This window comes from Luteimicrobium sp. NPDC057192 (genome assembly GCF_042670205.1).
Taxonomy (GTDB): Bacteria; Actinomycetota; Actinomycetes; order Actinomycetales; family Cellulomonadaceae; genus Luteimicrobium.
In genome coordinates this window covers 1-57,671 of record NZ_JBHUWD010000023.1, presented here as the reverse complement: position 1 = coordinate 57,671, position 57,671 = coordinate 1, and the positions used below count along the sequence as shown (strand labels likewise).

The 57,671-nt window shown below is 72.7% G+C and carries 43 protein-coding genes, 1 pseudogene and 1 riboswitch (1 of these 45 running past the window's edge); of the genes and pseudogenes, 27 read left to right on the top strand and 17 right to left on the bottom strand.

Going from position 1 to position 57,671, the window contains the following annotated elements; genetic code table 11:
- The 4 genes in view from ACFT5B_RS12070 to mnhG are tightly spaced (each overlapping or abutting the next) and all read left to right on the top strand, a layout consistent with a single transcriptional unit that may run on beyond the window.
- Positions 1–1,434, top strand: the 3' portion of a protein-coding gene (locus ACFT5B_RS12070; protein WP_386798499.1) for a Na+/H+ antiporter subunit D. Its footprint begins 189 nt before the window's first position; the window shows 1,434 of its 1,623 coding nt (coding positions 190–1,623); its start codon lies beyond the left edge, outside the window; the stop codon is at positions 1,432–1,434.
- A complete protein-coding gene (locus ACFT5B_RS12065) occupies positions 1,431–2,009 on the top strand; it encodes a Na+/H+ antiporter subunit E (protein WP_386798497.1) in 579 nt (192 codons plus the stop codon). Before ACFT5B_RS12070 ends, ACFT5B_RS12065 begins: the two co-directional genes overlap by 4 nt.
- Positions 2,006–2,371 (top strand): monovalent cation/H+ antiporter complex subunit F, encoded by a 366-nt coding sequence (locus ACFT5B_RS12060; RefSeq protein WP_386798495.1) that lies wholly within the window; start codon positions 2,006–2,008, stop codon positions 2,369–2,371. The genes ACFT5B_RS12065 and ACFT5B_RS12060 overlap by 4 nt, the downstream gene beginning before the upstream one ends.
- The gene (gene mnhG / locus ACFT5B_RS12055) at positions 2,368–2,811 is read left to right on the top strand and encodes a monovalent cation/H(+) antiporter subunit G (protein WP_386798493.1); all 444 of its coding nucleotides are present in this window, start codon (positions 2,368–2,370) and stop codon (positions 2,809–2,811) included. The genes ACFT5B_RS12060 and mnhG overlap by 4 nt, the downstream gene beginning before the upstream one ends.
- A 91-nt stretch (positions 2,812–2,902) precedes the next feature.
- Here mnhG and ACFT5B_RS12050 read toward each other — a convergent pair whose 3' ends face one another.
- From ACFT5B_RS12050 to ACFT5B_RS12035, 4 genes are all read right to left on the bottom strand, one after another.
- Positions 2,903–8,440, bottom strand: a complete 5,538-nt coding sequence (locus tag ACFT5B_RS12050; protein WP_386798491.1) for a LamG-like jellyroll fold domain-containing protein — start codon at positions 8,438–8,440, stop codon at positions 2,903–2,905.
- A gap of 235 nt (positions 8,441–8,675) precedes the next feature.
- Positions 8,676–9,347: a hypothetical protein gene (locus ACFT5B_RS12045; protein WP_386798489.1), complete on the bottom strand. Its 672-nt coding sequence runs from the start codon at positions 9,345–9,347 to the stop codon at positions 8,676–8,678.
- Positions 9,344–10,504: a HoxN/HupN/NixA family nickel/cobalt transporter gene (locus tag ACFT5B_RS12040; protein ID WP_386798487.1), complete on the bottom strand. Its 1,161-nt coding sequence runs from the start codon at positions 10,502–10,504 to the stop codon at positions 9,344–9,346. Before ACFT5B_RS12040 ends, ACFT5B_RS12045 begins: the two co-directional genes overlap by 4 nt.
- Positions 10,505–10,554: 50 nt before the next feature.
- Positions 10,555–11,490, bottom strand: a complete 936-nt coding sequence (locus tag ACFT5B_RS12035) for a hypothetical protein (protein WP_386798485.1) — start codon at positions 11,488–11,490, stop codon at positions 10,555–10,557.
- Positions 11,491–11,843: 353 nt separating this feature from the next.
- On the opposite strand from ACFT5B_RS12035, the gene ACFT5B_RS12030 reads away from it, so the two are divergent.
- Positions 11,844–14,588, top strand: a complete 2,745-nt coding sequence (locus ACFT5B_RS12030; protein ID WP_386798483.1) for a hypothetical protein — start codon at positions 11,844–11,846, stop codon at positions 14,586–14,588.
- A 74-nt stretch (positions 14,589–14,662) separates the two neighbouring features.
- The gene (locus tag ACFT5B_RS12025) at positions 14,663–15,670 is read left to right on the top strand and encodes a cation diffusion facilitator family transporter (protein WP_386798481.1); all 1,008 of its coding nucleotides are present in this window, start codon (positions 14,663–14,665) and stop codon (positions 15,668–15,670) included.
- Positions 15,671–15,694: 24 nt separating this feature from the next.
- On the opposite strand, the gene ACFT5B_RS12020 is transcribed toward ACFT5B_RS12025, so the two are convergent.
- Positions 15,695–16,000, bottom strand: a complete 306-nt coding sequence (locus ACFT5B_RS12020; protein WP_386798479.1) for a hypothetical protein — start codon at positions 15,998–16,000, stop codon at positions 15,695–15,697.
- A 115-nt stretch (positions 16,001–16,115) separates the two neighbouring features.
- Here ACFT5B_RS12020 and clpB point away from each other — a divergent pair, with 115 nt between their 5' ends.
- From clpB to ACFT5B_RS11990, 6 genes are all read left to right on the top strand, one after another.
- Complete coding sequence (clpB, locus tag ACFT5B_RS12015; RefSeq protein WP_386798477.1) at positions 16,116–18,722, top strand: ATP-dependent chaperone ClpB; 2,607 nt, start codon at positions 16,116–16,118, stop codon at positions 18,720–18,722.
- A 396-nt stretch (positions 18,723–19,118) separates the two neighbouring features.
- Positions 19,119–20,369: an ROK family transcriptional regulator gene (locus tag ACFT5B_RS12010; RefSeq protein WP_386798475.1), complete on the top strand. Its 1,251-nt coding sequence runs from the start codon at positions 19,119–19,121 to the stop codon at positions 20,367–20,369.
- Between the two features lie 191 nt (positions 20,370–20,560).
- A complete protein-coding gene (locus ACFT5B_RS12005; protein WP_386798473.1) occupies positions 20,561–21,931 on the top strand; it encodes an extracellular solute-binding protein in 1,371 nt (456 codons plus the stop codon).
- A gap of 1 nt (position 21,932) precedes the next feature.
- Positions 21,933–22,868 (top strand): carbohydrate ABC transporter permease, encoded by a 936-nt coding sequence (locus ACFT5B_RS12000; RefSeq protein WP_386798471.1) that lies wholly within the window; start codon positions 21,933–21,935, stop codon positions 22,866–22,868.
- A complete protein-coding gene (locus ACFT5B_RS11995; protein ID WP_386798469.1) occupies positions 22,868–23,794 on the top strand; it encodes a carbohydrate ABC transporter permease in 927 nt (308 codons plus the stop codon). The genes ACFT5B_RS12000 and ACFT5B_RS11995 overlap by 1 nt, the downstream gene beginning before the upstream one ends.
- 59 nt (positions 23,795–23,853) lie before the next feature.
- The gene (locus ACFT5B_RS11990; RefSeq protein WP_386798467.1) at positions 23,854–26,901 is read left to right on the top strand and encodes an alpha-mannosidase; all 3,048 of its coding nucleotides are present in this window, start codon (positions 23,854–23,856) and stop codon (positions 26,899–26,901) included.
- 221 nt (positions 26,902–27,122) lie between these two features.
- On the opposite strand, the gene ACFT5B_RS11985 is transcribed toward ACFT5B_RS11990, so the two are convergent.
- From ACFT5B_RS11985 to xylA, 3 genes are all read right to left on the bottom strand, one after another.
- A complete protein-coding gene (locus ACFT5B_RS11985; RefSeq protein ID WP_386798465.1) occupies positions 27,123–28,103 on the bottom strand; it encodes an acetylxylan esterase in 981 nt (326 codons plus the stop codon).
- Positions 28,104–28,278: 175 nt separating this feature from the next.
- Positions 28,279–29,739: a xylulokinase gene (gene xylB / locus ACFT5B_RS11980; RefSeq protein ID WP_386798464.1), complete on the bottom strand. Its 1,461-nt coding sequence runs from the start codon at positions 29,737–29,739 to the stop codon at positions 28,279–28,281.
- The gene (gene xylA / locus ACFT5B_RS11975) at positions 29,739–30,923 is read right to left on the bottom strand and encodes a xylose isomerase (protein ID WP_386798462.1); all 1,185 of its coding nucleotides are present in this window, start codon (positions 30,921–30,923) and stop codon (positions 29,739–29,741) included. Before xylA ends, xylB begins: the two co-directional genes overlap by 1 nt.
- Positions 30,924–31,061: 138 nt before the next feature.
- On the opposite strand from xylA, the gene ACFT5B_RS11970 reads away from it, so the two are divergent.
- Entirely contained in the window at positions 31,062–32,345 is a 1,284-nt protein-coding gene (locus tag ACFT5B_RS11970; RefSeq protein WP_386798459.1) for an ROK family protein, read from the top strand.
- Between the two features lie 61 nt (positions 32,346–32,406).
- Here the strand turns inward: ACFT5B_RS11970 and ACFT5B_RS11965 are convergent, their stop codons facing one another.
- Complete coding sequence (locus ACFT5B_RS11965) at positions 32,407–33,180, bottom strand: C40 family peptidase (protein ID WP_386798457.1); 774 nt, start codon at positions 33,178–33,180, stop codon at positions 32,407–32,409.
- 53 nt (positions 33,181–33,233) lie between these two features.
- Positions 33,234–33,393, bottom strand: a riboswitch (cyclic di-AMP (ydaO/yuaA leader).
- Between the two features lie 436 nt (positions 33,394–33,829).
- On the opposite strand from ACFT5B_RS11965, the gene ACFT5B_RS11960 reads away from it, so the two are divergent.
- Both ACFT5B_RS11960 and ACFT5B_RS11955 read left to right on the top strand, forming a co-directional pair.
- Positions 33,830–36,040: an NTP transferase domain-containing protein gene (locus tag ACFT5B_RS11960; protein WP_386798455.1), complete on the top strand. Its 2,211-nt coding sequence runs from the start codon at positions 33,830–33,832 to the stop codon at positions 36,038–36,040.
- Between the two features lie 55 nt (positions 36,041–36,095).
- A complete protein-coding gene (locus tag ACFT5B_RS11955) occupies positions 36,096–38,558 on the top strand; it encodes a GH36-type glycosyl hydrolase domain-containing protein (RefSeq protein ID WP_386798453.1) in 2,463 nt (820 codons plus the stop codon).
- A gap of 76 nt (positions 38,559–38,634) precedes the next feature.
- Here ACFT5B_RS11955 and ACFT5B_RS11950 read toward each other — a convergent pair whose 3' ends face one another.
- Both ACFT5B_RS11950 and ACFT5B_RS11945 read right to left on the bottom strand, forming a co-directional pair.
- A complete protein-coding gene (locus tag ACFT5B_RS11950; protein ID WP_386798451.1) occupies positions 38,635–39,189 on the bottom strand; it encodes a DUF4190 domain-containing protein in 555 nt (184 codons plus the stop codon).
- A 17-nt stretch (positions 39,190–39,206) separates the two neighbouring features.
- Complete coding sequence (locus tag ACFT5B_RS11945; protein WP_386798449.1) at positions 39,207–39,995, bottom strand: exodeoxyribonuclease III; 789 nt, start codon at positions 39,993–39,995, stop codon at positions 39,207–39,209.
- Between the two features lie 56 nt (positions 39,996–40,051).
- On the opposite strand from ACFT5B_RS11945, the gene ACFT5B_RS11940 reads away from it, so the two are divergent.
- From ACFT5B_RS11940 to pyrE, 3 genes and pseudogenes are all read left to right on the top strand, one after another.
- A complete protein-coding gene (locus ACFT5B_RS11940) occupies positions 40,052–40,837 on the top strand; it encodes an SDR family NAD(P)-dependent oxidoreductase (protein WP_386798447.1) in 786 nt (261 codons plus the stop codon).
- Between the two features lie 49 nt (positions 40,838–40,886).
- Positions 40,887–41,492: pseudogene (locus ACFT5B_RS11935) on the top strand (UdgX family uracil-DNA binding protein); the annotation flags it as partial.
- Between the two features lie 58 nt (positions 41,493–41,550).
- Positions 41,551–42,138 (top strand): orotate phosphoribosyltransferase, encoded by a 588-nt coding sequence (gene pyrE, locus ACFT5B_RS11930; RefSeq protein ID WP_386798445.1) that lies wholly within the window; start codon positions 41,551–41,553, stop codon positions 42,136–42,138.
- Positions 42,139–42,243: 105 nt separating this feature from the next.
- Here pyrE and ACFT5B_RS11925 read toward each other — a convergent pair whose 3' ends face one another.
- Together ACFT5B_RS11925 and ACFT5B_RS11920 are read right to left on the bottom strand one after the other, a co-directional pair.
- Positions 42,244–42,984, bottom strand: a complete 741-nt coding sequence (locus ACFT5B_RS11925) for an HAD-IIA family hydrolase (RefSeq protein WP_386798521.1) — start codon at positions 42,982–42,984, stop codon at positions 42,244–42,246.
- 59 nt (positions 42,985–43,043) lie between these two features.
- Positions 43,044–43,823 (bottom strand): VTT domain-containing protein, encoded by a 780-nt coding sequence (locus ACFT5B_RS11920; protein WP_386798443.1) that lies wholly within the window; start codon positions 43,821–43,823, stop codon positions 43,044–43,046.
- Between the two features lie 111 nt (positions 43,824–43,934).
- On the opposite strand from ACFT5B_RS11920, the gene ACFT5B_RS11915 reads away from it, so the two are divergent.
- The 3 genes from ACFT5B_RS11915 to fbaA all read left to right on the top strand — a co-directional run bounded on the left by ACFT5B_RS11915 (position 43,935) and on the right by fbaA (position 46,641).
- Positions 43,935–44,777, top strand: coding sequence for an SDR family oxidoreductase (locus ACFT5B_RS11915; RefSeq protein ID WP_386798441.1), 843 nt, complete (start codon positions 43,935–43,937; stop codon positions 44,775–44,777).
- A gap of 33 nt (positions 44,778–44,810) precedes the next feature.
- Positions 44,811–45,545: a TrmH family RNA methyltransferase gene (locus ACFT5B_RS11910; protein WP_386798439.1), complete on the top strand. Its 735-nt coding sequence runs from the start codon at positions 44,811–44,813 to the stop codon at positions 45,543–45,545.
- A 76-nt stretch (positions 45,546–45,621) separates the two neighbouring features.
- Positions 45,622–46,641, top strand: a complete 1,020-nt coding sequence (gene fbaA, locus ACFT5B_RS11905) for a class II fructose-bisphosphate aldolase (RefSeq protein WP_386798436.1) — start codon at positions 45,622–45,624, stop codon at positions 46,639–46,641.
- Between the two features lie 79 nt (positions 46,642–46,720).
- Here fbaA and ACFT5B_RS11900 read toward each other — a convergent pair whose 3' ends face one another.
- Positions 46,721–47,152, bottom strand: a complete 432-nt coding sequence (locus tag ACFT5B_RS11900) for an STAS domain-containing protein (RefSeq protein ID WP_386798434.1) — start codon at positions 47,150–47,152, stop codon at positions 46,721–46,723.
- A 94-nt stretch (positions 47,153–47,246) separates the two neighbouring features.
- Between ACFT5B_RS11900 and ACFT5B_RS11895 the strand changes: the two genes are divergently transcribed.
- Entirely contained in the window at positions 47,247–49,493 is a 2,247-nt protein-coding gene (locus ACFT5B_RS11895) for a SpoIIE family protein phosphatase (RefSeq protein ID WP_386798432.1), read from the top strand.
- A 62-nt stretch (positions 49,494–49,555) separates the two neighbouring features.
- Positions 49,556–50,797, top strand: coding sequence for an acyl-CoA dehydrogenase family protein (locus ACFT5B_RS11890; protein WP_386798430.1), 1,242 nt, complete (start codon positions 49,556–49,558; stop codon positions 50,795–50,797).
- A gap of 537 nt (positions 50,798–51,334) precedes the next feature.
- Here ACFT5B_RS11890 and ACFT5B_RS11885 read toward each other — a convergent pair.
- From ACFT5B_RS11885 to ACFT5B_RS11875, 3 genes are all read right to left on the bottom strand, one after another.
- Entirely contained in the window at positions 51,335–51,835 is a 501-nt protein-coding gene (locus ACFT5B_RS11885; RefSeq protein ID WP_386798428.1) for a hypothetical protein, read from the bottom strand.
- A 268-nt stretch (positions 51,836–52,103) separates the two neighbouring features.
- Positions 52,104–52,634, bottom strand: a complete 531-nt coding sequence (locus ACFT5B_RS11880; protein WP_386798426.1) for an NUDIX domain-containing protein — start codon at positions 52,632–52,634, stop codon at positions 52,104–52,106.
- 37 nt (positions 52,635–52,671) lie between these two features.
- Positions 52,672–53,019, bottom strand: coding sequence for an STAS domain-containing protein (locus ACFT5B_RS11875; RefSeq protein ID WP_386798424.1), 348 nt, complete (start codon positions 53,017–53,019; stop codon positions 52,672–52,674).
- 28 nt (positions 53,020–53,047) lie between these two features.
- Here ACFT5B_RS11875 and ACFT5B_RS11870 point away from each other — a divergent pair, with 28 nt between their 5' ends.
- From ACFT5B_RS11870 to purD, 4 genes are all read left to right on the top strand, one after another.
- Positions 53,048–53,494, top strand: a complete 447-nt coding sequence (locus ACFT5B_RS11870) for a DUF3151 domain-containing protein (RefSeq protein ID WP_386798422.1) — start codon at positions 53,048–53,050, stop codon at positions 53,492–53,494.
- 83 nt (positions 53,495–53,577) lie between these two features.
- Complete coding sequence (locus tag ACFT5B_RS11865; protein WP_386798420.1) at positions 53,578–54,864, top strand: adenylosuccinate synthase; 1,287 nt, start codon at positions 53,578–53,580, stop codon at positions 54,862–54,864.
- Positions 54,865–54,878: 14 nt separating this feature from the next.
- Positions 54,879–56,210, top strand: coding sequence for a GNAT family N-acetyltransferase (locus tag ACFT5B_RS11860; protein WP_386798418.1), 1,332 nt, complete (start codon positions 54,879–54,881; stop codon positions 56,208–56,210).
- A gap of 96 nt (positions 56,211–56,306) precedes the next feature.
- A complete protein-coding gene (purD, locus tag ACFT5B_RS11855) occupies positions 56,307–57,635 on the top strand; it encodes a phosphoribosylamine--glycine ligase (protein WP_386798416.1) in 1,329 nt (442 codons plus the stop codon).
- Positions 57,636–57,671: the final 36 nt, after the last annotated feature.

Below are 57,671 nucleotides of genomic sequence, written 5' to 3'. Positions count from 1 at the left end.
GTCGTCGACGTCGGGAACTGGGCCGCCCCGATCGGGATCGACCTGGTCGCGGACCGCCTGAGCGCGCTCATGGTGACGGTCTCGTCGTTCGTGCTCCTCTGCGTCCTCCTGTACTCGCTGGCCCAGGGCGTGAGCGAGGAGGCCGAGGAGGAGACGTCGAGCATCCCGGTCTCGATCTACCACCCGACGTACCTCGTGCTCGCGGCGGGCGTGTGCAACGCGTTCCTCGCGGGCGACCTGTTCAACCTCTACGTCGGGTTCGAGATCCTGCTCGCGGCGAGCTACGTGCTCCTCACGCTCGGCGGCACGGGCGAGCGCATCCGCGCCGGCTCGATCTACGTCGTCGTCGCGCTGCTGTCCTCGATCGTGTTCCTCATCGCGATCGCCCTGACCTACGCGGCGGCCGGCACCGTGAACCTCGCGCAGCTGTCGGAGCGCCTGCCCGACGTTGAGCCGGGGACGAGGCTCGCGATCCAGCTCCTGCTCCTGCTCGCGTTCGGGATCAAGGCCGCGATGTTCCCGGTGTCGGCGTGGCTGCCGGACTCCTACCCGACGGCGCCCGCGCCCGTCACCGCGGTGTTCGCCGGCCTGCTCACCAAGGTCGGCGTGTACGCGATCCTGCGCACCCAGACCCTGCTGTTCCCCACGGACCCGCGCATCGACCAGGGGCTCAGGTGGGTCGCGCTCCTCACGATGCTCGTCGGGATCCTCGGGGCCGTGGCACAGGACGACATCAAACGTCTCCTGTCCTTCACGCTCGTCAGCCACATCGGCTACATGCTGTTCGGCATCGCGCTCGCGACCCAGCCCGGCACGGCCGCCGCGATCTTCTACGTCGTGCACCACATCACCGTGCAGACCGCGCTGTTCCTCGTCGTCGGGCTCGTCGAGCTCCGGGGCGGGTCGACGTCGCTCGACCGTCTCGGCGGCCTCGCCAAGCTCGCCCCGGGCCTCGCGATCCTGTTCTTCATCCCCGCCATGAACCTCGCGGGCATCCCGCCGCTGTCCGGGTTCCTCGGCAAGGTCGGGCTCGTCGAGGACGGCGTCCGCACGGGCGGGTTCCTCGCGTACACGCTGGTCGTGGGTTCCGTGGTGACGTCGCTCCTGACGCTCTACGCGATCGTCAAGGCGTGGAACAAGGCGTTCTGGCAGGAGGCGCCGCAGGAGATCGAGACCGACGCGCGGGTGCCCCGCGGCATGGTCGTCCCGACCGGCGCCCTCGTCGCGTTCGGGCTCGCGCTCACCGTCTTCGCCGGGCCCCTCTACTCGTACGCGGACCGCGCCGCGGCGGCGCTGCGCGACGGCTCGTACGTCGAGGCGGTGTTCCCGGACGGGCACGACCGCGGCGTCGGCGAGTCCGACGAGTCCGTGCCCAAGGCGGGTGCGCCGACCGAGCCCGCGTCGGGCGTGAGCACGGGGGAGGGCACGCCGTGAGCCTGCACGTACGCCGTCGGACGACGTGGCGCGAGCGGCTGCGCCACCAGTGGTGGGCGATCGTGTGGCTCGCGCTCGTCTGGGTGCTCCTGTGGGGGCCGGTCACGTGGGGCAACGTGCTCGCGGGCGCGCTGCTCGGCGTCCTCGTGGTGGTGCTCCTGCCGCTGCCGCCGCTCCCGTTCCACGGGCACGTCCGCCCGTTGCGTGTGCTCGCCCTCGTCGTGCGGTTCGGCGTGGACCTCGCGGTCGCGTCCTTCCAGGTGGCGTGGCAGGCGATCCGCCCCGGACGGCAGCCGCGCGGCGCCGTCGTCGGGGTGCGGCTGCGGAACCCCAGCGACATCTACCTCACCGTGACGGCCGAGCTGAGCTCGCTCGTGCCGGGTTCGCTCGTCGTCGAGGTGCACCGGCTCACCGGGATGCTCTACCTCCACGTGCTCGACCTGGAGGCGTACGGCGGCGTCGACAAGGTGCGCGCCGACGTGCTGGCGCTCGAGGCGCGCGTGCTGCGGGCGCTCGCGTCCGACGCCGAGCTCGAGGCCGCGGGCCTCGCGACCCGGGGAGGGGTGCCGGGATGACCGTCGTCTTCGTCGTCACGATCGCGCTGCTCACCGTGGCCGCGGGCTGTGCCATCTACCGCGCCGAGCGGGGGCCGTCGATGCTCGACCGGACCGTCGCGCTCGACGTCTTCACCACGACGATCGTCGGGGCGATCGCCCTCGAGGCCGCCTACGCGCGCCGCGCGACGACCATCCCGATCCTCGTCGTGATGTCGCTCGTCGCGTTCGTCGGCTCGGTCACGGTCGCGCGGTTCGCGGCCGTCGAGCGCGAGGAGGAGGGCCGGATCGAGCTCCCGCCCGCGCAGGGCGACGTCGACGACGCCGACGACCCCGCCCTCGCCGCCGACACGGTCGACCGGGTCGAGGGAGGGGAGCGATGAGCGTCGACTGGAACGGCGTGGCGGACGTCGTCGCCGCGGTCTGCATGCTGCTCGGCGCGTTCCTCGCGTTCGCGGCCGGGATCGGCATCGTGCGGTTCCCCGATCTCCTCGCGCGCATGCACGCGGCGACCAAGCCGCAGGTCCTCGGACTGATCCTCATGCTGATCGCCGCGGGGCTGCGGGTGCACGTGTGGTCGGTCGTCGGGATGCTCGTGCTCGTCGTCGTCTTCCAGCTCCTCACCGCGCCCGTCGCCGCGCACATGGTCGGGCGGGCCGGGTTCCGGACGCGCAAGGTCCCGCACGAGGACCTCGTCGTCGACGACCTCACGGCCGACCAGGAGGAGGCGCTGGCCGAGGAGGACGCGGCCGACGCCGCCGAGGAGGACGCCGAGGCGGCCGCCCGGCGGGACCTGCCGCCGTCGTCCGACGGGTCGGGGTAGCCCCGCCCCGCCACGTCGACGACGGCCCCCTCGCCCAGCGGGCGAGGGGGCCGTCGCGGTCGGTGCGCCGTCGGGCGCTCGGGCCGACGGGTCAGCGGGTCACGCGCACCGCCTTGCCCGTGACCTTCGCGGACGCGTACCGGGTGTCACCCGGGTACGTCGCGGTCACCGCCCACGTGCCCTTCGCGAGCCTGGGCAGCGTGACGGTCACGTGCCCGTTCGAGAGCTTTCCGGTCACGGTCCAGGTGGTCTTGCCCTTCTTCAGGGTGACCGTGACCTTGCCCGTCGGGCTGGGCAGCCCGCGGACCGTCGACGAGACGGTGACGCGGGCGCTGCCCTTGGCCTTGCTCGTCGGGGTCTTGGTCACGGAGACCGTGGCCTTCGCGGAGGCCTTGCGCACCGTGACGACGAGCGAGCCGTGCGACGCCTTGTGGTAGGTGTCGCCCCCGTACGCGAGGGTGAGCGTCCGGGCGCCGGGCTGCAGGGTGCCCACGGCGAGCGTGACCGTGCCCTTGCCGCCGCGGAGCTGTGCCCAGCCGACCTGCTTGGTCCCGTACCTCACGAGGACCTCGCCGGTCGGGACGGTCGAGCCGCCCTTGACCGTGACGTGCACGGTGCCGTTCTTGCCGTAAGTCCAGGCCGCCGCCGTGCCGGTGACCGTCGTCGCGGCGGGCGTGGTGCTCGCCGGCCGGGTGACCGTCAGGACGAACGACCGGTCGGACGGCGCGTGGGCGGCGTCCCCGAGGTACTGCGCCGAGATCGCGTACGTCCCGGCCACCGGCGTCCGCTCGGGCACGCAGGTCGCCTTGCCTCCGGACAGGGTCGCGTCGCAGAGCGGCTCCTCGCCGTCGACGAACGTGACGGTCCCGGTGGCGTCCGCGGGGCTGACCGTCGCCGAGAGCGTGAGCTCCTGGCCCGCCTTGACCGTCACGTTGGACGCCTTGACGGACGTGGGCGTCCGCTCCGGCGTCGTCGACGCGACGACCTTGACGGTCCGCTGCGCCTGCGCGACGTTCCCGTTGGCGTCGGACACGCCGTAGACCAGCGTGTACGTGCCGGGTTCGGCGGTGTCGACCGTGCCCGTGACCGTGAGGGCCGCGGTCACGTCGCCGTCGGTGTCGTCCTTCGCGGTGACGCCAGCGAGCGGGTCGAACACCTCGCCCTGCCCGACGCTCGACGACGCGGGGAACGTGATCACCGGCGGGGTGACGTCGGTCCCCGCGGCGCTCGCCACGAAGAAGCCGCCGAACTGGTCGACCTCGCCGAGGTCGTCGCCGGTCGCGTCGGTGCTGCTCGCCGTCCAGGCGTACGCCTGGCCGGCGGTCAGGCCCGACCAGGTGACCGAGACCGGGAAGCCGGACTTGCCGGTCGCGGTGCCGATGACCGTGTCGGTCGGGGTCACGACGGCCAGGCCGTCGGTCCCGAAGGACGTCGTGCGGCTGGTCAGGTCGACGGGGACCGTGAAGTTGTCCTCGGAGCCGTCGTACCGGACGGGCGTCGTCGTGTCGTACTCGTGCGTCCCGAACTCGTCGAAGAACGGCGAGTACGAGTCGACCGACATCGTCGACCGCTTCGTGTCGAACTGCAGGAGCCGCAGGAAGCTCGCCCCGAACCGGAGCTTGTCGCCCGGCTTGTGGTCGAGCACCCCGTCGCCGTCCACGTCGATGTTGCCGCTCGCGTCGACGACGCACGTCGGGCAGCTCTCGGCCGTGAAGATCTTGCTCGCGGGCTGCTGGTACTCCTGGTAGTCGGCGAGGAGCTCGACGACCTTGTGCTGGACCTGCGGCCCGCTCACGGTGACGAGGTTCGTGCCGACGCCGTGGATGTGTCCCGCGAGCACGAGGAACACGTTGGGGTTGGCGGTGACGACCTTCTTGTAGAGCGGTGCGCCGTCGTCCCCGGTGTACCCGGTGTCGCGGCCGTCCTTGTGGGTCGACGCGGCGAGGTACGAGTGGGTGATGAGGATGCCGTTGCGGTCCTTGTAGCGCTGGAAGACCGAGTTGGCCCAGTCGGCCTCCTCGTCGGTCACCCCGTAGGACAGGCCGACGGCGACGAAGTCGAGGCCGCCCGCCGAGAACAGGACGTAGCTGTCCTGGCTGTCCTCGCCCTGCTTCGCGGTCGTGCCGTCGGCGTCCGTCGTCTCGTCCTTGGTGTGGAACGAGGCGCCGGCCGGCCAGCCCTTCGCCTGGTCGTAGAAGCCCGCCGCCGAGAACGCCTGCGAGAACAGCGAGTCGGGACCCGTCTGCTTCCCGTTGTTGTCGTCGTGGTTGCCCGCGATGACCTGGGCGGGCACGCCCGACCCGGAGAACGAGTCGATCACGGAGGACGCGAACGCGTTCTCCTTGGTGATCTCGTCGAGCTGGGTCGGGTAGACGAGCGTCCCGTCGGGGTTCGTCGCGTAGGGGTCGACGACGTCCGAGTTGATCATGTCGCCGGTCATCGCGGCGTAGGCGATCTTCTTGGGCTTCGCGTTGACCGTCGTCCAGCGGGCGGCGTCACGGTACGCCGTCGCCCACACGGCCTGCTCCTCGGCGGTCTCGACGCCCGACGACGTCTCGTACTTCGGGCTCGTCGGCATCTTCCCGGAGCCGCCCGCCGCACCCTCCGCGATGAACTGCGGGTCGGTCCAGTGGACGAACGAGAAGTCGTAGTCGTCGGGGTCCTCGAAGCCGTTCGCGGTGTCGGCCGCCGAGGCGTCGCGCGCGGACAGGTCGTCCGCGAACGGGTCCCGGGCGAGCACGAGGACGTGCACGACGTCGCCGTCGACCTCGGCCGGGGTGACGTCGCCCTCGAGCGCGGTGGTGCCGTCCGACACGCCGCGCGCCGTGGCGATCTCCTTCCACGACGACGACGCGGCGTCCCACACGCGCAGGCTCACGCTGCGCTCGGGATCGACCACGCCCGACCACCGGACGTGGCGGTCGTCGTCGTACGCGGGGACCTGGACGTCGAAGCGCTGGAAGGGCATGCCCTCGTGGCTCGACGGGCTGGTCGCCGTCTTCCCGTCCTCGGCCTGCCGGCCGCTGACCGTGCCCGCGTCGTCGTAGGTGAAGTCGAGCGCCGACGGGACGACCGCCACGGTGCCCTGGAAGCCGCCGGACGCGATGCTCGCCTGGGCCTCCTTGAACGTCGTGGTGACCTGGCCGCCGTCGGGCGCGTGCGCGACCGCCGACAACGTGACCTTGCCGCCGCCCTGCCCGGTGTCGGTGCCGCCGCCCGCAGGGATCGACTGCGACGTGAACGGCACGGTCCAGGCGAGGGGGTGCCCGAACACGTCGGTCGCGGTGATCGCGAGGGTGTGCGAGCCCGCGGAGAGCCCCGCGCCGACGCGCTGGCCCGGCCGGACGCCGACGCCGTCGATCGTGTAGACCCAGCCCGTGGCGGCGCCCTGGTCCTTGACCTTCACCTCGAGGTCGACCGGCTTGGTCAGTTTCTGACCGGCCGCCGGCACGGTCGACGTCAGTGCGACGTCGGTCTGCCGGGCGCCGAACGCGTCGAGGCTGAGCCGGGCCGCCTGGGCCGCCGTGAGGGGCGTGCTCCAGATGCGGGCGGCCGAGACCGTCGAGGCCGAGGCGGACTCGATGCCGCCGCTGCTCGACGTGTCGGCGCCGATCCCGAAGTTCTGGGACTTGGTGCCGTTCGGTGCGCCCGGCGCCCCGGTCTGGTCCGCCTGCGCCGCGAGCGACCCGTTGAGGTACAGCTTGATGGTCGAGCCGTCGTAGACCGCCACGACGTCGTACCAGACGCCCTGCTGGATCGGCGCCGTGAGCGCGTGGTAGGCGCCCGCGACGTAGAAGTCGGCCTGGACCTTCGAGCCGTTGACCAGGATGCCGAAGCCGCCGGTGTTCTCTCCCGAGCAGGTCTTGTTGCCCGCAGCCGTCGGCAGCGTCCCGTCGAAGCGGAAGGTGCACTCGACCGAGTAGGCCGTCGTGAGCTGCGGCGTCGAGCCGCCGTCCCACGCGTCCTGCAGCGGGTAGAGCACGCCGTCCTTCGCGCCGTCGAACGACGCGACCGACTTGCCGAGCGCGACGTCCGGCGCGACGACCGGGCTGCCGCTCACGTCGGGCGTGCGGCCCGCGGCGTCGTCGGTGTAGGTGCCGTCGGAGAGGTCGACGTCGAGGACGTCGGCCTTCGGGACGTCGACGACGGGCGTGCGGACGGCGCCGGCGAGGTCGCCGATCTGCGCGGCCGTGAGCGCCGAGTCCCAGATCCGCTCGGACGCGACCGTCACCTTGGCCCAGCTCTCCATGGACGAGCCGCCGGAGTTCTGGTCCGCGCCGACCCCGAGGAACTTGGCCCCCGACGGTCCGGTCGCGGTCCCGGTCTGCGCGGTCGCCTTGACGAGCCTGCCGTCGACGTACAGCCGGATCGACGACCCGTCGTACTGCCCGACGACGTCGTGCCAGGCGCCGGTCGTGGCGGGTGTGCTGACCGTGCGGTACGCGCCGTCGACGTAGAACTGGGCGCTGAGCGACGACCCGCTCACGTAGACCGACATGCCGCCCCCGTTCTCGCCGCCGCAGATCTTGTGGGCGGCGCTCACGGGGAGGGCGGCGTCGAACCGGAACGTGCACTCGACCGTGTAGGCCTTCGTGAGGTTGGGGACGTGCCGCGGGTCCCACGCGTCGTCGGCCGCGAAGTCGTAGCCGTCGTCGACGCCGTCGAACGAGGCGACGACGCGGTCGAGGTCCGTGTCGACCGTGAGCCGCGGGTCGCCGAACCGGAGCGGCTGGCGGCTCTGGGCGTGGTCGACGGGCGAGCCCGCGGTGAAGTCGACGTCGAGGACGTCGGCCGCGGGGACGCCGTCGGGCACGGTGGGCGTGACGACCACGGGCGGCGGGGCGGTCGCGCCTGTTCCGGGGGTGGTGAGCCACTGCGACCGCGCGGCCAGCGCGGCGACCTGGTCGGCGTCGAGAGCGGCGCTGAAGATGCGCGTCGCGGCGACGGTGACGGGGCTCTGGCGCTGCGCCGACGGGCCGGCGGTGACGTCGCCGCCGATCACGAACCCGCGCGCGGTCACGCTCGGGGCGCCGACGGTGCCGGGGTAGCTGCCCGACCCGGCGAGCGCGCCGTCGACGTAGAGCTTGAGCGACGTCCCGTCGTACGTGCCGACGACGTGGTACCACTCGCCCTTCGTCAGTGCGGGCGAGCTGACAGTCTTGTAGGCGCCTCCGACGTACGCGGACCACACGAGGGTCGACTTCCCGCTGGGGACGTAGAAGGCGTAGCCGCCTCCCTCCCGGCCCGAGCACACGTCGTCCTCCGCGCCGTCGGCGCTCGCCGGCGTGGCCGGCAGGTCACCGTCGAAGCGGAAGTCGCACTCGATCGACACGGCGGTGGTGAGGTTGTGGGCGGCCGAGGTGTCCCAGGCGTCCGCCAGGTCGTACCAGTACGCGTCGATGCCGCCGTCGAACGACGGGACCACGCGGTTCAGGGTGGGGTCGAGCGCGATGGCCGGCTTCCCGACGGTGTGGGCCTCGCGCGCGGCCGCGTGGTCGGTGGGGGTGCCGTCCGCGAAGTCGACGTCGAGGACGTCGGCGGTCGGCGGGGTGGAACCTGTGCTGGTCGGGGTCGTCTCGCTCGCGAGGGCGTCGGCAACGGAGGCACCGATGAAGGTGGTACCTGCCACCGCCAACCCCGTGATCGTGGCGGCGAGCCGCCGCCACGATCGAGCAACGGGTCGTGATGTCACGCCTGCTCCTTGGTTGGGCGAATGTCGCACATTGCGCCCTGAGACCATCGCCTCACGGCGAACTCCGGCTGGCCGCCGGACCGCCGTCAGCGGTGGGTTCGCTGAACTTTGGATGAGCGTCAGATGACAGCCCGCTGGAGACGGCCGGAGGCGGCGTCAGCGGGGAGCGGCGTCAGGCGGTGGGCGTCGCGCGGCGTCGCCGCCGGGCGCGGGTGGCGACGACGGCGCCGGCGCCGGCGAGCCCGAGACCGGCGGCGGTCAGGGCGAGCGGGACCCAGGCGCCCGAGCTCGTCCCGCCGGTGCCCGAGAAGGACCACGCGTGCGCGGTCTCGTCCTGCGCGTACGCCGCCTTCTGGCCCGAGGGGCCCGTCGCGAGGGTCGAGTAGAGCGGGCTCATGTCGGTCAGCATCGAGAGCGTGACCGTCGCGCGGGTGACGGGGCGCGGGCACGTGAAGTCCACGTCCACTCCGGACGCGAGGATGTCGGCCTTGTCGGTGACCGTGCCCGTGCACGTCGCGCCCCCGGCGGCGACCGCGACGTGCTCGAGCACGTAGGAGTCGAACCGCGGCGAGCCCTCGAGGACCGCAGGATCGCCGTCCTCGGGCGTGACGGCGCCGTCGAGCAGGACGCGGCTCGGTGGCAGGAGGTCGAGGTGCGCCGCCAGGTAGCTGAGGTCGTCGGCCGCGCCCACCTGCCAGTGGACGCGGACCGTCGCCGCCTGAGGACGGCTGACCGTCGCCGTGGGCGGGGCGCCGAACGGGTGCGCGGACGCCGTCGGCGCGAGGAGGGACGCCGCGGCGGACGCGAGGACGGCGGCGCCGAGCGCCCGCGCGCGCAGGCTCACGACGCCGTCCCCCGCGTCCAGCGGTCCTCGACGCGCCCCCAGCGCCAGACGGCCAGCGCGACGAGCCAGCACCCGACGAACAGCCCGACGATCACGAAGCCCGCGTGGTCGAGGTCGATGCCCGCCACCCAGGCGAGCGGCCCGCTGTCGATCGAGAACCGGTCCGACAGGACACCGACGAGCTCGATCGTCCCGACCACCAGCGCCACCAGGACGGAGATCGTCGTGATCGTGAGGTTGTAGAAGACCTTGCGCGCGGGCCGGGCGAAGGCCCAGCCGTAGGCGGCGTTCATGAGGACGCCGTCGACGGTGTCCATGAGGCACATCCCCGCCGCGAACAGCACGGGCAGCACGAGGACCGCGTAGAACGGCAGGGCGAACGCGGCTGCCCCGCCCGCGAGCACGAGCAGGCCGACCTCGGTGGCCGTGTCGAAGCCCAGCCCGAACAGCACGCCCACGGGGTAGATGCCGGCCGGCGTCCGGACCGTACGGGTCAGGCCGCCGAGGAACCGGTTGAGCAGGCCGCGGCGCGCGAGCTGCTCCTCGAGCGCGGTCTCGTCGTGGTCGCCGCGCCGCATCGCACGCGCCACGCGGACGATCCCGACGAGCGCGGCCAGGTTGAGGATCCCGAGGACCCACAGGAACACCCCGGACACCGTCGGCCCGACGACGCCGGTCACGGTGTGGAGCGTGGAGCTGTCGTCCTGGAGCGGGCCGACCAGGGCGCGCACACCCACCGCGAGGAGCAGGGCCAGCGTGAAGACGATCGTCGAGTGGCCGAGCGAGAACCAGAAGCCCACCGAGAGCGGCCGCCGGCCGGTCGGTCGTCCCTGGGCCCGCAGCGCGGCGGCGTCGCTCACGAGCTTGCGCGTCGTGTTGTCGATCGCGGCGATGTGGTCGGCGTCGAACGCGTGGCGCAGGCCGAACGAGTACGCGAGGACCCCGACGCCCACGGTGAACACCTGGTGCTCGCCCCCCAGGACGAACCGGTGCGGCGAGACGAGCGCGAGCAGCACCCCGAAGCCCACGACGTGGAGCAGGACGACGACCGCGGTCATCCCGACGAGCGAGCGGACGTCGCCGGGGCCGAGCCGTCCGCGCAGCGTCGCGCCGGGAAGGTCGGTGGTCGTCGTGGTCGTCCCGGTCGTGGTGGTCACGGGTTCTCCGTTCGGGTTCGTCGGGGTGCGGTCACGGCAGCGGATCCTCGTCAGGATGCGCCGGGGGTGAGGATGCCGCTGATCGCGACGACGCTGATCGCGCCGCCGGCCAGCGCGATCACGGCCCCGGTGACGAGCGGCACGGCCCGGGCCACGCTCTGCAGCGCCGCCGTCGGGCGTGCGTGCGCCACGACGAACGACCGGCCCCACAGCGCCGCGAGCCCGACGCCGAAGAGCACGGACGCGAGCCCGACACCGAACGCCAGGACGAGCGCGATCGCGAGGCCGGACCGGCCCGCGAAGATGCCCGTCGCCAGGACGAGGAAGGCCGACGGCGACGGCGTCAGCGCGCCCGCCGCCCCCAGCGTGACGAGGGTGGGCCGGCTGACCGCGGGCGCGGACGTCGTCGTCGCGTGGTCGTGGTGCCCGTGCTCGTGGTGGTGCTCGTGCTCGTGGTCGTGGTGCCCGTGCTCGTGGTGATGCTCGTGCTCGTGGTGGTGCTCCGGGGGATGCGGCGTGGCCGCGTGCACGTGCGTGTGCGTGCGGCCGAGCAGGCCGTGCCGGTGGGTGAGCGACCCGTCGGCTGCGGGCGCCGTGGCGGTCCGCCGGGCGCGCAGCACGAGGAGCACGCCGACCGCGACCACGGTGAGGCCGCCGACGAGCTCGAGCGCACCGGTGAGCTGCTCGAGGTCGACGAGGCCCGACAGGTCGAAGAACGTCCAGAGCGTCGCGAGGACCAGCACGGACACGGTGTGCATGACCGCGACGGAGCCGCCGAGCCACGCGGCGTCGCGGACGGTGCCGCGCGAGCCGACGAGGTAGGCGGCCGCGAGGCTCTTCCCGTGCCCCGGCCCGACGGCGTGCGCGGCGCCGGCGAGGAACGCGAAGGCGAGCGCGACGGGGGCGAAGTGCGGCGACGTGACGAAGCCGAGCATCGTGTCCCCGAGTCCGCTGAACGGCGTCCATTCGAGAAGGGAGGAGGTCACAGGCTGGGATGCAAGCGGGTGAGGCGGAACGGGGGCGTGCTGGGAGGTGGCCGTCGGCGGGCGGTCGGGTGAACGCTGCGGAGGCGCGCGAGGCGAGACGGGAATGCGAGGCGTCCGTCGGAAACCGGTAACCAGGCGCCGACGTGGCGTCAAGCCGCCAGCTCCCCGGAAACGACGCGGGTTTCAGCTGAAACGTCGAGAAACGCTTGCCCGTGGGCAGGCAGCGGTCCTACCTTCCAGAAACCGGTTGCTACTGCGTCGCTGTCCGAGCGACGTCGACCCGAGGCATGGATGCCCGGGGCTCCGCGGCAGTCGGCGTAAGTCCCGCATTCGACGACGAAAGTGAGGCAACGATGAGACGGCAGGCATCACGACGGCTCCTGGCCGCGGGGGTGACCACGTCCATGGCGGCGGCGCTCGGCATCGCGGCGCTGACGCTCCCCGGAGCACAGGCGGCCACGGCAGGCGCGACCGGGTTCGCGTCCCAGAACGGTGGCACCACTGGCGGTGCCGGCGGCGCGGTCGTCACCGCGACGACGGGGACGGCCATCAACCAGGCGCTCTGCGGCAGGGCCGCCGACGACACGCCGCTCACGATCCAGGTCACGGGCACCATCACGCTCGACAACACCGACAAGGTCTCGGGCGACAGCTGCGACACGACCGGCGACGAGATCCAGTTCAAGGGCGTCAGCAACGTGACGCTCGTGGGTGTCGGGTCGGGGGCGACGTTCGACCAGATCGGCATCCACGTCCGCGACGCGCACAACATCATCATCCAGAACGTCACGGTCCAGAACGTCCACAAGTCGAACGGCCCGACCTCCAACGGCGGCGACGCGATCGGCCTCGAGTCGGACGTCTCGAACGTGTGGGTCGACCACGACACGCTCCTGGCGTCGGGCGGCGAGGACGAGGGCTTCGACTCGCTCCTCGACATGAAGGCCGACACGACGTACGTCACGGCGTCGTACACGATCTTCCGCAACTCCGGCCGTGGCGGCCTCGTCGGCTCGAGCGACAGCGACACCGGCAACGGGCCCGTGACGTTCCACCACAACCTCTACGACCACATCGACTCGCGCACGCCGCTGCTCCGCGCGGCGACGGCCCACATCTACGACAACTACTACGTCGACCTCCAGAAGTCGGGTATCAACCCGCGCGACGGGGGCAAGGCGAAGGTCGAGAACAACTACTTCGAGGACTCCAAGGACCCGCTCGGCACCTTCTACACGGACCTCATGGGCACGTGGCAGGTCGCGGGCAACATCTTCGACAACATCACCTGGACGGCGGAGGGCACCGAGAACCACCCGGCCGGCCCGGACGTGACGTCCACGACCAGCGTGTCCATCCCCTACACGTACACGCTCGACGCCGCGTCCTGCGTGCCGGACGTCGTCGGGAAGACCGCGGGCGCCGGGACGGGGCTGAAGGTGTCCGACGGGTCGTGCACCCCGACGACGCCGCCGGCGACCACGGAGCCCACGGACCCGGGCACCACGGAGCCGACGGACCCCGCGACGACCGACCCGTCGGGCGGCTCGGGCGACACCCCGACCGGCGCGCCGACGCCGGGCAGCGGCGCGATCTACGTGGCGCCGTCGGGCACCGCGGACGCCGCGGGCACGGTGTCCGCGCCGACGACGCTGGCCTCGGCGGTCGCGAAGGTGAAGCCGGGCGGGCAGATCTTCCTGCGCGGCGGCACGTACCACGAGACCGCGACGGTGACGGTCCAGCCGGGCAACAGCGGCACCGCGTCTGCGCCGACGACGCTCGCCGCCTACCCGGGCGAGAAGCCCGTGCTGGACTTCTCGGCGCAGGCCGAGGACCCGGCGAACCGCGGCATCGAGCTCGGCGGCGACTACTGGCACCTGTACGGGTTCACCGTCCAGCACGCCGGTGACAACGGGATCCTCGTGGGCGGCGACCACAACGTGGTCGAGCGCGTCGTCACGGCGTCCAACCACGACACGGGCCTCCAGATCGCGCGCCTCGTCGCGGGTGCGCCGGCCTCCGAGTGGCCGTCGTACAACCTCGTCGTCAGCAGCGAGTCGCACGACAACGTCGACTCCGACGGCGAGGACGCGGACGGGTTCGCGGCCAAGCTCACCGCGGGCCCCGGGAACGTGTTCCGGTACGACGTCTCGCACAACAACATCGACGACGGCTGGGACCTGTACGCGAAGGACGAGACGGGGCCGATCGGCGTCGTCACGATCGAGGACTCGCTGTCGTACCACAACGGCACCCTGTCCGACGGGTCGCAGGCCGGCAGCGGCGACCGCAACGGGTTCAAGCTCGGCGGCTCGGGGATCGCCGACGACCACGTCGCGCTCCGCAACATCGCCTACGAGAACGGGCACGACGGGTTCACGTACAACAGCAACCCGGGCCACATGACGATCACGGACAACGTGAGCCTCGGCAACGCGGAGCGCAACTTCCACTGGGAGAGCGGCACCTCGGTGTTCAGCGGCAACCTGTCGTGCGACAGCGGCTCGAACGACAAGATCGTCGGGACCGACGACGGGACGAACCACTGGGACACGGGCTCGAACAGCTCGGGCTGCTCCGCCTACGCGGGCGCGCTCGGGTGGAGCTTCGGCTCCGACGGCGTCTTCCACGTGACGTTCGGCGGCTCCGAGCCGACGGACCCGCCCACCGACCCGACGGACCCGCCGACGGATCCCACGGACCCGCCGACCGACCCGACCGACCCGCCGAGCGGCACCAATCTCAGCCTCGGCGCGGGTGCCGACGGCTCGAGCAAGGGCGGCGGCACGAGCTACGGCAACGCCGTCGACGGTGACGCCTCCACCTTCTGGTCGCCCAGCGGGACCACCGGCACCATCTCGGTGAAGTGGGACACCGCGAAGACCGTCGGGGCCGTCGTCGTGAAGGAGGCCGCCGGCTCGACCGGGACCATCGGCGCGTGGAAGGTCGTGAACAACGACACCGGGGCCGTCCTCGCGACGGGCACCGGCGCCGGGACCATCACGTTCTCCGCGACGTCGCTCAAGAAGATCAACTTCGTGATCACGAGCGCGTCCGGGACGCCGAAGGTCGCGGAGCTGGAGACCTACGCCGGCTGACGACGTACGTCCGCGCACGACGGAGGCCCCGGCTCGCCGAGCCGGGGCCTCCCGTGCGTGCTAGACCGAACGTCATGGCCGACTCCCCGCCCTCGTCCGCGAGCGACGCGCGGGTCGTCGCCGCCGTGACCCCGCGCGTCGTCTCGACGGCCGACGAGCGTGGCGACTCCACGCTGACGGTCGTCGTGGCGTTCGCCGCGAACCTCGTGATCGCCGTCGCGAAGTCGGCGGCGGCCGTCGTCACCGGCTCGGCGTCGATGGTGGCGGAGGCCGTCCACTCCTGGGCGGACACCGGCAACGAGGTCTTCCTCCTGATCGCGGACCGGTCGTCGCGCCGCAAGGCGGACGCGGTGCACCCGCTGGGCTACGGGCGCGAGGCGTACGTGTGGTCGATGTTCGCCGCGATCGGGCTGTTCGCCATCGGTGCGGGCGTGTCGGTCACCCACGGCATCCAGGAGCTCGTGAAGGCCGAGCCCGCCTCCGACTTCGGGATCGCCTACGCGGTCCTCGCCCTGTCGTTCGTCCTCGAGGGCACGTCGTTCCTGCGGTCGATCCGGCAGGCGCGCGGGGAGGCACGGAACGCGGAGCGGGACGTCGTCCAGCACGTCGTCGCGACGTCGGACCCGACGCTGCGGGCCGTCGTCGCGGAGGACGCCGCCGCACTGGTGGGGCTCGTCGTCGCGTTCGTCGGCGTGCTCGCCCACCAGCTCACCGGGTCACCGGTCCCGGACGCGATCGGCTCGATCGTCGTCGGGCTGGTCCTGGGGGTGGTCGCCGTCGTGCTGATCCAGCGCAACCGCGACTTCCTCGTCGGCGCGGGTGTCGACGAACGTACCCGGCACGGCGTCCTCGCCGGGCTCCTCGCGTTCCCCGACGTGGCGCGCGTGACGTACCTGCGGCTCGAGTACGTCGGCCCCCGGTCGCTCTACCTCGTGGCGAGCGTCGACCTCGTCGGGGACGACGCCGAGCACGTGGTCGCCCGGCGGCTCGACGCGCTCGAGCGCCGGGTCGCGGAGACGCCGCACGTCGCGGGCGTCGTGCTCACGCTCTCGACGCCCGAGGAACCGTCGCTCGCGCTGTGACCGACGACAGGGGCACCCCCGTCGTCAGTCGAGCGGCGGACGCTGGTCGTCGGTGCGGTCCATCGAGCGGCGGGTCCGCGCGCCCACGATCGCCACGGTGACCAGCCCCGCGACGGCGACGCCCAGGATGACCTTGACCCAGGGGAAGCCCGAGCCCTCGCTGGAGTCGGGGCGGTCGCCCGGCTGGACGGTCGACGTCGCGGTCGGGCCGGAGCCGGGCGTGGCCGCCTGCGCGCCGCCGACGCCGAGCCCGCCGACCGTGAGCACCAGCAGGGTGCCGAGCGCCGCGAGGGCGAGGAGCGGTCGTCGGACGAACGGCGTGCGGAGCATGCTTGCGAGGGTAGTCCTCGGGGAAGACAACCAGAGTTGAGCGGAATAGGCTCAACTCTGCAGAGGTTGCTCTGAGCAGAAGCATCCCCGATGACCGGAGGACCCCGGAGACCCTATGGACACCCAGTTCACGACCATGTCGCAGCAGGCGATCGGCGAGGCCATCCAGACCGCGTCGGCCGCCGGCAACCCCCAGCTCGAGCCCGTCCACCTGCTCCACGCGCTGCTGCAGCAGCAGGGCGGCGTCGCGGGCGGGCTGCTCGACGCCGTCGGCGCCGACACCCAGGCCGTCGGCCAGAAGGTGCGCGGCGCCCTCGTCGCGCTGCCCACCGCGAGCGGCTCGGCCGTCGCGCAGCCGACCGCGAGCCGCGCCACCAGCGCCGTGCTGGACCTGGCAGGGAAGGAGGCGCAGTCGCTCGGCGACCAGTACGTCTCCACCGAGCACCTCCTGATCGGGCTCGCGGGCGCCCAGTCGCCCGCCGCCGACATCCTGCGCGCCGCCGGCGCGACCGTGGACGCGCTGCGCGCCGCCCTGCCGTCCGTCCGCGGCAACGCCAAGGTCACGAGCCCCAACCCCGAGGGCACCTACAAGGCGCTCGAGCAGTACGGCAACGACCTCACCGCCCAGGCGTCCGACGGCAAGCTCGACCCCGTGATCGGGCGCGACTCCGAGATCCGGCGCGTCATCCAGGTGCTGTCGCGGCGCACCAAGAACAACCCCGTCCTCATCGGCGAGCCCGGAGTCGGCAAGACCGCCGTCGTCGAGGGGCTGGCCCAGCGCATCGTCGCGGGCGACGTCCCCGAGTCGCTCAAGGGCAAGAAGCTCGTCGCGCTCGACCTCGCGTCGATGGTCGCGGGCGCCAAGTACCGCGGCGAGTTCGAGGAGCGGCTCAAGGCCGTCCTCGAGGAGATCCAGCAGTCCGACGGGCAGGTCGTCACGTTCATCGACGAGCTGCACACCGTCGTGGGCGCCGGTGCCGGCGGCGAGGGTGCCATGGACGCGGGCAACATGCTCAAGCCCATGCTCGCCCGCGGAGAGCTGCGCATGGTCGGCGCGACGACGCTCGACGAGTACCGCGAGCACATCGAGAAGGACCCCGCCCTCGAGCGCCGGTTCCAGCAGGTGTTCGTCGGCGAGCCGTCCGTCGAGGACACCGTCGCGATCCTGCGCGGCCTCAAGGAGCGGTACGAGGCCCACCACAAGGTGACCATCGCCGACGACGCCCTCGTCGCCGCCGCCGCGCTGTCCGACCGGTACATCACCGGCCGCCAGCTCCCCGACAAGGCCATCGACCTCGTCGACGAGGCCGCGTCGCGCCTGCGCATGGAGCTCGACTCGTCCCCGACCGAGATCGACGAGCTCCAGCGCGCCGTCACGCGCCTCGAGATGGAGGAGGTCGTGCTCTCCGAGGCCGACGACCCCGCCTCGAAGGAGCGCCTCGAGCGCCTGCGCAAGGACCTCGCCGACCGCCGCGAGCAGCTCTCCGCGCTCACCACCCGCTGGGAGGCCGAGAAGGCCGGGCACAACCGCGTCGGCGACCTCAAGGTCCGGCTCGACCAGCTCCGCTCCGACGCCGAACGTCTCCAGCGCGAGGGCGACCTCGAGAAGGCCGCGCGCATCCTCTACGGCGAGATCCCCGCCGTCGAGAAGGAGCTCAGCGCCGCCGAGGCCGCCGAGGACGCCGAGGCCGACGTCGAGGCGGTCGCGCACGAGACCCCGCTCGTCCCCGAGAAGGTCTCCGCCGACGAGATCGCCGAGGTCGTGTCCGCGTGGACCGGCATCCCCGCCGGCCGGCTGCTGCAGGGCGAGTCCGAGAAGCTCCTCCACATGGAGGACGTCATCGGTGAGCGCCTCATCGGGCAGTCGTCCGCCGTCGGCACCGTGTCCGACGCCGTCCGGCGCGCCCGCGCCGGCGTCGCCGACCCCGACCGCCCCACCGGGTCGTTCCTCTTCCTCGGACCGACCGGCGTCGGCAAGACCGAGCTCGCCAAGGCGCTCGCCGACTTCCTGTTCGACGACGAGCGCGCCATGGTGCGCATCGACATGTCCGAGTACGCGGAGAAGCACTCCGTCGCCCGGCTCGTCGGCGCGCCCCCCGGGTACGTCGGCTACGAGGAGGGTGGCCAGCTCACCGAGGCCGTGCGCCGTCGGCCCTATTCCGTCGTGCTCCTCGACGAGGTCGAGAAGGCCCACCCCGAGGTCTTCGACATCCTCCTCCAGGTGCTCGACGACGGCCGCCTCACCGACGGCCAGGGCCGCACCGTCGACTTCCGGAACGTCATCCTCGTGCTCACGTCCAACCTGGGCTCGCAGTTCCTCGTCGACCCGCTCCTGTCCGACGAGCAGAAGCACGAGGCCGTCATGGGTGCCGTGCGCGCGTCGTTCAAGCCCGAGTTCCTCAACCGGCTCGACGACGTCGTCATGTTCGACCCGCTGAACCTCGACCAGCTCGGCCGGATCGTCGACCTCCAGGTCGACGCGCTCGCCGCCCGCCTCGCGGACCGGCGGCTCACGCTCGACGTGACGGACACCGCGCGCGAGTGGCTCGCGCTCGAAGGGTTCGACCCCGCCTACGGGGCGCGGCCGCTGCGCCGCCTCGTGCAGCGGGAGATCGGCGACCGGCTGGCGCGGAAGCTGCTGGCGGGCGACGTGTCCGACGGCGACCGGGTGGTCGTCGACCGCCCCGAGTCCGGGGAGCGGCTCGAGCTCACCGTGGGCTGACCTCGATCCGTGCTCTGCCGTCGTCTCCCGTTCGCCGACGGTGACGTCTGGTTCGCCGGCGGTGACGTCTCGTTCGCCGACGGTGACGTCTGGTTCGTCGGCGGTGACGTCTCGTTCGCCGGCGGTGACATCTGGTTCGTCGGTGGTGACGTCTGGTTCGTCGGTGGTGACGTCCCGTTCGCCGGCGGTGACGTTGGCTTTGCCGAGGTGACGCCTGTCCCCAGGCGGCGCCCGTTCGCATGTGGATCGACGTCACCGTCGGTGTTCTCGACGTCGCCCTCGGCGTACGGGGCGTCGCCGTCGGTGTTCTTGACGTCGCCCTCGGCGTACGGGGCGTCACCGTCGGGGTGGGCTCGGGGCGCCTCTGGGGCGTGCCGGGGACTACCGTGACCTCCGATGACAACGTTGAGCACGCGAGGGACGAACCTGCCGCGCATGGGCGGGTTCAACCAGGCTGCCCTCCTGGAGGCGATCCGGCTCGGCGCGGGCACGTGCACGCGCGCTGACCTCGCCCGCAAGACGGGCCTGTCGGCGCAGACGGTGACGAACGCGGTGCGCCGCCTCCTCGACGCGGGGCTCGTGACCGAGGAGGACGTGAAGCGCCAGCCCGGCGCGGGTCGCCCTGGCACGACGCTCGACATCGTGCCCGCGAGCCGCTTCGCGGTCGGGGTGCACCTCGACCCGGCGTCGGTCGTCGTCGTCCTGCTGGATCTCGCAGGGCAGGTCGTGGCGTCGCGGACGGCGCCGACCCCGGAGTCGGAGGAGCCGGGTGCCGCGCTCGATGTGGTGGTCCGGGAGATCGACGCGGTCCTCGAGGGTGCGGGCGTCGAACGGGAGCGGGTGCTGGGCGTCGGCCTGGCGACGCCGGGCCCGATCGACCGCGAGCGCGGGCTCGTCCTCGACCCGCCCCACCTGACCACCTGGCACGACGTGCCCCTCCGCGACGAGGTCGCGCGCCGCACGGGTCTGCCGACGCTCCTGGACAAGGACGTGCTCGCCGTCGCGGCCGCCGTCGTCTGGTTCCCGGGGGTGCGGCCCACCGACGCGGCCGTGGTCTACGCGGGCACGGGCGTCGCGATCGCGATCGTCAGCGGCGGGGAGATCGTCCGGGGCGTGTCGGGCAACGCGGGCGAGGCTGGGCACGTCAACGTCGGGCGCCCGTTCGGCCGGTGCGCGTGCGGGCGGCAGGGCTGCCTGGGTGGCGTGTTCAGCGCGAACGCGATCCACGCGAACGCGGTCGAGCGGGGCATCCCGCTGGGCGGGGGCGCGGCCGACGCCGGGTCGACGGCGACGCTCCGGGCGGACCGCGCGGTCGACGACCTGCGCGTGCTGGCGGAGTCCGGGGACGCGGTCGTGGTGGCGTTCCTCCGTGAGACGGGGGCCGCGCTCGGCTCGGCGCTGACGACCGTGTGCGAGCTGCTCGACCTCGACACGGTCGTCCCGTCGGGGCCGGTGTGGGAGCGGCTCGGGCCCTGGCTGGAGCCGGGGCTGCGGTCGGTCCTCGACGCGTACCCCGTGCCGGGCCACCACCCGCTGCGCGTCCTGAGCGCCGCCGGGGACGGCCCGGTCGCGGCGGTGGGTGCGGCGTGCCTCCTGCTCGACGACGTCCTCACGCCGCGGCCGACCGGCCTGCTCCTGCACGCCTGACCGGGTCGTCGACCGGTCGCACCGGCCTCGGGCGACCCTGCGAGGCCGACGTCGTCGCCCGGCTCGGGAGCGCCGCCCGGGGCCCCGGCGAACTGTCCGGACAGCGTTGTCTTGCTATTACTAACGCGAAGTGATGAAATATCGGCGGCCGGAGCGACGCAGCGCCGGTGGCGATAGCAAAGGAGCATCGGATGCGCGTACGCACAGGACTGGCCCTCGGCACGGTCGGGGCCCTCGTCGTCACCCTGGCGGCCTGCTCGTCGGACGACGGCGGCAGCAAGGACGCCCAGGACACCGGCACCCGCACCATCACGGTCGCCTACCAGAAGACGTCGGCGTTCCACCAGCTCGACGACCTCCTGCAGAAGGTCAAGCCCGAGTTCGAGAAGGCGAACCCGGGCGTGACCGTGAAGCTCGAGCCGATCGAGGCGGAGGAGGACCAGTACTACACCAAGCTGGCCCTGATGAACGGCTCGAAGTCGACCGCGCCCGACGTCATCTACGAGGACACCTTCCAGGTGATGTCGGACGCGGCCGCCGGCTACCTCCTGCCGATCGACGACTACGTGAAGAAGTGGGGCGACTGGGACCAGTTCCAGGACGCGGCCAAGCAGGCGGGTCTCGGCGTCGACGGCAAGACCTACGGCGTCTCGATGGGCACCGACACCCGCGGCATCTACTTCAACAAGCAGATCTTCGCCAAGGCCGGCCTTCCGGCCGACTGGCAGCCGAAGAGCTGGGACGACATCCTCGCGGCGGCCCGCACGGTCAAGGAGAAGGTCCCGGGCGTCATCCCGCTCAACATCTACGCGGGCAAGGCCGGCGGCGAGCAGACCACGATGCAGGGCTTCGAGATGCTCGACTACGGCACCGGCGACGGCAAGGGCCTCCACGACGGCGACAAGTGGATCACCGGGGACAAGGGCTTCGTCGACTCGCTGAACTTCTACAAGACGGTCTACAGCGAGAAGCTCGGCCCGTCGCTCGACGTCGCGCTCGACGCGAGCGTCGGCTCCAAGGTGTCGACCGAGCTCTTCCCGAAGGGCAAGCTCGCGATGGGCATCGACGGCTCGTGGCAGCCCGGCGGCTGGATCGCCGGTGACAACAAGTGGCCGGGCTGGGAGAAGACCATGGGCTACGCGGCCATGCCCACGCAGGACGGCAGCGGCGCCGGCACGACGTCGATGTCGGGCGGTTGGCTCCTGTCCGTGGGTGCGCACACGAAGCACCCGCAGACCGCGTTCGACTTCGTCGCCGACGCGCTCAACAAGGACAACTCCCTGGCCTACGACACCACGAACAGCCAGATCGCGGTGCGCAAGGACGTCGCGGCGGACCCGGAGTACCTGAGCTACAACCCGTCGTTCAAGTTCTTCTCCGGCCTCGTCGCGACCACCCACTTCCGCCCGGCGACCCCGGACTACTCGCAGATCTCGTCGAACATCCAGGTCGCCGTCGAGTCGGTGGCGACCGGCCAGGCGTCGCCCGAGGATGCCGCGAAGAAGTACGACGAAGAGCTCGAGAAGATCGTCGGGAAGGACGCCGTCACCGCGGCGGGCTGACATGGCGACCGAGACCCTCGTCGCGCCGACCGGCCGGGGGCGCGCGCAGCGCCCCCGGCCGGGGTCCCGGCGCCTGCGCGCGCTCACCCGCTCCACCCCGCTGGTCCCGGCCGTCGTCCTGCTCGGCGTCTTCCTGCTCGGGCCCATCATCTGGGCGCTCTACGGCTCGATGACGAACACCGGGCTCACCGGCTACCGGGCCGCGAAGCCCGAGTTCGTCGGGCTCGACAACTACAGCGCGCTCCTGTCCGACGGCGACTTCTGGAAGTCCGCCTGGCTCACCGTGGTCTTCGTGTTCGCGTCCGCGGTGGTCGGGCAGAACGTCCTCGGGATGGCGCTCGCGGTCCTGCTCCGGATCGCGCCGAAGCGCCTCGCCTCGGTCGTGAGCACGCTCGTCGTCGTGGCCTGGGTCATGCCGGAGATCGTCGCGGCGTTCGCGCTGTACGCCTTCTTCTCGACCGACGGGACGCTCAACGCGTTCCTCGGGTGGTTCGGCCTCGGGAAGACGACGTGGCTCATCACGTTCCCGCTGCTCAGCGTCATCCTCGCGAACATCTGGCGCGGGACCGCCTTCTCGATGATGGTCTACCGCGCGGCGCTGTCCGAGGTGCCGGCCGAGATCGACGAGGCCGCGCAGATCGACGGTGCGACCGGCTGGCAGCGGTTCGCCCGCATCACGCTGCCCATGATCCGCCGGTCCATCTCGACCAACCTCATGCTCACGACGCTCCAGACCCTCGCCGTCTTCACGCTGATCTGGGTCATGACGGGCGGCGGCCCCGGCACGCAGAGCTCGACGCTGCCCGTCCTGGCCTACCAGGAGGCGTTCAAGTTCTCCCAGGTCGGGTACGGCACCGCGATCGCGACCGTGACGATCCTCGTGGGCGCGGTCTTCTCGGTGATCTACATCAAGGTGCTCAAGCCGGAGGTGGACTGATGACGACGCTCGACACGACCCCCGTCACCCCCGCCTCGCCGGCGTCGTCGGGCTCGGGTAGCTCGGCGCGGCACCGCGGTGCCGGCGTCCCGACGGTCGCGAGCCCGCGCCGCTCGACCGGCCGGCTCCTGTCGTCGCTCGCCCTCGTGCTCGTGGGACTGTGCTTCCTGGTCCCGCTCGCGTGGATCCTGCTGTCGTCGGTCGACCCGTCCGCGACGGTCTCCGTCGGGATGCCGTCGAGCGTCACGGCCGACAACTTCAAGGCGGTCTTCACCAAGGACCAGACGTTCCTCCCGCTGTGGAACTCGCTGGTCATCTCGCTCGGCACGGCCCTCATCACGGTCGTCGTGGGCGTGCTCGCCGCCTACCCGCTGTCCCGCTACCGGATGCGGTTCCAGCGCGGGTTCCTGTACACGATCCTGTTCGCGACGTGCCTGCCGATCACGGCGATCATGGTCCCGGTCTACAGCCTGTTCGTGAAGCTCAGCCTGCTCGACTCGACCCCCGGCGTGATCCTCTTCCTCGCCGCGTCGTCGCTGCCCATGGCGATCTGGATGCTGAAGAACTTCATGGACTCGGTGCCGGTGTCGCTCGAGGAGGCCGCCTGGGTCGACGGGGCGAGCTCCATGAGGGCGCTCGGACGGATCGTCCTGCCGCTCATGCGGCCTGGTCTCGCCGTCGTCCTCATGCTCGTCTTCACCCAGGCGTGGGGGAACTTCTTCGTCCCCTTCATCCTCACGACGTCGGCCGAGAAGCAGCCCGCTGCCGTCGCCATCTACCAGTTCTTCGGCACCTACGGGTCGATCGCCTACGGCAAGCTCGCGGCGTTCTCGATCCTCTACTCGGTGCCGGTCCTGGTCCTGTACCTCCTCACGCAGCGGCTGTCCGGGGGCGCGAACGCGCTCGCCGGCGGCATGAAGGGCTGACGCGGCCCGCCGCTCCGTCCGCTGACGTTCCACCTCCCGACCCCGAAGGACGCTCCACCATGCCCGAAGTCATGCCCACCGCCGCCGAGCTGACGCTCATGCGGGTCGACCGCTTCCTCCTGGAGCGGCTCGCCCCGCACCGGGAGGCGGCCGCCCTGCCGCTCGCCGTGACCGCCTGGGAAGCGCCGGGCGAGCCCGTGGCGTTCGACGAGGCGACGGCGCACGAGGGCGTCCGGGTCGAGCCCGGCCACGCCTGGGGCGCGCCCTGGAGCACGACCTGGCTGCACCTGACCGGCCCGGCGCCCGTCGCGTCGGCGAGCGGCACCGCGCAGGTCGTGGTGGACCTCGGCTTCACCGACGTCAACCCCGGGTTCCAGGCGGAGGGCCAGTTCTGGTCCGCCGACGGGCGCCCGCTCAAGGGCCTCAACCCGCGCAACAGGGCGCTGTCGTGGCCCGTCGGCCGGCCGGTCGACGTGTGGGTCGAGGCGGCAGGCAACCCGACCGTCCTGGGCCACGTGCCCGAGTTCCAGCCGACGACGCTCGGAGAGCGGGCCACGGCCGGCACCGACCCGCTGTACGTGCTTCGCCGCGCGGACCTCGTCACCACCGACGCCGGCGTCGAGGAGCTCTGGCACGACGCGCAGGCCTTGCGCGACCTGCTCGGGGTCCTCCCCGCGGACGGCGCCCGCTACGCGCGCGTGCTCAAGGCGCTCGACCGCCTGGTCGCCGTCGTCGACCCCGACGACGTTCCCGGGACCGCCGCCGAGGGGCGCAAGGTGCTCGCCCCCGTGCTCGAGGCGCCGGCGAACGCGAGCGCCCACCAGGCCTACGCCGTCGGGCACGCGCACATCGACTCCGCCTGGCTGTGGCCCGTGCGCGAGACCGTGCGCAAGGCTGCCCGGACCTTCTCGACCGTCGTGACCCTCATGGACGAGGACCCGGACCTCGTGTTCGCGTGCTCGTCGGCGCAGCAGTACGCGTGGATCAAGGAGTCCTACCCGGACCTGTTCGAGCGGATCAAGGAGAAGGTCGCCGAGGGGCGGTGGGTCCCGGTCGGCGGGATGTGGGTCGAGTCCGACACCAACATGCCCGGCGGCGAGGCGATGGTCCGGCAGTTCCTCACGGGCAAGTCGTTCTTCTCCAGCGAGCTCGGGGTCGAGACGCGCGACGTGTGGCTGCCCGACTCGTTCGGCTACTCGGGCGCGCTGCCGCAGATCGCCAAGCTCGCGGGCAACCGGTGGATGCTGACGCAGAAGCTCTCGTGGAACGAGACCAACGCGATGCCGCACCACACCTTCCTCTGGGAGGGCATCGACGGGACGCGCCTGCTCACGCACTTCCCGCCCGTCGACTCCTACAACGCCGAGCTTGCCGCCCGCGAGCTCGACCACGCCGCCCGCAACAACCGCGAGAAGGGCGAGCTCGACGCGTCCATCGTGCCGTTCGGCTACGGCGACGGCGGCGGCGGCCCCACGGCCGAGATGCTCGCGCGGGCGCGGCGGTACGCGTCGACCGAGGGCATGGCCGAGGTCCGGGTCGCGAGCCCGTACGACTTCTTCGAGGCCGCCGAGGCCGAGCTCGAGCGCCCCGCCGTGTGGAGCGGCGAGATGTACCTCGAGTTCCACCGCGGCACCTACACGTCGCAGGCGCGCACCAAGCAGGGCAACCGCCGCAGCGAGCACCTGCTGCGCGAGGCCGAGCTCTGGGCCGCGACGGCCGCCGTCCGGACCGGGGCGCCGTATCCCTACGAGGCGCTCGACGGCGCGTGGAAGACCGTTCTCCTCAACCAGTTCCACGACATCCTCCCCGGCAGCTCCATCGCGTGGGTCTACCGCGACGCCGAGGCCGGGTACGCCGACGTCGCGCGGACGCTCGAGGAGATCGTCGGGGCGTCGCTCGAGACCCTCGCGGGGGCGGGGGAGACGCCGCTGGTCTTCAACGCAGCCCCGCACGCGCGGGACGGCGTGGCGGCGCTGGGGGCGGCGACGGTCGCCGGCTCCGAGGGCGCGGACGTGACGGTGTCCAGCGACGGATCCGCCGGCGCGGGGGCCGGCCTGCTCCTCGCCAACGGCCTGGTCGCCGTGCACGTCGACGCCCGCGGGCTGGTCGACTCGGTCCGCGACCTGCGGGCCGACCGCGAGCTCGTGCCCGCCGGGCTGGTCGGGAACCTGCTCCAGCTCCACCGCGACACCCCCCGCCAGTGGGACGCGTGGGACATCGACCAGGAGTACCTCGACGAGCGGACCGACCTCGTGGACGCCCTCGGCGTCGAGGTCGTGGAGTCGTCCGCGGACGAGGTCGTCGTCGAGGTGCGGCGGGCGTTCGGCGCGTCGACGGTGCGGCAGCGGCTCTCGCTCGCCCGCGGCTCCGCGGCGCTGACCGTCGAGACGGTCGTCGACTGGCACGAGCGGCAGAAGCTCCTGAAGCTCGCGTTCCCGCTCGCGGTGCACGCGGACCGCAGCGCGTCCGAGACGCAGTTCGGGCACGTCTTCCGTCCGACGCACGCGAACACCCCGTGGGACGCGGCGAAGTTCGAGATCTGCGCCCACCGCTGGGTGCACGTCGCGGAGCCCGGCTACGGCGTCGCGGTCGCGAACAGCGCGACGTACGGCCACGACATCCTGCGCACGGTCACGGACGACGGCGCCACGGTGACCACGGTCCGCGAGTCCCTGCTGCGCGCGCCCCTGTTCCCCGACCCCGACGCCGACCAGGGCGAGCACCGGTTCGTCACCGTGCTGCACGTGGGCGCGGACCTGGGCGACGCCGTCCGCGACGGCTACGCCGCCAACCTGGCGCCGCGCGTCGTGCAGGGCGCGGGGCCCGTCGAGCCGCTCGTGACGGTCGACGACCCTGCGGGCGCCGTCCTCGTCGAGTCGGTCAAGCTCGCGGAGGACCGCAGCGGCGACGTCGTGGTCCGCCTCTACGAGTCGCTGGGCGGCCACGCGCGCGCGACCGTCACGCCGGGCTTCGAGACCTCGGGCGCGACGCGCACGGACCTCCTCGAGCGCCCGCTCGAGCAGGGCGGCACCGCGGAGCTGAACCTGGCGGAGCCGCTCGCGCTCCGCCCGTTCGAGATCGTGACCCTCCGCTTCGCCCACGCCTGACCCGTCGGCACCACCCGCGAGGTATACCGGCCGCCGGTATACCTCGCGGGGTGGGCGTCCGCGCGGGGTACGTGGCGGGGAGGGCGGCCCGACGGCAGCGCGCGAGGGTGCGGGGAGGTGTCGAAGGACGTCAAGGAGTCCGCACGGCCCCCAGGGCCGCAGGAGGACGGTCCGAGACAGCTCGCCGCACCCTCGCGCGGAACCAGCCAGCCCGAACGACCTCAGGCGCCCCGAGCGCGCAGGAACTCGACCTGCTTCACCCACTGGTAGGTCTGCCCACCCTCGTGCCCGTTCTCCGGGTAGACCTCGATGTGCGCGTCGGCGGAGGCGAGCGCGTTGAAGGCGGCGAACGTCGTCGACGGCGGCACGACGTCGTCCATGAGGGCGACGGAGAACAGGGCAGGCGCGGTGATGCGCTTCGCGAAGTTCACGCCGTCGAGGTAGGACGCGGTGGTGAGCACGGTCTCGCGCTGGTCGCGGTGGACCGACAGGTACCGGGCGAGCTCGGCGAACGGGTCGCTCGTGGCGACCTGGAGGCCGCGCTCCCAGGCGCACAGGAACGCGACGTCGGGCAGGACGGCCCAGACGTCCGGGACGAGGCCGGCGGCGGCGATCGCGATGCCGCCGCCCTGGCTGCCGCCGGTCACGGCGACGCGCGCGGGGTCGACCTCGGGGAGGGCGCGGACGGCGTCGAGCAGGCGGGCGGCGTCGGTGTAGACGCGGCGGTAGTAGTGGTCGGCGGGGTCGTGGATGCCGCGGGTCATCCAGCCGGACTGGGCGGGCCCGGAGCCGTGCGGGTCGGGGGTGTCGCCGCCGGTGCCCCAGCCGCTGCCTTGGCCGCGCGTGTCCATGAGGACGTGCACGAACCCGGCGAGCGCCCAGCCGACGCGTTCGCCGGGCAGGCCGCGGCCGCCGTTGTAGCCGTTGTACTCGACGACGGTCGGCAGCTGCTCGCCGTCACGGCCGAGGGGGCGCGTGAGCCACGCCCTGACGGGTTCGCCGTCGAACCCGGGAAACGTGAGGTCCTCGATGACGAGTCCCGTGATGGGGGTGTCGGCGGGCTCACGGACGACGGCCCGGTCGGTGCCCGCGGCGCGGGACTCGGCGAGCGTCTTGGTCCAGAAGGCGTCGAAGTCGGCGGGCTCGCGCACCTCGGGGTGGAAGGCGCGGAGCGACTCCAGGGGCAGGTCGGTCAGCGGCATTGCTCTCTCTGCTCTCGTGGTGGTGCGCCGACGGTGACGGCCGCGGCGCCGACGGTGACGGCCGCGACGCCGACGGTGACGTTACCCGGGGCAACGTCACCGTCGGCGAACGCTACGTCGCCGTCGGCGAACGCTACGTCGCCGTCGGCGAACGCTACGTCGCCGTCGGCGGGGTTCAGCCCAGGTCGCGGACGGCGGCGTACTGCTCGCGGACGACGGGCGCGGGCTCGCCCTCGAACGTGAGCGTCTCGCCACCGTCGCCGCCCGTCCACGCGGGCGGCTCGGCTGTCCCGGCGAGGGCCCAGGCGGCCTGACGGGCTGCGCCGTCGGCGACGTACTCGCCCGCGGGCGGGACCTCGACGGCGCGCCCGAAGACGCTCGGCGCGATCTGCCGGACCGCCTCGGACCGTGCGCCGCCCCCGATGAGGAGGAGTCGCCCGACCTCGGCACCCTGCGCGGCGAGCGCGTCGAGACCGTCGGCGAGCCCGCACAGCATGCCCTCGACGGCGGCGCGTGCCACGTGCTCGGGCGTCGCGGTCGCGAGGCGCAGGCCGTGGAACGAGCCGGTCGCGTCGGGCCGGTTGGGCGTGCGCTCGCCCTCGAGGTAGGGCACGAGGACGAGGCCGTCGGCCCCGGCGGGCGCGCCGAGCGCGAGCTTGGACAGCCCGACGTGGTCGACGCCGAGGATGCTGCGGGCCGCGTCGAGGACGCGGCTGGCGTTGAGCGTCACGCCGAGCAGGAGGTACCGCCCGGTCGCGTCGGCGAAGCCGTTGACCAGCCCGGACGCGTCGGCGCTGGGTTGCTCCGCGACCGCGGACACGACGCCGGACGTGCCGATCGAGATCGCGACGTCGCCCGCGCCCATGCCGAGCCCGAGCGCGGCGCCGGCGTTGTCGCCGGCCCCGGCACCGACGACGAGCCCCGTAGCCACGGTCTGCGAGCCTCGCGTGGTCCCCGCGGCCTCGCCGGCCCCGACGACGCGCGGCAGCGCGATCCGCTCGGCCGTCGCCTCGTCCACCCGGAGCGCGCGTGCGAGCAGGTCGCGGCGGTAGGAGTCGAGCCCCCAGTAGCCGGTGCCGGACGCGTCGGACCGGTCGGTCGTGAGCGCCGTGAGGTCGGGCTCGAGCCCCTGCGACCGCGGCCCGTACCCGGCGATGCGCCAGGTCAGCCAGTCGTGGGGGAGCGCGACGGCCGCGATCCTCTCGACCAGGTCGGGCTCGTGGTCGGCGACCCAGCGCAGCTTGGTCACGGTGAGCGACGCGACGGGCACGGACCCGACGGCCTCGGCCCACGCGGCGGCGCCCAGCTCGTCCGTGAGGTCGGCCGCGGCCCCGGCGGAACGCGTGTCGTTCCACAGGAGCGCGGGCCGGAGGACCTCGCCGTCGGCGTCGAGCAGGACCATGCCGTGCTGCTGCCCGCCGACGGCGAGCGCGGCGACGCCGGACCCGTCCCCGAGCCCGCCGGCCGCTGCCGCCGCCTCGACGAACGCGTCCCACCAGGCGTCGGGGTGCACCTCGGTGCCGTCGGGGTGCGACGCGGAGCCGGTGCGCACGAGCGCGCCGGTCTCCGCGTCGCGGACCACGACCTTGCACGACTGGGTCGACGAGTCGACCCCCGCGACAAGGGTTCCGCTCATCAGCCGACGAGGTGCTTCAGCGCGAGCTGGTGCAGCGCGACGAGGCCGTACTCGCGCTCGGCGGCGGCGTCGAGGTCGAACGTCTCGCGCGTCGTCGGGTCGGCGAGGAACTGGTCGAAGGTCTCGCCCTCGGCGAGCGTCGACTGGCCGAGCTCGAAGATGCCGGCGTGCTCGAACGCCTTCTGCACCTCGGGGTCCTCGCGGTACTGCTTGGCCTTCTTGGCGAGGAGCGTGTAGGTCTCGATGTTGGCGCGCGCGGAGTCCCACACGCCGTCGGGGCCCTCGGTGCGGGACGGCTTGTAGTCGAAGTGGCGGGCGCCCTCGTAGCGGGGGCCGCCGTTCGGGAAGCCGTTCTCGAGCAGGTCGACCGTGAAGAACGCGGACAGCAGGTCGCCGTGGCCGAAGACGAGGTCCTGGTCGAACTTCGGGCCGTGCTGGCCGTTGAGGTCGATGTGGAACAGCTTGCCCGCGTACAGGGCGAGCGCGAGGCCGTGCGTGTAGTTGAGCGTGGCCATCTGCTCGTGGCCGGTCTCGGGGTTCAGGCCGACGATGTCGCCGTTGTCGAGGGTGGCGATGAGCGCGAGCGCGTGGCCGATCGACGGCAGGAAGATGTCGCCGCGGGGCTCGTTGGGCTTCGGCTCGAGGCCGATGCGCAGGTCGTAGCCGCGGTCCTTGATGTAGGCGGCGACGGTGTCGATGCCCTCGGCGTAGCGGGCGTGCGCGGCGTGCAGGTCCTTCGAGTTGTCGTACTCGACGCCCTCGCGGCCGCCCCACATGACGAAGGTCTGCGCGCCGAGCTCGGCGGCGAGGTCGACGTTGCGGAGGATCTTGCGCAGGCCGAAGCGGCGGACGCCGCGGTCGTTCGACGTGAACGCGCCGTCCTTGAAGACGGGGTGCGTGAACGTGTTGGTGGTGACCATCTCGATCACGAGGCCGGTCTCGTCGGCGGCCTTCTTGACGGCGTCGACGCGCGCGCGGCGGTCGGCGTCGTCGGCGTCGAACGGGAAGACGTCGTTGTCGTGGAACGTGAAGCCCCACGCGCCGATGTCGGCGAGCTTGCGGACGGACTCGGCGGGGTCGAGCGCGGCGCGCGTCGGGTCGCCGAAGGGGTCCTGGGCCTGCCAGCCCACGGTCCAGAGACCGAACGAGAACTTGAACTCAGGGGTGGCCGCGGGGGTGCTCATCCGGGGTGCTCCTCATCGAGGTACGGGGATCGCGAGACGGCTCGGGATCGCGGTTGGCGGCCCGTCCGCGACGACGCCGCGACCGAGCCTTTGTTGTACGGATGAACTTAACGCGTGACGCAGGTAGGGTCAAGGCTCATGGAGCTCCCCGGCGTCGGCACCCCCAAGGCGCGGCAGGCCTCGCTGCGCGAGCACAACCTCGCGCTCGTCGCCCGCAGCGTGTTCGGTGCTGCCGAGCCGCCCTCCCGCGCCGCCGTCGCCGCGGCCACCGGGCTCACCCGGGCCACCGTCGGCTCGCTCGTCGACCAGCTCGTCGCGGGACGTGTCGTCGCCGAGCTCGCACCCTCGCCCGGCCAGGTCGGGCGCCCCGCCGTGCCCCTCGTGCCCGCGCCCCGGACCGTCGTCGCGCTCGGGCTGGAGGTCAACGTCGACTACGTCGGCGTCCGGGCCCTCGACCTCACCGGGGCGACCGTGGCCGAGCGGCTCGACGACTCGCGCGGCGTGACGGGCGCGGGCAGCGACCCCGTCCGCGTGCTCGCGCGGGTGGGGGACCTCGCGCGCGAGGTCGTCGCGGAGGTCAGGGCCGACGGGATGCGGCTCGCGGGCGCGCGGCTCGCGCTGCCGGGTCTGGTCGACGCGCGGGCGGGCTTCCTGCAGGTAGCGCCCAACCTCGGGTGGGAGTCGCTCGCGCCCGTGCCGCTGCTCGGGCCGCTGCCCGCGCGCGTCGAGATCGCGAACGAGGCCAACCTCGCGGGCCTCGCCCAGCTCCCGTTCGGCCAGTTCGCCGCGTCCGGCCACGACGGCACGACGTTCGTGCACGTCTCGGGCGACGTCGGCATCGGCGCCGCGATCGTCCTCGACGGCGAGCTCTACCTGGGCCGGCACGGCTGGGCGGGCGAGATCGGGCACGTCGTCGTCGACCCGGCCGGCCCGCGCTGCCGCTGCGGCGCCACCGGCTGCCTCGAGCAGCTCGCCGGCAAGGACGCGCTCCTGCGCGGCCTCGGGCTCGACACCCCGGCCCCCCGTGCCCCCCGGTCCGACGACGGCGCCTCCGACGGCCTCGCTCCCGTCCTCGAGGCCCTCGCTGCGGGCGGGGAGGCGGGCGACCGGGCGCGGGACGTCGTCGCCCGCGCAGGTAAGGCCCTCGGCACCGCGCTGTCGACGCTCGTGAACCTGCTCGACCTCGACACCGTCCTGCTGGGCGGGGTGTACGCGCCGCTCACGGAGGACCTGCGCCCGAGCCTCGAGGCCGAGCTGCGGACGCGCGTGCTCGCCTCCCCGTGGGAGCGGATCGCCGTCCGCCCCGCACCGGTGGCCGGGTACGCCGCGCTCACGGGCGGCGCGCGCGCCGTCCTGCGGGACCTGGTGCAGGGGCCGAGCGACTACCTCGAGTCCCTGGAGACGACGAGAACGCCGGAGTAGGACGGCGTCCTGCTCCGGCGTTCTCGTCGGTGGTGCGGGCGGTGTGCCCGGACCGCGTGGGTCAGATCGTGTTCGCCTTGGCGCTCACGTGGACGAACGTCCAGCTGGCCCGCCACATGCTCCGCACGTGGATGGACTTGCCGGGCCGCGGGGCGTCGATGATCTTGTTGCCGCCGACGTAGATGCCCACGTGGCCGGGGGTGTAGACCAGGTCGCCCGCCTTGGCGTGGCGCTTGGAGACGACCTTGCCGGCGTGGCGCTGGCCCGACGACGTGCGCGGGAGCGACTTCACCTTGGTGTGCTTGTACACGTACTTGGTGAAGCCCGAGCAGTCGAAGCCGCGGGGGCTCGAGCCGCCGTACACGTAGCGCGTGCCGGTGTACTTCACGGCCTTCTCGACGACGCGCGACGAGTACTTGTGCGTCCTGACGGTCGTGAACTTGGTGCGCTCCTTGACGGTGCGCGGCGTCGCCGGGTGGATCGTCGCGCGGACGCGGTGCTTGCCGGTGCTCAGGTGCGACGACAGGCGGTAGGTGGCCTTCCCGCTCTTGAGCGTGCGGACGGCGACGAGCTTGCCGCTGACGCGGAAGTAGACCTTGCCGGCGGTCGCGTGGCCCCGGGTGAGGGAGCGCACGGTGACGAGCGGCGGGCGCTTCTTGTAGTAGGACCGGTCGCTGACGCGGAGGGAGAGCGTCGGGGTGGCCTTGGCCGACGTCGCGGTCTTGACGGTGGTAGCGGCGGCCGCGGGGGTCGCCGCGCCGACGGCGACGAGGCCGCCGCCGAGGAGGCCTGCGAGGAGGCCGGTGGTGGTCGCGACGCGGCCGAAGCGGCGCACACGCCCACCCTCAGGGCGCACGGCGCCCTGCTCACGGGTTCGGAGCATGGTGTTGTACCTCTCACGCCTGCGAGGTGAGCTGTCGGGTTCGGGCGGGAGGTACGTGCCCGGCCGCGTGGTGCGGCTTCACCCCGAGGAGGTCCGGTCCGTCATGGCCCGGGCCACCGAAGGTGGGTCCCCCGTCGCTGCCACGGTCATGGGCCCTTCCCGGTGGCAGCGCTCGGCGTTCCGGGTCGGGGCAGACGGCAGGTCGAGCGTCCGTCGGCTGATCGAGGCTAGGCAACGGAGGTCCGAGGTCACAAATATGTAACGAGGGATTGCGCCTGTCCGAGTTGCCTGCTACGGCACGGTGGGATCGGGTCGATCACACCCGATCACGGGTATCCCAAAGTGGGCGATAGCCGGGCGCATGGGCGGGGTTTCCGCGGTACGGGCGTGCCGCAAACCTTCACAACCGGGAGCGCTTCCATCGGCGTGTCGACGCCCGAGATGTCGGACTCGTCGCCCGCGTCGGAGGGGGTCGCCTCGTCGCGGGCTCGCGTGTAGGCTTCGGAATAAGGAAGGACGCCGTTCAAAACTCCGTCCGGCCGAGTCAGCCCCTCGTCTGCCCACACCGTCAGCGGACCCAGCCGACCGGAGGATCAGGTCCATGCCCAGCACCCAGGCCGCACCCGCACGCCAGCAGCTCGCGCGGCGCGCCGCCGTCCTCCTCGCCGCGGGCCACGACGCGGCCTCGCGCGACGTGCTCACGCAGCCCCTCGGCGACTCGACGGTCGTGCAGCGGGCCCTCGAGACGCTCACCCACGTCGTCGACCGCGACCGCACCGTGGTCGTCGTGGCATCGGGCGACACGCGCGTCCGCGAGCTCCTCGGCCCGGACCTCACGTACGTCGAGCAGTCGGGGTCCGCGGGCACCGGCCCCGCAGCGCTCGCGGCGCGCGCCGCGCTCCCGGCCGACGCGGACGTCGTCCTCGTCGCCTACGCGGACACGCCGCTGCTGCGCAGCGAGTCCCTGCTGGCGCTGCTCACCCGGCACGCGCTCAAGGGCGCCGACCTCACCTTCCTCACCGCCGTGCTCGCGGAGCCGCGCCCCGCGTACGACCGGGTCGTCCGCGTCGACGGCGAGGTCACCGCGATCGTGAGCGCCGGGACGGAGCCCGCCGCGGGGGAGACCACCGACGGGCACGAGATCAACGTGGGCGCCTACGTCGCGGCTCCCGCGCTGCTGTTCGGGGCGCTCGAGGAGCTCGTCGCCGCGGGCGCGGAGCGGCTCACCGACCTCGCGCACCGCGCCATCGCCGACGGCCGACGCGTCTCGACGTACCAGATCTACGACACCGACGAGGTGCACGGCATCAACTCGCCGGCCGAGCTCCAGGAGGCCGCGGACATCCTGCTCAAGCGCCTCTTCATGCCGAAGAAGAACACCGACACGACCATCCACTTCGGGACGGGCGGCTGGCGCGCGGTGATCGGCGAGGGGTACACGCTCGCGAACGTGCGCCGTCTGTCCCAGGCCATCGCCAACGAGACCACGCGCCGCGGGCTCGAGTCGCGCGGCGTCGTCATCGGCGGGGACCGGCGCTTCCTCTCGGAGGAGTCGAAGATCGCGGCCGCCGAGGTCTTCGCCGGCAACAACATCCCGGTCACCCTCCTGCCCGACGACGTCCCCACCCCCCTGGTGACGTTCGCGGCGCCCTACCTCGGTTCGGCCTACGGGATCATCGTCACCTCGAGCCACAACCCGCCCGAGTGGAACGGCATCAAGGTGTTCCGTGCCGACGGCTCGCTGCCGCTCGACGACGAGACCGACCGCTACCAGGACGAGGCCAACGCCATGTCCGTGGACGACGTGATCACGCTCGACCTCGACCTCGCGCGCAAGGCGGGCGTCGTCGTCGACCGGACGCTCACCGACCCGTACGTCGACGCGATCGAGAAGATCGTCGACGTGGACGCCGTCCGCGGGTCGAACCTCCAGGTCGTCGTCGACCCGATGTACGGGACGAGCCAGCTCACGCTCGGCACGATCCTCGGCGACATGCGCGTCCGGGCCGAGTTCATCCACGCGCAGCACAACCCGCTGTTCGGCGGGATCGCGCCCGCACCCGACCTGCAGCGCCTGTCGTCGCTCATCGAGATGATCCGGTCCGGCGAGGGGCGGTACGCGCTCGGCATGGCGACCGACGGCGACTCGGACCGCATCGGGATCGTCGACGAGACCGGCGAGTACATCACCACGAACGACCTGCTGCTCCTCCTCTACTGGTACCTGCACGAGTTCCGCGGCGAGAAGGGTGGCGTGGTCCGCAACCTCGCCACCACGCACCTGCTCGACCGGCTCGCCGCCCACTTCGGCGAGGAGTCGCGCGAGGTCAAGGTCGGCTTCAAGCACGTCACGGCGGGCATGGAGGAGATCGGCGCGGTCCTCGGTGGCGAGTCGTCCGGCGGCCTGACGATCCGCGGCTGGATCCTCGGCAAGGACGGCATCTTCGCGTGCGCGCTCGTCGTCGAGATGCTGGCCCGCACGGGCAAGCGGATCTCCGAGCTGCGCGAGATGATCTACGCGATCACCGGTCGCCTCTACACCCTCGAGGCCGGCGTCCCGTCGACGCCCGAGATGCGGGTCGCGGTGCCGCGCCGCCTCGAGGCCGAGCCGCTCACGCACGTCGGCCCGTACCCCGTCGTCAGCGTGTCCCACCTCGACGGCACCAAGATCCTCCTCGAGAACGACAACTGGGCGCTCCTGCGCTTCTCGGGCACCGAGCCGGTGCTCCGGATGTTCGTCGAGGCCGACTCGCCCGAGAAGGCCGAGGAGCTGCTCACGTGGCTCCGTGGCTTCGTCACGGCCGGCGTCTGAGCCCGCCCCCGCACGCCCACCCCGAACGACCCAGCACGAGCAAGGACGACCCACCATGCGTTACGGATTCTTCGACACCGATGCCGACGAGTACGTGATCGACCGCCCCGACGTCCCGGTGTCCTGGACGAACTACCTGGGCACGAAGAACATGTGCACCGTGCTGTCCCACCACGGGGGCGGCTACTCCTACTACAAGTCGTCGGAGTACGGCCGGATCTCCCGGTTCCGTCAGAACGGCGTCCCTCTCGACCGCCCGGGCCACTACGTCTACGTGCGGGACGACGCCGACGGCGACTACTGGTCGGCCTCCTGGCAGCCCGTGGGCAAGCCGTTCGTGGAGCGGGGGACCGAGCCCGACGCCGAGGCCGGCCCGGGCGGCGCAGGGCGGTGGACCACCCGCCACGGCATGGGCTACACGCGGTTCCGCTCCGAGTACCGCGGCATCGACACCGAGCAGACGGTCTTCATCCCGCTCGACGACGACGTCGAGCTGTGGGACGTCCGGGTCACCAACACCTCGGACCGGGTCCGGGAGCTGACGGTCGCGTCGTACGTGGAGTTCAGCTTCCACACGATCACGATCGACAACCAGAACCTGCAGATGTCGCTCTACGCGTCGGGCTCGTCGTACGAGGACGGCATCATCGAGTACGACTTCTACTACGAGCCGTGGACGTTCCACTACGTCGCCTCGAGCGAGACGCCGTCGTCGTACGACTCGCTGCGCGACAACTTCATCGGGGCGTACCGCACCGAGACGAACCCCGTCGCGATCGAGCGGGGCGAGGGGACGAACAGGAGCGCGACGACCCAGAACCACTGCGGCTCGCTCCAGCACAAGGTCGTCCTGCAGCCCGGCGAGACCAAGCGGCTCGTGTACCTGCTGGGCTACGGCTCGCGGGACGAGGCCGGCCGCGCCATGCAGGCCAAGTACGCGGACGTGGAGTCGGCCGAGGTGCCCGCTGTCGATCGCGAGTTCCAGCGCCTGCGCGACTACTGGCACGCCAAGCAGGACAAGCTCCGCATCCGCACGCCCCACGAGGGCATGAACACGATGATCAACTCGTGGACGCTGCTCCAGGCCGAGACGTGCGTCGTGTGGTCGCGGTTCGCGTCGTTCGTCGAGGTCGGGGGCCGCAACGGCCTGGGCTACCGCGACACCGCCCAGGACGTCATGAGCGTCATCCACTCGAACCCGACGAAGACGCGCCAGCGCATCGTCGAGCTGCTCCGTGCCCAGACCGAGCAGGGCTACGGGCTGCACCTGTTCGACCCCAAGGCGTTCGACCCCGACGCCGAGAAGCTCCCCGACGTGCCGTCCCCGACGATCGTCCCGACCCCCAACGTCGCCGACCTGATCCACGGCCTCGAGGACACGTGCTCGGACGACCACCTCTGGCTCGTGCCGTCCGTCGTCGAGTACGTCAAGGAGACGGGGGACCTCGCGTTCCTGGACCTCGAGATCCCGTTCGCGCAGGGCACGCCCGCCACGGTGTACGAGCACCTGCGCCGGGCGCTCGAGTTCTCGGCCGAGCAGGTCGGGCCCAACGGCGTCGCGCTCGGCCTGCGCGCCGACTGGAACGACTGCCTCAACCTCGGCGGCGGCGAGACCGCGCTCGTGACGTTCCTGCACGCGTGGGCGATCCGGGCCTTCCTCGAGGTCGCCGAGCCCCTCGGGCGGACCGAGGACGTCGAGCGCTGGACGGCGGAGCTCGACCGCATCCGCGCCGTCGCCGACAGCGAGCTGTGGGACGGGCGCTGGTGGATCCGCGGCTACACGCGCGACGGCGTGAAGATCGGTTCCGCCGCCAACGACGAGGGCAAGATCTTCCTCGAGCACCAGGCGTGGCCCGTGATCGCGGGCATCACGTCCCAGGAGCGCGGTGAGGCGTCGATGGACTCGGTGCGCGAGCTGCTCGGGTCCGAGTACGGGAACCACCTCAACTGGCCTGCGTTCACCAAGGTCGACGACACCGTCGGCTTCGTGACCCGCGTCTACCCGGGCATCAAGGAGAACGCCGCGATCTTCAGCCACCCCAACGCGTGGCCGATCATCGCCGAGGCGCTGCTGGGCCGCGGCGACGAGGCCGTCCAGTTCTACGACGCGATCCTCCCGTTCCACCAGAACGACAACATCGAGGTCCGCGGCGCCGAGCCCTACGCCTACGTCCAGTTCCTCTACGGCCGCGACCACGAGTGGTTCGGCAAGGCGCAGAACCCGTGGCTCACCGGCACCGCCGGCTGGATGTACACCGCCGTCACCAAGTACGTCCTGGGCGTGCGCCTCGCTCTCGACGGGCTGATCGTCGACCCGTCGGTCCCGGCCGACTGGGACGGCTTCGAGGTGCGCCGCGAGTGGCGCGGCGCGGTCTACGAGATCGAGGTGCGCAACCCCGACCACGTCTCGCACGGGGTCGCGTCGGTGACCGTCGACGGCGTCGCGCACGACCCCGCCACCCCGATCCCGCCCGCGCCCGCGGGGTCCACGGTGAGCGTCGTCGTCACGCTCGGCTGACGACGCCCGCCTGCCCCGACGACGACGGCCGCACCCCCTCCCAGGGGGCGCGGCCGTCGTCGTGCGGGAGGCGCGCTCAGGTGGTGAGGCCGTCGTCGAACGTGGTCCCCGAGTCCCAGCCTTCCTGGAAGCCGTCGACGATCCCGGCGATGAACAGCCCCACGAAGAACACCGTGAACACCGCGCCCACGACGATGCCCGCGATGGCCATGCCGCGGCCCCCGGTGCCGTCCCGCTTGATCTGGTTGAGGGCGATGATTCCGAGGATCAGGCCCACGACCCCGGCGAGCCCGCACGTGACGATCCCGCCGATCGACGTCCACATCGACGCCACCGCGAGACCGTTGGTGCGCTGCGGCCCGGGATACCCCGGCGCGTAGGCGTACGGCTGCTGCGGGTACCCGGCGCCGTACGGCTGCTGACCGTACGGCTGCGCGAGAGGCTGCTCCGCGGGCTGGCCGTAGGGCTGGTACGGCTGCTGCGGCTGGTAGGGCTGCTGCTGCCCGTACGGCGGCGGGGTGTACGGCGGGTACGCGGGGTTCGGCTGAGGCTGCTGCGGGTCCTGGGGCGCACCACCGGAGGGGGTCGCGTACGGGTCCTCGGGCGAGCCGCCGGACGGGGGTGTCGTCATGCGCGAAATCTACCCGGCTACGCGAGGTCCAGGATCACGGGCACGTGGTCGGACGCGCCCTTGCCCTTGCGCTCGTTCCGGTCGATCTCGACGCCGGTGACGCGTGACGCGAGCGCGGGCGTCGCGTAGGCGAGGTCGATCCGCATGCCCTCGTTCCGGGGGAAGCGGAGCTGCGTGTAGTCCCAGTACGTGTACTTCCCGGGCTCGGGCAGGTGCTCGCGGGTCACCTCGGTCCACCCGGCCCGCGCGAACGCCGCGAACGCCTCGCGCTCGGCGGGGGAGACGTGCGTCCTGCCGGCGAACAGGGCGGGGTCCCACACGTCCGTGTCGAGCGGCGCGATGTTCCAGTCGCCGACGAGTGCCGCCTCGAGGCCCGGGTCGGCCGCGAGCCAGCCCTCGGCGGCGTCGCGCAGACGGGCGAGCCACTCGAGCTTGTAGTGGTAGTGCGGGTCGTCGAGGACGCGCCCGTTCGGCACGTACAGCGACCACACGCGCACCCCGCCGCACGTCGCGGCGATCGCGCGGGCCTCCCGGACGGGCGGGTCCCCGAACGCGGGCTGGTCGGGGAACCCGATCTCGACGTCCTCGATCCCCACGCGCGACAGGATCGCGACGCCGTTCCACTGCGAGAGCCCGACGTGCGCCACCTCGTAGCCGGCGAGCTCGAACGGCAGGGCCGGGAACTGGTCGTCCCGGCACTTGGTCTCCTGGATCGCGAGCACGTCCGTGCCGGACCGTGCGAGAAAGGCGAGGACCCGGTCGGCCCGGCTGCGGATCGAGTTGACGTTCCAGGTGGCGAGACGCATGGACGCGAGCGTAACGGCCCTCCCCAACGCTGCGGCCACCGCCTACAGTGACGGGCATGGCGACCGCACTCATCACCGGCGCGAGCTCGGGCCTCGGCCTCGAGTTCGCGTGGCAGCTGGCCACCAACCGACACGACGTCGTCCTGGTGGCGCGCGACGGGGAACGCCTGGCGGACCTCGCAGGGCAGCTGCGCGTGGCGGCCGGCGTCCGGGCGGAGGTCCTCGTCGCGGACCTCGCCGATCCCGAGGGCCTCGAGGGCGTGGCGGCCCGGCTCGCCGACCGGGAGCGCCCGATCTCGCTCCTCGTCAACAACGCGGGCTTCCCCGTGAACCAGTCGTTCGTGGGCGGCGACCTCGACGTCGAGCTCGGCGCCCTCGACGTGCTCGTGAAGGCCGTCCTCGTGCTCTCGCACGCGGCCGCGCCCGCGATGGTCGAGCGGGGGAGGGGCGCGATCCTCAACGTCGCGTCGGTCGCCGCGCTCACGACGAGCAGCACCTACTCGGCGCACAAGGCCTGGGTGCGGACGTTCACCGAGGTCCTCGCCGTCCAGCTCAAGGGCACCGGCGTGACCGCGACGGCGTTGTGCCCGGGGCTCACGCACACCGAGTTCCACGACCGCGCCGACATCGACGTGTCCGGCCTGCCCGACATCGCGTGGCTGGAGGCCGACCAGGTCGTCTCCACGGCGCTCGCGGACGTCCGGCGCGGTGCCGTGATCTCGACGCCGTCGCTGCGCTACCAGGTCGCATCCGGGTTCCTCCGGGCGATCCCTCGCAGCGCGGTCCGGGCGCTCGACACGACCGGGCTCACGGGCATGCGGAACCGCTGGAAGAAGGACTGAGACGACGGCCGCGCGGACGGACCGGCCCGGCGCCGCCCGCTGGGTCCCCGAGGACGGCGACGTCGCCGCCCTGCGGGAGGCTGCGCCGTCGTGCCGGGGGTGCGAGCTGTGGGCGCCCGCGACGCAGGTCGTGTTCTCCCGCGGCTCGTCCGACGCGCGGCTCGTCCTCGTCGGCGAGCAGCCGGGGGATCGCGAGGACCGGGAGGGCGAGCCGTTCGTCGGCCCGGCGGGCCGAGTGCTCGACGACGCGCTCGATGCGGCCGGGATCGCTCGTGACGACGTCTACCTGACCAACGCGGTCAAGCACTTCCGGTTCGAGGAGCGTCCTCGCAAGGGCGGCTCTCGGCCGGTCCGCATCCACAAGAAGCCGGCCGTCGGGCACCTCCGCGCGTGCGCGCCGTGGCTCGAGGCGGAGCTCACGGCGGTCGCGCCGCGCGTCGTCGTCGCGCTGGGCGCGACAGCCGCCCGTCAGGTGCTCGGGCGTGAGGTCCGGGTCGGCGACGAGCGGGGGCACCTGCAGGACGACGCCGGCCACCGGGTGCTCGTCACGGTCCATCCGTCGTCGCTCCTACGGCTCCGCGACCGCTCGGGCTGGGACGAGGCGTTCGCCGGGTTCGTCGACGACCTGCGGGTCGCGGCTCGCGCTGCCCGCTGAGACGGCACGCCGAGACGGCCGGCGGCCGGCCGTGGGCGTCCCGCTACGCTTGAGCCTTGTGACCGACACGACCGCCGCCTCGTTCTCCCCGACCCCGCGCGAGCAGCTGCGCGACCTCATCAAGGAGCTCGCCGTGGTGCACGGCCGGGTGACGCTGTCGTCCGGCAAGGAGGCCGACTACTACGTCGACCTGCGCCGCGTCACGCTCCACCACCGCGCCGCGCCGCTGATCGGCCACGTGCTGCTCGACCAGCTCGAGGAGCTGGGCTTCGGGACCGCGGACGTGGACGCCGTCGGCGGGCTCACGCTGGGCGCCGACCCGATCGCGACGGCCCTGCTGCACGCCGCGGCGTCGCGTGGGCAGGATCTCGACGCGTTCGTCGTCCGGAAGGCCGCGAAGGCGCACGGGATGCAGCGCCAGATCGAGGGCCCGGACATCGCGGGCCGCCGCGTCGTGGTCCTCGAGGACACGACGACGACGGGCGGCTCGCCCATCGCGGCCGTCGAGGCGTGCCGCGAGGCGGGCGCCGAGGTGGTGGCGGTCGCGACGATCGTCGACCGCGCCACGGGTGCGGGCGAGAAGATCGAGGCGCTCGGCGTGCCGTACCACTACCTCTTCGACCTGGCGGACCTCGACCTCGCCTGAGCCGGCGCTGCCCCGCTCGAGCTGTCAGAACCTGGCGACGCTTCTACGGTCACCGGGTTCTGACGACCCGAGAGCGCGGCCCCGCTGAGGCCTCGGGTGGCCGGGTCAGACCCGGTCGACGAGGTCCGCGATCCCGTCGACGACCTCGCTCGGCCGGAACGGCCAGCCCTCGACCTCGTCACGGCGCGTCGAGCCCGTGAGCACGAGGTAGGTGTACAGGCCCGCCTCGATCCCCGCGACGACGTCGGTGTCCATGCGGTCGCCGATCATCGCGGTCCGCTCGGAGTGCGCGTCGATCCGGTTGAGCGCCGACCGGAACATCATGGGGTTCGGCTTGCCGACGAAGTACGGCTGACGTCCCGTCGCCTTGGTGATCATGGCCGCCACGGCCCCGGTCGCGGGGAGCGGGCCCTCGGCGCTCGGCCCGGTCGAGTCCGGGTTGGTGCACAGGAACCGGGCGCCGTCGCGGATCAGCCGGATGGCGCGCGTGATGCCCTCGAACGAGTAGGTGCGCGTCTCGCCGAGGATCACGTAGTCCGGGTTCGCGTCGGTGAGCGTGTAGCCGGCCTCGTAGAGCGCGGTGGTGAGGCCCGCCTCCCCGATGACGTACGCGCTGCCGCCCGGGATCTGCTGCGACGCGAACGTCGCGGTCGCGAGCGCGGACGTCCAGATGGACTCCTCGGGCACGTCGATGCCCGACGCCGCGAGCCGCGCCCGGAGGTCGCGCGGCGTGTAGATCGAGTTGTTCGTGAGGACGAGGAACGGTCGTTCCTTCTCCCGGAGCCGCGCGATGAACTCGGGAGCGCCCGGCAGAGCGTTGTTCTCGTGGACGAGCACGCCGTCCATGTCGGTGAGCCAGCAGTCGACGGTGCGGGCGTCGTCGTGGGGGGCATCGTGGGTCACGGTCAGACCTCCTCGTGCTCGGAACGGCTGCGCGGGTTGGCGGGCACGCCGGCGGCGCGACCGTGGCGCGGGGCGGGCGTGCCGCCCGTCGTGCCCGCGGCGGCGCGGGCCTCCTTGGTCTTGCGACGTGCCTCGAAGACGATCGGCACGACGGACAGCACGACGATGCCGATGAAGATCGGCTCGATGTTGTCGCGGATGAACGAGATCCGGCCGAGGTAGTAGCCGAGCGTCGTGACGACGGTCGTCCACACGAACGTCCCGAGCAGGCTGTACGGCCAGAAGGAGCGGTACCGCATCCGCCCGACGCCCGCCGCGATCGGGGCGAACGTCCGGACGATCGGCACGAACTGCGCGAGCAGGATGGTCCGGCCGCCGTAGCGGTCGAAGTACTCGTTGGTCTTGTCGACGTAGTCCTTGCGCAGGATCTTCGAGTCGGGGCGGCTGAAGATGCGTGGCCCGGCGAACTTGCCGATCGCGTACCCGCACTGGTTCCCGCAGAACGCGGCCGCGAACAGGATCGCGATCAGCCCCGGCAGCGGGATGTTCAGGCTGCTGTCGGTCGCCGCGACGAGCATGCCCGCGGTGAACAGCAGCGAGTCGCCGGGCAGGAACGGGAACACGAGCCCCGTCTCGATGAACACGATGAACACGATGCCGACGAGCGCCAGCGACCCGAACCGGTCGATGAGGGTGTTCGGGTCGAGGAACCCCAGGGGGCTCGAGGCGAGCTGGGCGGACACGTGCCCGGCCAGCTCTCCGGACAGGGCGAGGGCGCTCATGCGTTCAGCGTAGTGGGCGGGTTCGGCGGACCGTGGGCCCGGGATGAGGACGACCTGTGCAGACGCGTCGTGCCCGTCGACCTGCGCAGACGCCGCCCCTACGATCGGGGCATGGCGAACGGACGCGGTGTGACGACGGTCGTGGTGCTGGGCGGGACGGGCAACGCGGGGCGTGCCGTCGTCCGCGAGGCGCTCGCGCGGGGGCTCACCGTGCGGGTGCTGTCCCGGCACGTCCCCGAGCACGACGACGTCCGCCGGGTCGAGGGGGCCGCGTACGTCGCGCTCGACGTCCTCGGCGACGGGACCGTCGTCGCGGAGGCGCTGGACGGGGCGCTCGCCGGCGCGGACGCGGTGATCGATGCCAGCAACGGCATGGGGCCGGGCTCGATGAAGGTCTTCACGACCGGTGCGGAGCGGCTGGCCGCCGCGGCGCGGCGGGCCGGCGTCGGGCGGATCTCCGTGCTGTCGATCGCGAACGTCGACAAGGCCGACTACGCCTACTACGAGGCGCACGTCGCGCAGGAGCGGACCTACCTGCGGGGTGCCGAGGTCGGCGGGGTGCCCGTGACGGTCGTGCGGGCCACGCAGTTCCACGACTTCCTCGAGCTGTTCTTCGGCCGTGACGGCCGTCTCGGCCGCTGGGCGCGCCTGGGTCTGCTGCCCGTGCCCCGCGGCACGAGGTTCCAGTCCATCGACCTGTCCGACGTCGCCCGCGCGCTCGTCGACGCCGCGCTCGAGGACGGTCCGGCCCGCACCTGGACCGTCGGCGGCCCCGAGGTCCTGGACGCGCGCGACATGGCGCAGCGCTGGCGGCGTGTGCACGGCTCGCGCCGGCCCGTCGTCGCGGTCCAGCTCCCGGGGGGCATCGGCGCGTTCTTCCGCGCCGGCCTCAACCTCGTGCCCGACGCCCGGTACGGCACGGTGACGTACGACGAGTGGCTCGCGCAGCGCTGAGCTCCCGTCATCGCGACCCGCGAGGATGGTCGGATGACCGCGCAGACCCCCGGTGACCGGACCGACGACGTCGCCGGCGACCGCCCCGGCGACGAGGCGGCGCGTGTCGTCGGCGTCGGACCGTGGCCCGGGGGGCCGGACGCGTGGCCGCGCCTGCCGTCCGGGGAGCCGGACCCGCGCTACGACCCCGAGCTCCTCGCGGGCGGCGACGCCCGGAACGTCGTCGACGCCTACCGCTACCTGACGGTCGAGGCGATCGTCGCCGACCTCGACCGCGAGCGCGCCGAGCACCCCACCACCCAGCTCCACGTCGCCGTCGAGAACTGGGCCCACGACCTCAACATCGGCTCCGTGGTCCGCACGGCCAACGCGTTCAACGCGGCGAGCGTCCGGATCGTCGGCCGGCGGCGCTGGAACCGGCGCGGCGCGATGGTCACCGACCGCTACCTGCACGTCGAGCACCACCCGGACGCCGAGGCGCTCGCGGCCTGGGCGGCGACGGCAGGCCCGCCCGACGACGCCGGCGCGCCCACGCGGCTCCCGGTCGTCGGCGTCGACAACGTCCCGGGCTCGGTTCCGCTCGAGGGGCTCGCGCTCCCCGCGTCGTGCGTGCTGCTGCTGGGCCAGGAGAGCGCCGGGCTGAGCGCGTCCGCGCAGGCCGTGTGCGACGTCGTCGTGCACGTGACGCAGCACGGCTCGACGCGCTCCCTCAACGCCGGTGCGGCCGCGGCGATCGCCATGTGGGCGTGGGCCGTCCAGCATCTGTGACGCCCGCGGGGGCGGTGGAGGATTCGTGGAACAATCGAGGAAGCCCACCCTCCGCATCACACAGGAGACCACTCAGATGCCCATCGCAACCCCCGAGATCTACGCCGAGATGATCGACCGCGCCAAGGCGGGCTCGTTCGCCTACCCGGCGGTCAACATCACCTCCTCGCAGACGATCACCGCGGCCCTCCAGGGCTTCGCCGAGGCGGAGTCGGACGGCATCATCCAGGTCTCCGTCGGCGGCGCCGAGTACGCCTCGGGCTCCACGATCAAGGACCGCGTGTCGGGCTCGATCGCCCTCGCCGCGTACGCGACCGAGGTCGCGAAGAACTACCCGGTGAACATCGCGATCCACACCGACCACTGCGCCAAGCAGAACATCGACTCGTGGGTCCGCCCGCTGCTGCAGCTCGAGGCCGAGCAGGTCAAGAACGGCGGCCTGCCGACGTTCCAGTCGCACATGTGGGACGGCTCGACCGTGCCGCTCGACGAGAACCTCGTCATCGCGCAGGAGCTCCTCGAGCTCTCCGTCGCCGCCCGCACGATCCTCGAGATCGAGATCGGCGTCGTCGGCGGCGAGGAGGACGGCCACGAGGCCGCGATCAACGAGAAGCTCTACACCACCCCCGAGGACGGCCTCGCGACCGTCCGCGCGCTCGGCCTGGGCGAGAAGGGCCGCTACCTGACGGCCCTCACGTTCGGCAACGTGCACGGCGTCTACAAGCCCGGCGCGGTCAAGCTGCGCCCGGCCCTCCTCAAGGAGATCCAGGACGTCGTCGGCAAGGAGGTCGGCAAGGAGAACCCGTTCGACCTCGTCTTCCACGGCGGCTCGGGCTCGACGGCCGAGGAGATCGCGGAGGCCGTGGACAACGGCGTCATCAAGATGAACATCGACACGGACACCCAGTACGCGTTCACGCGCCCCGTGGCCGGCCACATGTTCGGCAACTACGACGGCGTCCTGAAGATCGACGGCGAGGTCGGCAACAAGAAGGCCTACGACCCGCGCGCCTGGGGCAAGCTCGCCGAGGCCGGCATGGCCCAGCGCATCGTCGAGGCGGCCCAGCAGCTCCGCTCCGCCGGCCACAAGATGTGACCTGCACGTCCCCGTGACGTGACGAGGGCCCGGCGGTCGCGCGACCGCCGGGCCCTCTGACGTTTCCGGGAGCCGTCCGCTACTCGAGGCCGGAGTCCACGTCGACGAGCTCCACGAGCTCGTCGAGGCGGGTCACGGTGAGCAGGAACTTCATGCTCGGGGGCGCGCGCAGGACGCGCACGGGCGGGTTGGCGCGGCTGGCGAGCTCCGCGAGGAACGACACGCCGGACGAGTCGATGAACGTCACGTGGTGCGCGTCGATCTCGATGGGGAGCCCGGTGCCCTCGGCGTCGCCGATGGCGTCGCGCAGGTCGTGCTCCAGATCGATGTCGATTTCACCCGCCAGGACGATGCGGACACGCTGGTTCCCGACGATGACCCCGACGTCGCCCGGATCGCGCGCGGCGCCGGCAACCTCGTCGATCGAGGCGCCAGAGAGCTCGTCGGCGACGTCGACGGACGTGCCGTCGGGCTCACCGGCGGGATCGGTACGGTTGTTCTGCTCGTGCACGTGCCCAATCTACGGTCGATCGGCGCCGGGGGACAGTACCCTCGACGCGTGCCGCATATGCGCTGACCTGCGCGAGCAGCGCGAAGGAGGGGTCATGGAGGGACGGGACCCGCGTCCGGCGGGTGCGCCGGACCCGTCGATCACTGTGCCCGCGCCCCCTCAGGGGCCCGCTCCGGCCCCTCTCCCGGCGGCTCTGCTGGCCGCGCTCGAGACCTCGTCGGTGCCCATGTTCCTCACCGGGTCGCGGCGCGCCGGCCTGCGGCTGGAATGGATGAACGAGGCGTTCAGGACGCAGGTCGCGGCAGGGACGCGCGCCGTCGTCGGCGAGCCGATCTCCGTGCTGCGGGACCTCGTCCAGGAGGGCCCGGACATGGACCCGCTCCGGACCGCGTTCGACTCCGGGCGCGCGGTCCAGGTCATCGTGCACGACGTCGCCCCCGACGGAGCGCTCCGCTGGCACCAACTCTCGTTCAGCCCCGTGCCCGGCTCCGGCGACGAGCCCGAGCACTGGCTCGGGCTGCAGGTCGACGTGTCGGACCACGTCGGCGAGCCGACGGGGGAGCGTGCGACCTTCGAGCTGTCACGGCGCCGGATGGCCCGCCTCGACCTCATGACGCAGGTCTCGTCGCTGCTGACGGACCTCGACCACCCGCAGGTGCTCCGTGAGATCGCCGACGTGCTGGGCCGGGCCGTCGGGTGCCGGATCGCGTTCTACATGAACGACAAGGGGCTCGTGTACGCGGAGAGCGTCGACGTCAACACCCCTCCCAGCTCGCGGATCCGGACGCGCCACCACCCCCGCCACGCCGCCCAGACGGCGCCCCCGGACGGCCTGGCGTGGGGGCGCGACGTCGTGCAGGACGTGCTCGACGGAGAGGACCTCGGCCCCGTCGAGGTGGACTTCACCGGTGCGTACCCGCCCGGCAGCGCGAGCGACGTCCTGCAGCGCGACGTCCGGTCGCGGCTCATGGCGGACCTCGAGGAGGCGGGCGGCGTGACCGTCTACCCGGTCCCGGGCCGACGGCGCGTGCTGGGCCTGCTGGTCGTCGTCCTCGAGCCGGGGCGCGAGTTCATGCCGTCGCTGACCCCGGGGACGACGCTGCGGTCGATCGCGCGACGTGCCGGGATGCTCATCGACACGGCCCGCCTGTACGCGCGTGAGCACCGGCTCGCCGAGACGCTGCAGCGCGCGATGCTCCCTGAGCAGGCCGACGTGACTGGGCTCGACGTGTGGACCTACTACGCCCCGAACTCGGACCACGCCCAGGTCGGCGGCGACTGGTACGACGTCCTGCAGCTCACCGAGCGGGACGTCGGCGTGGTCATCGGCGACGTCGTCGGGCACGACGTCGAGGCCGCGGCCACGATGGGGCAGATGCGGTCGGTCGTGCGGTCGTACGCGTTCGAGATGACGCTGCCGGGCGACGTGCTCGAGCGCGTCGACGAGCTCGTCTCGGGGATGCGGCTGCCGCGCGCGTCCAGCCTCGTGTACGCGCGGCTCGAGCGGATGCCCGTCGAGCCGGTGCAGGGCGAGCCACTGTGGGAGCTCGCGTACTCGCGCGCCGGCCACCTGCCGCCCGTCCTCGTGCGCGGCGGGTCCGCCCACCTGCTCGACGGCGCGGCCGGCACGCTCATCGGCTACGGGCCCAGCGTGCGCGCGACGGCGAGCCTGCGGCTCCTGCCGGGCGACGTCCTCGTGTTCTACACCGACGGGCTGATCGAGCGACGCGACCGCGACCTGCGGGCGGGGCTCGAGGCCCTCGCGGACGAGGCGGGGGCCGTGAGCGCGTCCGACGCCGCCGGGGTGGGCGAGCAGCTCCTCTCGCGCGTCGGGTCGACGCCGGAGGACGACGTCGCGGTCGTGGTCGTGCGGGTGCCCGACGTCCAGAGCGACGTCGTGCCCACCGACGGAGGGCCGCGGAGCCGCCGGTGGCTGCTCCCGAGCGAGCCGACGTCGATCGCCCGTGCGCGCCACGCCGTCGTGCGGACGTGCCAGGCGTGGCAGGTCGAGGGCGCGTCGCAGGCCGAGCTCGTGGCCTCCGAGCTCGTCGCGAACGCGGTGATGCACGGCTGGGGGCACGTGGCCCTGCGCCTGTTCGACACGGGCAAGACCCTGCGGATCGAGGTCGAGGACGCCAACCCCTCGCCGCCGGTGCCGACCGACGGCCACGTGAACCGCGGCGGCGGCTACGGGATGCAGATCGTCGAGCGGCTCGCGGACTGGGGCTGGCGGCCGACGCGAACGGGCAAGATCGTCTGGGCCAAGCTGCACGGCGTGAGCACGTTCACGGGCGCGCTCCGGCGAGTACCTGATACCGGCGGTTCTGGTCAGTCATCCTGACCGGAGGGGCCGGCGTCGGCGTCGACCCCGCGAAGAGCAACGGCGCGACAACGGAGCAGAGAATGTCGACGACATCCACCACCGCCACCACCCCTGCATCCACGGGCGTCGGTGTCACCGAGCCCGACTACGACCTCGCCCAGCCGCTCGCGCCCGACTTCGGTGACGCCTTCCACGACGCCACCGACGCCGACCGCGAGCACCAGCTGCGCGTCCGGGCGTTCGTCCAGGACGAGGTCCTCCCCGTCATCGACGACTACTGGGAGCGCGCCGAGTTCCCCCTCGAGCTCGCCCGCCGCATGGGCGAGCTCGACCTCCTGCGCGACGGCGTCGCCGTGCCCGGGTTCCCCGAGACCAGCCACCTCGGCGCCGGCCTCGCCGCCATGGAGATGTCCCGCGGCGACGGCTCCGTCGCCACCATCTCCGGCGTCCAGGGCGGCCTCGCGCTCCGCTCGATCATGATGCTCGGCTCCGACGAGCAGATCGCCGAGTGGGCCGAGCCCATCTCCCGCGGCACCAAGCTCGCCGCCTTCGCCCTCACCGAGCCCACCCACGGCTCCGACTCCGTCTCCCTCGAGACCACCGCCCGCGCCAAGGACGGCGGGTACGTCCTGCGCGGCGAGAAGAAGTGGATCGGCAACGGGTCCGTCGGTGACGTGTCCGTCGTGTGGGCGCGCGGCGAGGACGGCCAGGTCCACGGGTTCCTCGTCCCCCAGGACTCGCCCGGCTACCAGGCCCGCACCATCACCGGCAAGGTCTCGCTGCGCGCCATCTTCCAGGCCCACATCGTGCTCGACGACGTGTTCGTCCCCGCCGAGAACGCCCTCCCCGGCGCGCGGTCCTTCAAGGACACCTCGCGCGTGCTCGAGGCGACCCGGCTCGGGGTCGCCTGGGGCGCCGTCGGGCAGGCCACCGCCTGCTACGAAGCCGCCGTCGCGTACTCCCAGCAGCGCGTCCAGTTCGGCAAGCCCCTCGCCAAGCACCAGATGGTGCAGGAGCGGCTCACCCAGATGGCGTCCACGCTCACCCAGCTCCAGCTCGTCGCCGCCGCCATGACGCGCCAGGAAGCCGCCGGGACCCTCACCGGGCCGCAGGCCTCCCTCGCCAAGTACACCTGCACCCGCGGCGCCCGGCAGATCGCGTCCATCGCGCGCGACCTCCTCGGCGGCAACGGGATCCTCCTGCAGAACCGCGTCGCCCGGCACTTCACGGACATCGAGGCGCTCCACACCTACGAAGGCACCGAGAGCGTCCAGGCCCTCATCGTGGGTCGCGCGATCACGGGCATGTCGGCGTTCGCGTAGGTCGTCCCGCCAGCCCCGCCTCTGCACGTCGGGTCGCCTTCGCTCACTGGGGCGCTTGACGACCCGCGGGATCGGGTTCGTGCACCGGGGAGGGATCGCCGAACTGACGCGGATCGTCGCTCTCGGAGGTGCCCGACGACGATCTGCGTCAGTTCGATGGCGCGAGGTGCCGGCGTCGTCCACAGATCTGCTCGTGAGCCGCCTCGGCATCCTCGGATCCGCGACGCTGCTGGCGTGACCGCCTCGCCGCCCCTGCCCCCGCTGCCCTTCCGGACCGTCGACGCGCTCGCCTCGGGGGTCGGCCCCCGGCGTCTGCGATCCCCGAGGCTCTGCGCCCCCGTCCCCGGGGTTCGCATGGACTCGGCGCTGCGTGATGACCTCGGGGCGGTCTGTCGCGCCGTCGCGCTCGTCCTGCCCGACGGCGCAGCGTTCTCCCACGTGACCGCCGCCCGACTGTGGAGGTTGCCGGTCAGCCTGGTGGCGGAGCGCGACCGCCGGCTGCACGTCACCGGGCCCGGCAGGCTGCGGCCGCTCCGGTCACCGCTCGTCGTGTCGCACGAGGGCCTGGGGTCGCAGGACGTGCGCCGTCGGGACGGGCTGCCGGTGACATCCCCCGTGCGGACGTGGCTCGACCACGGGGCGGCGCTCCGACCACCGCTGATCGACGAGCGGGGCGCCGCACGCCGGGGCGTCGACCCCGTCCACGAGGAGCGGGTCGTCCTGACCGACGCGCTGCTCGCCGACGACGGACTGCGCGAGGTGCTGCGCTACGGCGTCGCGCCGGACGACCTGGAGGCCGCCCTCGCGGCAGCGCGCGGGCGGCGTGGCGTGCGGCCCCTCGCACGTGCGCTCGCCGACGCGCAGCGGTTCGTCGACTCCCCACCCGAGACACGGCTGCGGCTGGGGCTTGCCGTGGAGGGGCTGCCGCGTCCCGTCGTCGGGGCGGACGTCTTCACGACGGACGGCTCGTGGGTCGGGCGGCCGGACCTGTGCTGGCCCGAGCGCGGCGTCGCCGTCGACTACGACGGTGCTCCGCACGTCAGCCGGCGCAAGCTCGCGGGCGACGTCGCGCGGCGCGACTCCTACGAGCGGGCCGGGTGGCGTCAGGTCGTCCTCTTCGCGGAGGACCTCACCCTGCGTTGGCAGGTGACGTGCCGGCGGGTCGCGGAGGCGCTGGACGTCCAGGGCGACCGGCCCGGCGCGCTGGTGCGGTGTCGACGGCCCCGACAGGGCGGCCTCGTCTCGTCGTCCGCCCACCGAACTGACCGAGATCGTCGCGCGGCGCGCTTCCCGACGACGATCTGCGTCAGTTCGACGACTCAGCGGCCAGGCGGGCCAGGAGCTCCTCCTGGGCCGCGACGACGAGGGTGCGTGCCTCGTCGAGGGGGCACCAGCGGGTCCGGTCGAGCTCGGGGTACTCCTGGAACCGCCCCGAGCGGGGCGGCCACTCGAGCGTGAAGGTGTTCGAAGCCGGGCGTCCCGGGTCGGGCAGGTCCCACCCGTCCGGGACGCGACGCGCCCACGCGGTCACGCGCTTGCCGCTCTTGTTGCGCACGGCGCCGAGCGGCACGTCCGGCTCGGGATCGCCGTCGGGGCCCGTGGCCGGCGGCGGCAGGACGCCCAGCTCCTCCGCGGTCTCGCGGAGCGCGGCGTCGTAGAGCGCCTCGGTGGGCGCGGGGCCGTCGTCGTCGGCCGGAAGCGTCTCGACCTCGCCCTTGGGGATCGTCCAGGCGCGGGCGTCCTTGCGAGCCCAGAACGGGCCGCCCATGTGCCCGACGAGCACCTCGATCCCTGCCGGGCCGCGGCGCCACAGCAGGAGTCCCGCGGCGTCCGTCACGGGCGCCCCACCGGCCGCGCCGCGCACACGAGGGCGCTCACGACGAGGGCCGCTGGAGCGGGAACTCGTCGGTGCACCGGTGCGCCCGGTCGATCCGGAACAGGTCGAGCGCGCCGCACACCTCGAGGACGAACAGGTCCCGGTCGGCCGCGCCCCGCAGCACGGTCGCACCGCCGCGCTTGCGGCCCGAGTCGGCGAGCGAGATGAGGAACGCGGCGCCCGTCGAGTCCATGAACGTCACGGCGCACATGTCGATCACGAGGAGCTGGCGGCGCAGCCCGACGACGCGGGCTGCGATCTCCGGAAACTGGTCCCGCTCCGCGAGGTCGAGGTCGCCCGTGACGACGAGCGTCGTCGTCGCCGGAGACGTGGCGATCTCGATCATGTGTGCCACCGTAGCCAACAATGGGGGGATGGAACACAATCTCCTCGGTCCTGAGCCCGTCCGCCTGCCCGACGACCACGCCGACGTGGCGGCTCGCGCCATGATCGCGGACGGTGCGAGCGTGCAGGACGCCGCCCGCGCGCACCCGGCGTCGTCGTACGTGTGGGCGGTGCTCGCGGAGGACGCGCTCGCGGGCCGCGGCAGCACCTCGGGCCTGCCCGACGCCGACCTCCTCGCCTACGCGCTCGCCCGCACCGGCTACCACCGCGGCCTCGACTCGCTCCGCAAGGCGGGCTGGCGGGGGCAGGGGCCGATCCCCGTCGACCACGTCGCGAACCAGGGCGTCCTGCGGGCGCTGCTGGCGCTCGCCGAGGCGGCCGACCGGATCGGCGAGACCGAGGAGGGCGTGCGGTGCCGCCAGTTCCTCGTCGACTCGGGCGTCACCCCGGACGAGGTCGCCGCCCTACGGCCGTAGCCCGGGCCCCGCGCGAAGGTCAAGAGCGCGCCAACCGGTAGACTCGCGAAGGTTTGTCCAGCGAACGGGAAAGTGGTGGAGACATGCCGGCCGTGGTGCTCGTCGGTGCCCAGTGGGGCGACGAAGGCAAGGGCAAGGCGACGGACCTGCTCGGGTCCCGCGTCGACTACGTGGTCAAGTTCAACGGCGGCAACAACGCCGGCCACACGGTCGTCATCGGCGACGAGAAGTACGCGCTGCACCTGCTGCCCTCGGGCATCCTCTCGCCGGGCGTCGTGCCGGTCATCGCGAACGGCGTCGTCGTCGACATCGACGTGCTCTTCGAGGAGCTCGACGCGCTGATCGAGCGCGGCGTCGACGTCTCGCGCCTCCTGGTCTCCGGGTCCGCGCACGTCATCGCGGGCTACCACCGCACGATCGACAAGGTGACGGAGCGCTTCCTCGGCAAGCGCCGCATCGGCACGACGGGTCGCGGCATCGGGCCGGCGTACGCGGACAAGATCAACCGCGTCGGCATCCGCATGTGGGACCTGTTCGACGAGAAGATCCTCGCCGAGAAGGTCGAGGGCGCCCTCGACCAGAAGAACCACCTGCTGGTGAAGGTCTACAACCGGCGCGCGATCACGGTCGAGGAGACGGTCGAGGAGCTGCTCCAGCACGCCGAGCGGCTCAAGCCGATGGTCACGGACACGTCGCTCGTGCTCAACAAGGCCCTCGACGACGACAAGACGCTCCTGTTCGAGGCCGGCCAGGCGACCATGCTCGACGTCGACCACGGGACCTACCCGTTCGTGACGTCGTCGAGCGCGACGGCGGGCGGGGCCGTGACCGGCTCGGGCATCGGCCCGACCCGGGTGACGGGCGTGATCGGCGTCGTCAAGGCGTACACGACGCGTGTGGGCGAGGGCCCGTTCCCGACCGAGCTGTTCGACCAGTGGGGCGAGTACCTGCAGAAGACGGGCGGCGAGTTCGGCGTCACGACGGGCCGCGCGCGCCGCTGCGGCTGGTACGACTCGGTCATCACCCGGTACGCGACGCGCGTCAACGGCCTCACGGACCTCGTCCTCACCAAGCTCGACGTGCTCACGGGCATCGAGAAGGTCCCGGTCTGCGTCGCGTACGACGTCGACGGCGTCCGCTACGACGAGATGCCCACCGACCAGACGGCCTTCCACCACGCGAAGCCGATCTACGAGGAGCTCGACGGCTGGTGGGAGGACATCTCCGGCGCCCGCACGTTCGACGACCTGCCGCTCAACGCGCAACGGTACGTGCACGCGCTCGAGGAGATGTCGGGCACGCGGATCTCCGCGATCGGCGTGGGCCCGGCCCGCGACGCGACCATCCAGGTGCACGACCTGCTCGGATGAGGTGGGGTGGGGGCATGGCCATCGACGTCCCCGCCCTCGCCGCCCGCCAGCGTGTCGCCCCCGTCGACGACGAGTCGGCGAGGCGGCTCGCAGCGAGCGGCCTCGAGCTCCGGCTCGTCACCACCGACGAGGAGCGCGACGCGTGGTCGCAGAGCGTCGCGCGCGGGTTCCTCGACACGGAGCGCAACGCGGAGCAGCTCGACGCGGTCCGCGAGAGGGGCGCCCACCGCCGGCCGGTCGGGGTCTACGACACCGCGGCACCCGACCCCCACGCGCCCGTCGGCTCGGTCGCGTCGTGGGTCACCGAGCTCACGGTGCCGGGCGGGTCCACGCTCCCGACGCTCGCGATCAGCGCGGTCACGGTCGCCGCGACGCACCACCGCCGCGGGATCGCGAGGGCCCTGGTCGAGGGCGAGCTGCGGACGGCCGCGTCGCTCGGGGTGCCGCTCGCGAGCCTCACGGTGAGCGAGTCCCAGCTGTACGGGCGGTACGGGTTCGGCGCGGCTGTCCCGGTGACGTCGTGGCGCATCGACAACCGCCGTGCCGGGTGGCTCGGGCCCGACCCCTCGGGCCGCGTCGACTTCGTCTCGCGCGAGCGGTTCCGTGAGCTCGCCCCCGCGCTGCACGAGCGGGTGCGGACGAGCGTCGTCGGCGAGGTCCCCGTGCCGGCCGGGCAGTGGGACACGTTCGCGGGCACACGCCCCGATGCCAAGGACGCCGCCAAGACCCGCGCCGTCCAGTACACCGATGCCGCCGGCGAGGTCCGTGGGCTGCTGCTCTACAGCGTCGAGGAGAACCTCGTCGACTACGCGCGCTCGACGGCGACCGTGTCGCTGCTCCTCGCGGAGGACCGCGAAGCCCACGCGGCGCTGTGGCGGTTCGTGCTCGGCCTCGACCTGATCGGCGAGGTCCGGGCGTCCGAGCTGGCTGTCGACGAGCCGCTGCGCTGGATGATCGCCGACCAGCGCGCCGCGCACGTCGAGGTCGTCGACCACCACTACGTGCGGATCCTCGACGTGGCGGCCGCGCTCGAGGCCCGGCGCTACGGGGCGCCGGGTGTCCTCGCGCTCGACGTCACCGACCCCCTCGGGATCACGGGCGGTCGCTGGCTGCTGCGTGTCGACGACGACGGTCGCGGCGTCGTCGAGCGGTGGCCCGACGGCGACGCGGCGCCCGCCGGGGCGACCTCCGTCACGATCGGGGTCACCGAGCTCGCGATCGCCTACCTCGGCGGCGTCTCGCTGGGGACCCTCGCGGCCGCGGGGCGGGTCAGCACCTCGGACGCCGCCCGTGCGTCGCGCGTCCTCGGCTGGCACGCGGCCCCGCGCCTCAGCTTCAGGTACTGACGCTTCCGGTACCGGCCGGGACCACCCGTCGAGACGGCGTCCGCAGGGTGGCCCAGAAGCCGCCGAGGAAGGGCCTCGCGACTACGATCGATGATCATGAAGATCCTCGTCGTCGGGTCGGGCGCCCGTGAGCACGCCATCGTCCACAGCCTCGCCCAGGAGGCGCTGCACGGGATCCGCCACGAGCTCCACGCGGCGCCCGGGAACCCCGGTATCGGTGAGCACGCCGACCTGCACGACGTCGTCGCCACCGACCCCGACGCGGTCACCGCGCTGGCCCGGCGGGTCGGTGCCGAGCTCGTCGTGATCGGGCCGGAGGGCCCGCTCGTCGCGGGCGTCGCGGACGCCGTCCGCGAGGCGGGGATCGCCGTCTTCGGCCCGAGCGGGGCGGCCGCCCGGCTCGAGGGCTCCAAGGCGTTCGCCAAGGAGGTCATGGCCGCGGCGGGCGTCCCGACCGCGATGGCGCACGTGTGCACGACGACGGCCCAGGTCGCCGAGGCGCTCGACGCGTTCGGCGCACCCTACGTCGTCAAGGACGACGGTCTGGCCGCTGGGAAGGGCGTCGTCGTGACGCTCGACCGCGGCGTCGCGATGGACCACGCGCGGGCCTGCCTCGCCAAGAAGGGCGGCCAGGTCGTCATCGAGGAGTTCCTCGACGGGCCCGAGGTGTCGCTGTTCTGCGTGTCCGACGGGACGACCGTCGTGCCGCTCGCCCCCGCGCAGGACTTCAAGCGGGCGTTCGACGAGGACCGCGGCCCCAACACGGGCGGCATGGGCGCGTACACGCCGCTGCCGTGGGCACCCGAGACCCTCGTGGACGAGGTCGTGAAGCGCGTCGCCCAGCCGACGATCGACGCGATGCGGGACCAGGGCAACCCGTTCGTCGGGGTGCTGTACTGCGGCCTCGCGCTCACGCACCGCGGCGTGCGGGTCGTCGAGTTCAACGCGCGGTTCGGCGACCCCGAGACCCAGTCCGTGCTGGCCCGCCTCGTCACACCGCTGTCCGCGGTCATGAACGCGGCCGCGCGCGGCACCCTCGCCGACCTCGGCCCGTTGCGCTGGACGCCCGACGCGTCGGTGACGGTCGTGCTCGCGGCGCACGGCTACCCGGGCGACGTCCGCACCGGCGACCCGATCACCGGCGTCCACTCCGCCGACGCCGTGCCGGGCGTCCACGTGCTGCACGCCGGCACCGTCCTCGACGACGACGGCCAGCTCCGGTCCGCGGGCGGGCGCGTCCTGTCCGTGGTGGCGGTGGGCGAGGACCTGCTCGACGCGCGCACGCGCGCCTACCGGGCGATCGAGCGGATCACCCTCCCCGGGTCGCACTACCGCACCGACATCGCGCAGGCCGCGGCGCGTCCGCACCACGTCCAGCACGACGCCGCGCTCACGGGCGACAACTACCCGGCCGAGCGCTTCTAGGCGGACGAACGCCGAGGGCGCCCTCCCGCGCGGGAG

What these genes read in the sequence shown, in the direction of transcription:
- ACFT5B_RS12060 (WP_386798495.1), top strand. Translation starts at nt 2,006, where the DNA reads ATGACCGTCGTCTTCGTCGTCACGATCGCGCTGCTCACCGTGGCCGCG.
- mnhG (WP_386798493.1), top strand. Translation starts at nt 2,368, where the DNA reads ATGAGCGTCGACTGGAACGGCGTGGCGGACGTCGTCGCCGCGGTCTGC.
- ACFT5B_RS12030 (WP_386798483.1), top strand. Translation starts at nt 11,844, where the DNA reads ATGAGACGGCAGGCATCACGACGGCTCCTGGCCGCGGGGGTGACCACG.
- ACFT5B_RS12025 (WP_386798481.1), top strand. Translation starts at nt 14,663, where the DNA reads ATGGCCGACTCCCCGCCCTCGTCCGCGAGCGACGCGCGGGTCGTCGCC.
- ACFT5B_RS12020 (WP_386798479.1), bottom strand. Translation starts at nt 16,000, where the DNA reads ATGCTCCGCACGCCGTTCGTCCGACGACCGCTCCTCGCCCTCGCGGCG.
- clpB (WP_386798477.1), top strand. Translation starts at nt 16,116, where the DNA reads ATGGACACCCAGTTCACGACCATGTCGCAGCAGGCGATCGGCGAGGCC.
- ACFT5B_RS12010 (WP_386798475.1), top strand. Translation starts at nt 19,119, where the DNA reads ATGACAACGTTGAGCACGCGAGGGACGAACCTGCCGCGCATGGGCGGG.
- ACFT5B_RS12005 (WP_386798473.1), top strand. Translation starts at nt 20,561, where the DNA reads ATGCGCGTACGCACAGGACTGGCCCTCGGCACGGTCGGGGCCCTCGTC.
- ACFT5B_RS12000 (WP_386798471.1), top strand. Translation starts at nt 21,933, where the DNA reads ATGGCGACCGAGACCCTCGTCGCGCCGACCGGCCGGGGGCGCGCGCAG.
- ACFT5B_RS11995 (WP_386798469.1), top strand. Translation starts at nt 22,868, where the DNA reads ATGACGACGCTCGACACGACCCCCGTCACCCCCGCCTCGCCGGCGTCG.
- ACFT5B_RS11990 (WP_386798467.1), top strand. Translation starts at nt 23,854, where the DNA reads ATGCCCGAAGTCATGCCCACCGCCGCCGAGCTGACGCTCATGCGGGTC.
- ACFT5B_RS11985 (WP_386798465.1), bottom strand. Translation starts at nt 28,103, where the DNA reads ATGCCGCTGACCGACCTGCCCCTGGAGTCGCTCCGCGCCTTCCACCCC.
- xylB (WP_386798464.1), bottom strand. Translation starts at nt 29,739, where the DNA reads ATGAGCGGAACCCTTGTCGCGGGGGTCGACTCGTCGACCCAGTCGTGC.
- xylA (WP_386798462.1), bottom strand. Translation starts at nt 30,923, where the DNA reads ATGAGCACCCCCGCGGCCACCCCTGAGTTCAAGTTCTCGTTCGGTCTC.
- ACFT5B_RS11970 (WP_386798459.1), top strand. Translation starts at nt 31,062, where the DNA reads ATGGAGCTCCCCGGCGTCGGCACCCCCAAGGCGCGGCAGGCCTCGCTG.
- ACFT5B_RS11960 (WP_386798455.1), top strand. Translation starts at nt 33,830, where the DNA reads ATGCCCAGCACCCAGGCCGCACCCGCACGCCAGCAGCTCGCGCGGCGC.
- ACFT5B_RS11955 (WP_386798453.1), top strand. Translation starts at nt 36,096, where the DNA reads ATGCGTTACGGATTCTTCGACACCGATGCCGACGAGTACGTGATCGAC.
- ACFT5B_RS11950 (WP_386798451.1), bottom strand. Translation starts at nt 39,189, where the DNA reads ATGACGACACCCCCGTCCGGCGGCTCGCCCGAGGACCCGTACGCGACC.
- ACFT5B_RS11945 (WP_386798449.1), bottom strand. Translation starts at nt 39,995, where the DNA reads ATGCGTCTCGCCACCTGGAACGTCAACTCGATCCGCAGCCGGGCCGAC.
- ACFT5B_RS11940 (WP_386798447.1), top strand. Translation starts at nt 40,052, where the DNA reads ATGGCGACCGCACTCATCACCGGCGCGAGCTCGGGCCTCGGCCTCGAG.
- ACFT5B_RS11925 (WP_386798521.1), bottom strand. Translation starts at nt 42,984, where the DNA reads ATGGACGGCGTGCTCGTCCACGAGAACAACGCTCTGCCGGGCGCTCCC.
- ACFT5B_RS11920 (WP_386798443.1), bottom strand. Translation starts at nt 43,823, where the DNA reads ATGAGCGCCCTCGCCCTGTCCGGAGAGCTGGCCGGGCACGTGTCCGCC.
- ACFT5B_RS11915 (WP_386798441.1), top strand. Translation starts at nt 43,935, where the DNA reads ATGGCGAACGGACGCGGTGTGACGACGGTCGTGGTGCTGGGCGGGACG.
- ACFT5B_RS11910 (WP_386798439.1), top strand. Translation starts at nt 44,811, where the DNA reads ATGACCGCGCAGACCCCCGGTGACCGGACCGACGACGTCGCCGGCGAC.
- fbaA (WP_386798436.1), top strand. Translation starts at nt 45,622, where the DNA reads ATGCCCATCGCAACCCCCGAGATCTACGCCGAGATGATCGACCGCGCC.
- ACFT5B_RS11895 (WP_386798432.1), top strand. Translation starts at nt 47,247, where the DNA reads ATGGAGGGACGGGACCCGCGTCCGGCGGGTGCGCCGGACCCGTCGATC.
- ACFT5B_RS11890 (WP_386798430.1), top strand. Translation starts at nt 49,556, where the DNA reads ATGTCGACGACATCCACCACCGCCACCACCCCTGCATCCACGGGCGTC.
- ACFT5B_RS11875 (WP_386798424.1), bottom strand. Translation starts at nt 53,019, where the DNA reads ATGATCGAGATCGCCACGTCTCCGGCGACGACGACGCTCGTCGTCACG.
- ACFT5B_RS11870 (WP_386798422.1), top strand. Translation starts at nt 53,048, where the DNA reads ATGGAACACAATCTCCTCGGTCCTGAGCCCGTCCGCCTGCCCGACGAC.
- ACFT5B_RS11865 (WP_386798420.1), top strand. Translation starts at nt 53,578, where the DNA reads ATGCCGGCCGTGGTGCTCGTCGGTGCCCAGTGGGGCGACGAAGGCAAG.
- ACFT5B_RS11860 (WP_386798418.1), top strand. Translation starts at nt 54,879, where the DNA reads ATGGCCATCGACGTCCCCGCCCTCGCCGCCCGCCAGCGTGTCGCCCCC.
- purD (WP_386798416.1), top strand. Translation starts at nt 56,307, where the DNA reads ATGAAGATCCTCGTCGTCGGGTCGGGCGCCCGTGAGCACGCCATCGTC.